Annotated in this window: 54 protein-coding genes and 1 riboswitch (1 of these 55 running past the window's edge); of the genes, 19 read left to right on the top strand and 35 right to left on the bottom strand. The window is 39.2% G+C overall.

The annotated features are described in order from the left end of the window. The 9 genes from SOS22_RS09520 to SOS22_RS09480 all read right to left on the bottom strand — a co-directional run. On the bottom strand, positions 1-2710 hold the 5' portion of the coding sequence (locus SOS22_RS09520) for a polysaccharide deacetylase family protein (RefSeq protein WP_320597030.1). It extends 404 nt beyond the left edge of the window; only the first 2710 of its 3114 coding nucleotides appear in the window; it begins with the start codon at positions 2708-2710; its stop codon lies off the left edge, out of view. A 136-nt stretch (positions 2711-2846) separates the two neighbouring features. Next, complete coding sequence (gene pyrF, locus SOS22_RS09515) at positions 2847-3545, bottom strand: orotidine-5'-phosphate decarboxylase (protein WP_320326394.1); 699 nt, start codon at positions 3543-3545, stop codon at positions 2847-2849. Continuing rightward, a complete protein-coding gene (locus SOS22_RS09510; protein ID WP_320326395.1) occupies positions 3538-4449 on the bottom strand; it encodes a dihydroorotate dehydrogenase in 912 nt (303 codons plus the stop codon). The genes pyrF and SOS22_RS09510 overlap by 8 nt, the downstream gene beginning before the upstream one ends. A gap of 1 nt (position 4450) precedes the next feature. Then, positions 4451-5176, bottom strand: coding sequence for a dihydroorotate dehydrogenase electron transfer subunit (locus SOS22_RS09505; RefSeq protein WP_320326396.1), 726 nt, complete (start codon positions 5174-5176; stop codon positions 4451-4453). Position 5177: 1 nt separating this feature from the next. Next, entirely contained in the window at positions 5178-8387 is a 3210-nt protein-coding gene (gene carB, locus SOS22_RS09500) for a carbamoyl-phosphate synthase large subunit (RefSeq protein WP_320326397.1), read from the bottom strand. Continuing rightward, complete coding sequence (gene carA / locus SOS22_RS09495) at positions 8380-9459, bottom strand: glutamine-hydrolyzing carbamoyl-phosphate synthase small subunit (RefSeq protein ID WP_320326398.1); 1080 nt, start codon at positions 9457-9459, stop codon at positions 8380-8382. The genes carB and carA overlap by 8 nt, the downstream gene beginning before the upstream one ends. 5 nt (positions 9460-9464) lie before the next feature. Then, positions 9465-10721: a dihydroorotase gene (locus tag SOS22_RS09490; protein WP_320326399.1), complete on the bottom strand. Its 1257-nt coding sequence runs from the start codon at positions 10719-10721 to the stop codon at positions 9465-9467. Continuing rightward, entirely contained in the window at positions 10718-11620 is a 903-nt protein-coding gene (locus SOS22_RS09485) for an aspartate carbamoyltransferase catalytic subunit (RefSeq protein WP_320326400.1), read from the bottom strand. The genes SOS22_RS09490 and SOS22_RS09485 overlap by 4 nt, the downstream gene beginning before the upstream one ends. A gap of 119 nt (positions 11621-11739) precedes the next feature. Further along, positions 11740-12027, bottom strand: coding sequence for a hypothetical protein (locus tag SOS22_RS09480; RefSeq protein ID WP_320597029.1), 288 nt, complete (start codon positions 12025-12027; stop codon positions 11740-11742). A gap of 73 nt (positions 12028-12100) precedes the next feature. On the opposite strand from SOS22_RS09480, the gene SOS22_RS09475 reads away from it, so the two are divergent. The 3 genes from SOS22_RS09475 to SOS22_RS09465 are packed head-to-tail and all read left to right on the top strand — an operon-like array spanning position 12101 to position 15488. Beyond that, entirely contained in the window at positions 12101-12514 is a 414-nt protein-coding gene (locus tag SOS22_RS09475) for a CBS domain-containing protein (protein ID WP_320597028.1), read from the top strand. A gap of 51 nt (positions 12515-12565) precedes the next feature. Next, the gene (locus SOS22_RS09470) at positions 12566-13720 is read left to right on the top strand and encodes a hemolysin family protein (RefSeq protein WP_320326403.1); all 1155 of its coding nucleotides are present in this window, start codon (positions 12566-12568) and stop codon (positions 13718-13720) included. A 28-nt stretch (positions 13721-13748) separates the two neighbouring features. Beyond that, positions 13749-15488, top strand: a complete 1740-nt coding sequence (locus SOS22_RS09465; RefSeq protein ID WP_320597027.1) for a DUF885 family protein — start codon at positions 13749-13751, stop codon at positions 15486-15488. Between the two features lie 16 nt (positions 15489-15504). On the opposite strand, the gene SOS22_RS09460 is transcribed toward SOS22_RS09465, so the two are convergent. The 5 genes from SOS22_RS09460 to SOS22_RS09440 form a co-directional block, all read right to left on the bottom strand. Then, complete coding sequence (locus SOS22_RS09460; RefSeq protein ID WP_320597026.1) at positions 15505-16434, bottom strand: alpha/beta fold hydrolase; 930 nt, start codon at positions 16432-16434, stop codon at positions 15505-15507. A 101-nt stretch (positions 16435-16535) separates the two neighbouring features. Beyond that, positions 16536-17021, bottom strand: a complete 486-nt coding sequence (locus SOS22_RS09455) for a class I SAM-dependent methyltransferase (protein ID WP_320597025.1) — start codon at positions 17019-17021, stop codon at positions 16536-16538. Between the two features lie 29 nt (positions 17022-17050). Next, positions 17051-17575 carry a macro domain-containing protein gene (locus tag SOS22_RS09450; RefSeq protein ID WP_320597024.1) on the bottom strand — a complete coding sequence of 175 codons (525 nt, stop codon included), beginning with the start codon at positions 17573-17575 and terminating at the stop codon, positions 17051-17053. Further along, positions 17572-18474 (bottom strand): DNA recombination protein RmuC, encoded by a 903-nt coding sequence (gene rmuC, locus SOS22_RS09445; protein ID WP_320326408.1) that lies wholly within the window; start codon positions 18472-18474, stop codon positions 17572-17574. The genes SOS22_RS09450 and rmuC overlap by 4 nt, the downstream gene beginning before the upstream one ends. Beyond that, complete coding sequence (locus tag SOS22_RS09440; protein WP_320597023.1) at positions 18465-19784, bottom strand: CCA tRNA nucleotidyltransferase; 1320 nt, start codon at positions 19782-19784, stop codon at positions 18465-18467. Before SOS22_RS09440 ends, rmuC begins: the two co-directional genes overlap by 10 nt. Positions 19785-19834: 50 nt before the next feature. Between SOS22_RS09440 and SOS22_RS09435 the strand changes: the two genes are divergently transcribed. From SOS22_RS09435 to SOS22_RS09420, 4 genes are all read left to right on the top strand, one after another. Then, positions 19835-20458, top strand: coding sequence for a hypothetical protein (locus SOS22_RS09435; protein ID WP_320326410.1), 624 nt, complete (start codon positions 19835-19837; stop codon positions 20456-20458). Between the two features lie 128 nt (positions 20459-20586). Further along, positions 20587-20973, top strand: coding sequence for an Hsp20/alpha crystallin family protein (locus tag SOS22_RS09430; protein WP_320326411.1), 387 nt, complete (start codon positions 20587-20589; stop codon positions 20971-20973). Between the two features lie 13 nt (positions 20974-20986). Beyond that, positions 20987-21391, top strand: coding sequence for an Hsp20/alpha crystallin family protein (locus SOS22_RS09425; protein ID WP_320597022.1), 405 nt, complete (start codon positions 20987-20989; stop codon positions 21389-21391). 15 nt (positions 21392-21406) lie between these two features. Then, entirely contained in the window at positions 21407-21805 is a 399-nt protein-coding gene (locus SOS22_RS09420) for an Hsp20/alpha crystallin family protein (RefSeq protein ID WP_320597021.1), read from the top strand. A gap of 184 nt (positions 21806-21989) precedes the next feature. Here the strand turns inward: SOS22_RS09420 and SOS22_RS09415 are convergent, their stop codons facing one another. Then, positions 21990-22253: a GNAT family N-acetyltransferase gene (locus SOS22_RS09415; protein WP_320597020.1), complete on the bottom strand. Its 264-nt coding sequence runs from the start codon at positions 22251-22253 to the stop codon at positions 21990-21992. 274 nt (positions 22254-22527) lie between these two features. Between SOS22_RS09415 and SOS22_RS09410 the strand changes: the two genes are divergently transcribed. Both SOS22_RS09410 and SOS22_RS09405 read left to right on the top strand, forming a co-directional pair. After that, on the top strand, positions 22528-23883 hold the full coding sequence (locus SOS22_RS09410) for a dicarboxylate/amino acid:cation symporter (protein ID WP_320326416.1): 1356 nt from the start codon (positions 22528-22530) through the stop codon (positions 23881-23883). Positions 23884-24098: 215 nt separating this feature from the next. Further along, the gene (locus tag SOS22_RS09405; RefSeq protein ID WP_320326417.1) at positions 24099-25472 is read left to right on the top strand and encodes a hypothetical protein; all 1374 of its coding nucleotides are present in this window, start codon (positions 24099-24101) and stop codon (positions 25470-25472) included. A 95-nt stretch (positions 25473-25567) separates the two neighbouring features. Here the strand turns inward: SOS22_RS09405 and SOS22_RS09400 are convergent, their stop codons facing one another. The 4 genes from SOS22_RS09400 to SOS22_RS09385 form a co-directional block, all read right to left on the bottom strand. Next, a complete protein-coding gene (locus SOS22_RS09400) occupies positions 25568-26713 on the bottom strand; it encodes a toxic anion resistance protein (protein WP_320326418.1) in 1146 nt (381 codons plus the stop codon). A gap of 71 nt (positions 26714-26784) precedes the next feature. Then, on the bottom strand, positions 26785-27555 hold the full coding sequence (locus SOS22_RS09395; protein ID WP_320326419.1) for an enhanced serine sensitivity protein SseB C-terminal domain-containing protein: 771 nt from the start codon (positions 27553-27555) through the stop codon (positions 26785-26787). Between the two features lie 10 nt (positions 27556-27565). Then, a complete protein-coding gene (locus SOS22_RS09390) occupies positions 27566-28891 on the bottom strand; it encodes a TldD/PmbA family protein (protein ID WP_320597019.1) in 1326 nt (441 codons plus the stop codon). Continuing rightward, complete coding sequence (locus tag SOS22_RS09385) at positions 28884-30272, bottom strand: TldD/PmbA family protein (RefSeq protein WP_320326421.1); 1389 nt, start codon at positions 30270-30272, stop codon at positions 28884-28886. Before SOS22_RS09385 ends, SOS22_RS09390 begins: the two co-directional genes overlap by 8 nt. 124 nt (positions 30273-30396) lie before the next feature. Between SOS22_RS09385 and SOS22_RS09380 the strand changes: the two genes are divergently transcribed. Continuing rightward, complete coding sequence (locus SOS22_RS09380; protein ID WP_320597018.1) at positions 30397-32010, top strand: hypothetical protein; 1614 nt, start codon at positions 30397-30399, stop codon at positions 32008-32010. A gap of 67 nt (positions 32011-32077) precedes the next feature. On the opposite strand, the gene SOS22_RS09375 is transcribed toward SOS22_RS09380, so the two are convergent. Together SOS22_RS09375 and SOS22_RS09370 are read right to left on the bottom strand one after the other, a co-directional pair. Next, complete coding sequence (locus SOS22_RS09375; RefSeq protein ID WP_320597017.1) at positions 32078-33832, bottom strand: 1-deoxy-D-xylulose-5-phosphate synthase; 1755 nt, start codon at positions 33830-33832, stop codon at positions 32078-32080. A gap of 46 nt (positions 33833-33878) precedes the next feature. Further along, on the bottom strand, positions 33879-34226 hold the full coding sequence (locus SOS22_RS09370) for a winged helix-turn-helix transcriptional regulator (RefSeq protein WP_320326424.1): 348 nt from the start codon (positions 34224-34226) through the stop codon (positions 33879-33881). A gap of 120 nt (positions 34227-34346) precedes the next feature. On the opposite strand from SOS22_RS09370, the gene ygiD reads away from it, so the two are divergent. After that, positions 34347-35111 (top strand): 4,5-DOPA dioxygenase extradiol, encoded by a 765-nt coding sequence (ygiD, locus tag SOS22_RS09365; RefSeq protein WP_320326425.1) that lies wholly within the window; start codon positions 34347-34349, stop codon positions 35109-35111. Between the two features lie 12 nt (positions 35112-35123). On the opposite strand, the gene SOS22_RS09360 is transcribed toward ygiD, so the two are convergent. The 8 genes from SOS22_RS09360 to SOS22_RS09325 form a co-directional block, all read right to left on the bottom strand. Next, positions 35124-35519 carry a DUF3021 domain-containing protein gene (locus tag SOS22_RS09360; protein ID WP_320597016.1) on the bottom strand — a complete coding sequence of 132 codons (396 nt, stop codon included), beginning with the start codon at positions 35517-35519 and terminating at the stop codon, positions 35124-35126. A gap of 9 nt (positions 35520-35528) precedes the next feature. Next, positions 35529-35960, bottom strand: a complete 432-nt coding sequence (locus SOS22_RS09355; RefSeq protein WP_320326427.1) for a LytTR family DNA-binding domain-containing protein — start codon at positions 35958-35960, stop codon at positions 35529-35531. Positions 35961-36079: 119 nt separating this feature from the next. Beyond that, entirely contained in the window at positions 36080-36760 is a 681-nt protein-coding gene (locus SOS22_RS09350) for an N-acetylmannosamine-6-phosphate 2-epimerase (protein ID WP_320326434.1), read from the bottom strand. Beyond that, positions 36753-37475 (bottom strand): tetratricopeptide repeat protein, encoded by a 723-nt coding sequence (locus tag SOS22_RS09345; protein WP_320326428.1) that lies wholly within the window; start codon positions 37473-37475, stop codon positions 36753-36755. Before SOS22_RS09345 ends, SOS22_RS09350 begins: the two co-directional genes overlap by 8 nt. Beyond that, positions 37472-39781, bottom strand: a complete 2310-nt coding sequence (locus SOS22_RS09340; protein ID WP_320597015.1) for a hypothetical protein — start codon at positions 39779-39781, stop codon at positions 37472-37474. Before SOS22_RS09340 ends, SOS22_RS09345 begins: the two co-directional genes overlap by 4 nt. Further along, a complete protein-coding gene (locus SOS22_RS09335; protein WP_320597014.1) occupies positions 39778-39924 on the bottom strand; it encodes a hypothetical protein in 147 nt (48 codons plus the stop codon). Before SOS22_RS09335 ends, SOS22_RS09340 begins: the two co-directional genes overlap by 4 nt. Positions 39925-39928: 4 nt before the next feature. Next, positions 39929-40705 (bottom strand): HAD family hydrolase, encoded by a 777-nt coding sequence (locus SOS22_RS09330; protein ID WP_320326430.1) that lies wholly within the window; start codon positions 40703-40705, stop codon positions 39929-39931. Further along, the gene (locus SOS22_RS09325) at positions 40702-41469 is read right to left on the bottom strand and encodes a DeoR/GlpR family DNA-binding transcription regulator (protein WP_320326431.1); all 768 of its coding nucleotides are present in this window, start codon (positions 41467-41469) and stop codon (positions 40702-40704) included. Before SOS22_RS09325 ends, SOS22_RS09330 begins: the two co-directional genes overlap by 4 nt. A 166-nt stretch (positions 41470-41635) precedes the next feature. On the opposite strand from SOS22_RS09325, the gene SOS22_RS09320 reads away from it, so the two are divergent. Both SOS22_RS09320 and SOS22_RS09315 read left to right on the top strand, forming a co-directional pair. Then, on the top strand, positions 41636-43003 hold the full coding sequence (locus SOS22_RS09320) for a radical SAM protein (RefSeq protein WP_320326432.1): 1368 nt from the start codon (positions 41636-41638) through the stop codon (positions 43001-43003). Positions 43004-43121: 118 nt separating this feature from the next. Continuing rightward, positions 43122-43466: a hypothetical protein gene (locus tag SOS22_RS09315; protein ID WP_320326433.1), complete on the top strand. Its 345-nt coding sequence runs from the start codon at positions 43122-43124 to the stop codon at positions 43464-43466. A 52-nt stretch (positions 43467-43518) separates the two neighbouring features. Here SOS22_RS09315 and SOS22_RS09310 read toward each other — a convergent pair whose 3' ends face one another. The 3 genes from SOS22_RS09310 to ispD are packed head-to-tail and all read right to left on the bottom strand — an operon-like array spanning position 43519 to position 46966. Next, complete coding sequence (locus SOS22_RS09310; RefSeq protein ID WP_320326561.1) at positions 43519-45828, bottom strand: HAD-IC family P-type ATPase; 2310 nt, start codon at positions 45826-45828, stop codon at positions 43519-43521. 50 nt (positions 45829-45878) lie between these two features. Next, positions 45879-46304: a hypothetical protein gene (locus SOS22_RS09305; protein WP_320326562.1), complete on the bottom strand. Its 426-nt coding sequence runs from the start codon at positions 46302-46304 to the stop codon at positions 45879-45881. 14 nt (positions 46305-46318) lie between these two features. Continuing rightward, positions 46319-46966, bottom strand: a complete 648-nt coding sequence (gene ispD / locus SOS22_RS09300; protein ID WP_320326563.1) for a 2-C-methyl-D-erythritol 4-phosphate cytidylyltransferase — start codon at positions 46964-46966, stop codon at positions 46319-46321. Between the two features lie 616 nt (positions 46967-47582). Between ispD and SOS22_RS09295 the strand changes: the two genes are divergently transcribed. The 4 genes from SOS22_RS09295 (at position 47583) to SOS22_RS09280 (ending at position 52858) form a co-directional block, all read left to right on the top strand. Then, positions 47583-48182: a LexA family protein gene (locus tag SOS22_RS09295; protein ID WP_320326564.1), complete on the top strand. Its 600-nt coding sequence runs from the start codon at positions 47583-47585 to the stop codon at positions 48180-48182. Positions 48183-48325: 143 nt separating this feature from the next. After that, entirely contained in the window at positions 48326-50476 is a 2151-nt protein-coding gene (gene nrdD / locus SOS22_RS09290) for an anaerobic ribonucleoside-triphosphate reductase (RefSeq protein ID WP_320326565.1), read from the top strand. 261 nt (positions 50477-50737) lie between these two features. Continuing rightward, positions 50738-51643 (top strand): LysR family transcriptional regulator, encoded by a 906-nt coding sequence (locus SOS22_RS09285; protein WP_320326566.1) that lies wholly within the window; start codon positions 50738-50740, stop codon positions 51641-51643. 96 nt (positions 51644-51739) lie between these two features. Continuing rightward, a complete protein-coding gene (locus tag SOS22_RS09280) occupies positions 51740-52858 on the top strand; it encodes a 5-methyltetrahydropteroyltriglutamate--homocysteine S-methyltransferase (protein ID WP_320326567.1) in 1119 nt (372 codons plus the stop codon). Between the two features lie 35 nt (positions 52859-52893). Here the strand turns inward: SOS22_RS09280 and mmuM are convergent, their stop codons facing one another. Beyond that, a complete protein-coding gene (gene mmuM, locus SOS22_RS09275) occupies positions 52894-53847 on the bottom strand; it encodes a homocysteine S-methyltransferase (protein ID WP_320326568.1) in 954 nt (317 codons plus the stop codon). Further along, entirely contained in the window at positions 53840-55264 is a 1425-nt protein-coding gene (locus tag SOS22_RS09270; RefSeq protein WP_320326569.1) for an alanine/glycine:cation symporter family protein, read from the bottom strand. The genes mmuM and SOS22_RS09270 overlap by 8 nt, the downstream gene beginning before the upstream one ends. 125 nt (positions 55265-55389) lie before the next feature. Here SOS22_RS09270 and nrdG point away from each other — a divergent pair, with 125 nt between their 5' ends. Beyond that, positions 55390-55911, top strand: coding sequence for an anaerobic ribonucleoside-triphosphate reductase activating protein (nrdG, locus tag SOS22_RS09265; RefSeq protein ID WP_320597013.1), 522 nt, complete (start codon positions 55390-55392; stop codon positions 55909-55911). 39 nt (positions 55912-55950) lie between these two features. Continuing rightward, a riboswitch (FMN riboswitch) is annotated at positions 55951-56069 on the top strand. Positions 56070-56146: 77 nt separating this feature from the next. After that, positions 56147-56737: a Gx transporter family protein gene (locus SOS22_RS09260; RefSeq protein WP_320597012.1), complete on the top strand. Its 591-nt coding sequence runs from the start codon at positions 56147-56149 to the stop codon at positions 56735-56737. Positions 56738-56782: 45 nt separating this feature from the next. Here the strand turns inward: SOS22_RS09260 and SOS22_RS09255 are convergent, their stop codons facing one another. Then, a complete protein-coding gene (locus SOS22_RS09255; protein WP_320597011.1) occupies positions 56783-57430 on the bottom strand; it encodes an HAD family phosphatase in 648 nt (215 codons plus the stop codon). Positions 57431-57671: the final 241 nt, after the last annotated feature.

The raw sequence follows: 57671 nt of genomic DNA, 5'->3' as shown, positions 1-57671 counted from the left end.
TACGCATCGCTTTTTGTTCTTTTTTGGTGAGTGAAGCATATTGAGAATGATCTTCATTGGCATTCGCAAGCGCTATATGCGAATTCGAATGACAACCAATTTCATGACCATCTTCGGCAATTGCCCGTAAAAGATTTGGGTTTTCATCAACATGCTCCGTCAATACAAAGAAAGTTGCTTTGACATGATATTTCTTTAATACATATAAGATCTTATTGACCGATTCATCGGATCCCCAATCGTCAAAAGTCAAAAATATTACTTTTTCATGGGTTAGCTTTCCGGTTTTATTCATTTGTTGGATTTCTTCATCGGTAAATCCCGGCATCTTTTTTTGATTAATGATGAAATTACTACCCAGATAATGATCCTTCATATACGCAAATTGTTTTTCTGAACTGTCCATTGAAGTCAGCACATTTTTCTTCAAAGTCACAGCCTTTTGTTTCTTCTTGGATACGGTATACACTTGATCCGAATCCAACAAGGCACTCACCGTTTTCAAACGATATCGACTTTCCTCTTCGATTTGATTGGTTTGGGCATTTTCAAACGCAATAGAATCCACAAACTGCCCAATCACGTCCGAAACCACTTCTCCCATCAAGGTTTTCTCACCCACTTTTTTCATGGCATCCGCTTCATAATAACCAAGATTAAAATATTCTAAGCCACCACGTGTAAAACGAACATTCGATAATTGAGCCAACACTTCAGGAATTTGATCCTCTGTGGTCTGTTGGGTATTGTTTTGGATCAAACTTTTTGAGGCACCCACAGCACGCAATCCGGCTGCATGAACAGCTTCCAGCATTTCTTTATTTGTCGGTTCTTTTGAAAGCATCACCAACCTAGGTTGGTAGTTATACCGCCATTCCATGTATGCCAGACAATCATGGATATACGTAGCCATGCCATCGTAAGTATTCGCATACGAGCCATCACTTGGCCACGAAATGCCAATTTCTTGACCTTGATCGATCAAAGTTTCAATCGTATCGGTGTACTCTCGCATTTCATTGAAATTCACAAAGAAGGTACCTACCGCTCCTTTGTGCTTTAAAACATTCGCAACATCTAGATCCACAGCTTCATTGCCAATATTGCCAAACGTCAAAGCCAAGGCTGGCTCGGTCGTGGATACATTCTGCATATAAGTGGCTTTTATGCCCTTATTTTCCTTTTTTTGTTTTTGGATTTGGGTGTTTGTGAATGCAGGAATCGTTCCATTTTGATCAAGAAGTGTTGGTATATCGGAGATCTTATATTCTTTCTGTTGTGCTTTTTCAAGAAGTTGCTCGATCGATTTCAAATCCGATGCATCATATCCATAGAAAGAACCTTTTGAAAGTTTCTTTGGATCTTGCGGAAGAATCGGAATCTGTCCATCCACAAAACAAACTCTACGGATGGCATCGATCGAAGCTTCATCCGAAACCAGATAGGCAAGACTATCGGTATCCAAATCTTGTAGATGTCTCCGTACCTTTTCCATTTCTTGATAGGTCTTGGTTGCATCGGCATAAGCTTTTCCCGCATTTTCTAATGTATATCCATCTTTAAGGATCCGTTTGGCTAATTTTTTATCCACATCATCGCTCACAAAAAAGGAAGCCGACACATCATATTGTTTTAATACCGATCTTACTTTTTCATATTGCGCTTCATTTTTGAGATGGCGAATACATAATCCAACATCTTTCTTGTTGGTCAAAACACTACGATACACTTGCGCCTTTTTTGAACGATCGTCTAAATTTTTTTCAATATAGGTAGAAGCCGGTTGTTTTTGGCAGTCCGATAAAGCAATCGATTGGATATTCTTTTGATGGACCGTTTCCAGCAACCACTTCGTGATATCCGCAATACTTGGTTTTTCTTCTTTGGTTTGCGCATTGTCATCTAAATCGGGTTGTTTATCCAATTCTGGTTTGGCGGAAACAATGGTCGGTTCTTGATGGACCGGATCCTTATTTCCATCTAAATAGATCACCAGAATACGTTTGCCTTGTAATCCATCCACATATTGATCCACATCGGTTTCGGACAAAAAGGTGTCCGCATCAATTAAATCGTTATCATCCGCAAGCACCATCTGATCATAGCCCGCTTGTTTCGAAGCTTTCAAATGCATCAAAGAAGCATCCAATCCCGGACTATACAATATGGAATGGGACCCTTTTGTTTCTTCATCAAAAATTTTTTTTGACTTCGAAAGATCATCACATAAGGCCGTGATATCTTTGGCTTCCTTTTCTTTTCCATTCAAGCCACCACTAATGATTCGATTTCCACTTTGAAGGATTTTCTTGATCATGCCTTGATTTTCACGAACATTGACTGCCGGAATCGCAAAGGTGGCTTGCATGCCATTTTCTTGCAGCAAACGAAGCACTTCTTCGTTAATACTCACATCTTCATTCAATCCAGAAAAAACGATGGAAACATTTGTATCTTGTGCTGTATCGTCACTCGAAATCACACTGGCTGGACTGGCTTTTTGATACGCATCCAAAACTTTTTGTGAATCATCTTTCACATGCACAGAAACCGTTCCATCGACATTGACATCGGTATACTGGCTCATACGATTCAGTTGAATAAAATGATAAATTTGAAAAGAAACAACCGAAACAGCGAGAATGATCACAATGATCAGTACCGTTATGCCTGCCCCTTTCCACTTGTTTGATTTAAATCTCCCTCTCATTTGTTCAATCCTTCCTAAAAAAGATTTTTACTTAAGTCTCCTTTATTATACCTTTTAACTGTTTAAAAAACTATTGCTTTCCCCCTAATCGATGAAAGCCCATAAAAAAATACGATCCGCTAGGATCGTATCCTTATTACTTTTGCATCGTATCTTCGATCAAATGATACGTTTTGACAGGATTCTCACTCTTGGTGATGGATCGACCCACCACGATATAGTCACATCCTTGTTCGCGAGCAAAATCTGGTGTCGCCACACGAGCTTGATCGCCCTTTGCATCTGTAGCTAAACGAATACCTGGCGTAACGGTCAAGAAATCATCGCCACATACTTCATGAATGGCTTTGGCTTCATACACCGAACAAACCACACCATCTAAACCGGCTGCTTTCGCATTTTGGGCATAGCGTTTGACCGTATCGATGACTTCGCCTTCAATGCCAATTTGATCATTCATGATCTCTTGCGAAATAGATGTTAAGATGGTGACCGCAATACACAATGGACGCTTACCATCGATGGCACCTTCTTCCAAACCTTCGATGGCCGCTTTCATCATCGGAATACCACCCGCTGCATGCACATTGACAATATCCACGCCTAAGGCAGCTAAGTTTTTCATTCCTCCCTTTACGGTATTGGGAATATCATGTAACTTTAGATCCAAGAAAATATGATGTCCCATTTCTTTGATGGTCTTAATAATTTCAAGACCACACGCATAGGTCAATTCCATACCGACTTTGACATATACGGGTTCATCAAACTGGGATAAAAAATCAACAACTTCTTGTTTACTGGAAAAATCCAACGCAACAATGGTTTTACTCATCTAAACTCCTTCCAATGGCTTGTGTGATTGAATCATAGCCATACTTTTCTAACACCTTTGGTAGATCTTCAATGATTTTCGGGCAACAATACGGATCCACAAAATTTTGTGCACCAACTTCGACCGCACTAGCTCCCGCATTCAAAAATTCTAAGACATCTTCCGCACACGTAATACCACCCACACCAATGATGGGAATCTGCACGGCAGAAGCGACTTGATAGACCATACGAATCGCTACAGGCTTAATGGCAGGTCCAGAAAGACCACCCGTCTTATTCGCTAACAGTGGTTTACCTGTTTTCAAATCAATGCGCATACCCATTAACGTATTGATCAAGACCAATCCATCGGCACCCGCTTGCTCCACTGCCTTGGCAATGGCCACGATATCTGTCACATTGGGTGATAATTTCACATAGACAGGTTTTTGGGCTACGGCCTTGACCATCTGCGTTACATGCGCAGCCAATTCCGGCTGGGTACCCAAACCCATACCACCATGTTTGACATTGGGACAAGAAATGTTTAATTCATACGCTTTCACAACGTCTTGGTCATTCAATGCCTGCACCACTTCGACATAATCTTCTTCGGTAGCACCGGCTACGTTGGCAATGATCTCGGTATCGTATGGAGCTAAAAAGGGTAATTCATTATCGATAATGGATTGAACGCCTTTATTTTGGAGACCAATCGCATTCAACATGCCCATAGGCGTTTCGGCAATGCGTGGGGTTGGATTCCCAAATCGTTCTTTGGGCGTAGCTGATTTGATGGCAATGCCCCCCAACAAGCTTAAATCATACAATTCGGCAAATTCTTTCCCAAACCCGAAACAACCCGAAGCAGGAATGATGGGATTTTTTAAATGCAAGCCAGGTAATTCTACAGAAATATCCATCTTATAAAACCACCTTTCCTAACGGGAACACCGGGCCATCCTTACAAACCCGTAAGGCATGGCCTTCTTGATCTTTTACGACACATCCCATACAAGCTCCCATACCACAGGCCATCCGTGCTTCTAGGGATAGATAGCCTTGATCATACGTATTTTGTAGTGCCTTCAACATGGGTAAGGGACCACAAGCTTCTAAGAAATCCACATCAATCGAATGGGCTTGAATGGCATCGATGACCGTGCCTTTGGTTCCGAGTGAACCATCCATGGTCGCAACGGATACCGAACAACCTAACGTTTGAAATTCATTGATATAGAAAGCTTGTTCCTCGGTATTAAAGCCTAAGACCACATCGACCTTTGTTCCTTGTTTGCGATATTGTTTGGCCGTTTCATACAATGGAGGAACACCAACACCTCCCCCAATCAAAACCACATGGTCTTTTTGTTCGATGGGAAACCCCGTTCCTAATGGACCAAAGATATTGATGGTTTGATCCTGCATTTCGGACAATTTCTTCGTTCCTTGACCCACTACTTTATAAATTAGAACAATGCCATCATCTGTTTTTTCACAAATTGAAATGGGACGACGCAAAAAGAATTCAGGTACTTGGACTTGCACAAATTGTCCAGGTTGTACTTCACTACTATCACAAATCAACTCCATACGGAAAGTATCCGTACAGAGTTTTTGATTGGAGCGAATGCGTGCTTCTTGAATCATCTTAGTTCTCCATTTCATTCATGCTGATCAAAGAGAAAGAGCGCGACTCAAGTACCCCCAATAGGGCATAGGCCGTATCCAGACTTGTCATACACGAAATATTATTTTCAGCCGAAACACGACGAATCAAGAACCCATCACTTGAACTGGAACGTTCTTTGGTCGAAATCGTATTAATCACAAAGTTGACATGTCCTTTACTGATGACATCCAATACATTTTCTGTATCGGAGTCTTCACTGACTTTCGCAACGACATGAACAAATAAGCCATGATCCGATAAGAACTTCGCAGTTCCAGCCGTCGCATATAAGCCATAACCAATATTGGAGAAACGTTTCGCTACATCCAAGGCAGCATCTTTATCTTCATCCGCAATCGTCAATAATACCGAACCATGGCTTGGAACTTTGACACCACTGGCAATCAACGCTTTATACAATGCTTTTTCTAAATTCACATCGCCACCCAAAGCTTCACCCGTTGATTTCATTTCTGGTCCTAAAACCGTATCGACACTCCGTAATTTCGCAAATGAGAATACCGGTGCTTTGACAAATACACGGTTCTTATCTTCTGGTTTATAGCCTGGTGTATAGCCTTGATCAACGATGGATTGACCCAAAACAGCACGTGTTGCCATATTGGCCATTGGTACACCGGTGATCTTGCTTAAGAAAGGTACCGTACGACTGGATCGTGGATTGACTTCCAATACATAGACTTTATTACTTTTATCGACAATAAATTGGATATTGTATAAACCGACAAAATGGAAACCTTTGCCAATTCGGGTACCATAATCAATGATCGTGTCTTTGACTTGTTGATTCACAATTTGGGTTGGATAGACAGAAATACTATCTCCACTATGAATACCGGCACGTTCAATGTGTTCCATGACTCCAGGAATATACACATTTTCACCATCGGCAATCGCATCGATTTCCAATTCTTTTCCTAAGACATATTTGTCCACTAGAATAGGTGCATCATGACTGATTTCCTTCACGGCAGTCGCCATATATACACGTAATTCATCATCATCATGAACAATTTCCATAGCTCGTCCACCTAAGACATAACTTGGACGAACCAAGACAGGATAACCAATTTTATTGGCGATGACCAAGGCTTCCTCAACCGTGGTAGCGGTTTGTCCTTCTGGTTGTGGAATGTCTAGTTTTTCCAACATTTCTTCAAATTCATGACGATCTTCGGCACGATTGATATTTTCTAAAGACGTACCTAAGATCTTTACGCCATGCTGCGCTAAACTATCGGCAATATTGATGGCGGTTTGACCACCAAATTGAACGATGACGCCCAATGGTTGTTCCACTTCAATGACATGCATGACATCTTCTGTGGTCAATGGTTCAAAATACAATTTATCACTGATACTGAAATCGGTCGAAACTGTTTCGGGGTTATTATTGATGACGATGGCTTCATAGCCACATTCACGCAAGGTTTCTACACAGTGTACTGTCGCATAATCAAATTCCACTCCTTGGCCAATTCGAATCGGACCTGAACCTAAAACAATGATCTTTTTATTGTCGCTGCGAATGGATTCATTTTCTTGTTCATATGTGGAATAGAAATATGGTGTTTCACTGGTAAATTCACCAGCACAAGTATCGACCATTTTATAAACCGGCATGATGTTGTTTTCTTTACGCAAGTTATAGACTTCCATCTCCGACATATTCCAGTTACGAGCAATATAGGAATCACTGAAACCATTTTGTTTCAAAGTACGCAATGTATTTACATCTTTGACATGTTTGGCCATTTGTTTCTCTAATTTTAGGATTCGTTGCAGATGAGCCAAGTAGAATAAGTCAATATTCGTAACATGCATGACCGTTTCCATGTCATAGCCTTTGCGCAACCATTCCATGACCGCAAAGATGCGTTCATCATCACGGGCTTTGATCTTATTGAACAATTCTTCTTTGTCCATTTCTTTCAATTCGGCTTTTTCCAAATGATCCACTTTCATTTCCAGAGAACGAACGGCTTTTAAGAAGCTTTCTTCAAAGGTACGACCAATGGCCATGACTTCCCCAGTGGCTTTCATTTGTGTACCCAATTGGCGATCCGCATTTGGGAATTTATCAAATGGCAAACGTGGGAATTTGGTCACAATATAGTCCAAAGCCGGTTCAAAACAAGCATAGCTGGTCTTGGTGATGGGGTTGATGATCTCATCCAAGCCTAAGCCAACAGCCAATTTTGCACTGATCTTCGCAATTGGATATCCCGTGGCTTTGGAAGCCAAAGCCGAACTTCTTGATACACGTGGATTGACTTCAATGACATAATATTTAAAGCTGTGTGGATCCAGTGCCAATTGCACATTGCATCCACCACAAATTCCTAATGCCCGAATGATCCGTAAAGAAGTATTTCGTAACATTTGGTTTTCTCGATCAGTCAAGGTCTGAACCGGTGCCACGACAATGGAGTCTCCGGTATGGATACCCACTGGATCGACGTTTTCCATATTACATACAACGATGGCATTGTCTTTGACATCGCGCATGACTTCATATTCGATTTCTTTATAACCGGCAATACTTTGTTCGATCAAGCATTGTGTGACCGGACTCATTTTCAATCCGGCATCCGTGATATGGCGAAGTTCTTCTTCATCGTGGGCAAATCCGCCACCGGTACCGCCTAACGTATAGGCCGGACGAACGACCAAAGGATAGCCTTCGGTATTCGCAAATTCAACGGCTTCTTCAATGGTATGAACGATTCGTGATTCAGGAACGGGTTCACCCAATTCGTTCATCAAAGCACGGAACAACTCACGATCTTCGGCATGGTTGATGGCTTCTAGATGCGTACCTAAAATTTCCACACCAAATTCATCCAGGATCCCGTCTTCATGCAGTTCAACGACCAAGTTCAATCCGGTTTGACCACCTAGGGTTCCTAAGATCGCGTCGGGCCTTTCCTTATAAATAACACGTTTCGCAAAATCAACGGTCAATGGTTCAATATAGACACGATCGGCAATGGTCGTATCGGTCATGATCGTGGCTGGATTGGAGTTGATCAAGATCACTTCATATCCTTCTTCTCGCAAAGACTGACATGCTTGCGAACCGGAATAATCGAATTCAGCGGCCTGACCAATGATGATAGGGCCTGAACCAATCACCAAAATTTTATGAATATCCGTACGTTTAGGCATGGGCTTCCTCCTTATCCATCATGGCAATGAACTCATCAAATAAATAGTTGCTATCTTGTGGACCGGCACTGGCTTCTGGATGATATTGGACCGAGAAAATTGGATATTTGGTATGTCGCACCCCTTCACAGGACTTATCATTCAAAGCTTGATGGGTCATCACAAGATCGGTATTTTTCAGACTATCGATATCGACCGCAAATCCATGGTTCTGGCTCGTGATCTCAACAGCTCCTGTTGCCAGATTGACAACGGGATGATTGGCGCCTCGATGGCCAAATTTTAATTTATAGGTCTTTGCGCCACACGCCAAACTAATCAATTGATGACCCAAACAAATACCGAAAATACATGTTTTGCCAATCAATTGTTTGATCGTTTCGATCGCAATCGTTACATCTTGTGGATCCCCAGGTCCATTGGACAACATGACACCATCGGGATGATAACCTAAAATCGTTTGCGCAGGTGTGTCGTATGGTACCACGATCAAGTCGCAGCCGCGCTTGCTTAATTCACGAACAATGCCTAATTTGGCACCAAAATCCATCAAAACAACTTTCTTGCCTCGATTGGGAATAGGGAATACCTTTGTGGTGGACACGCGTTTGACTTGATCATGTAGATAATCGGCATTTTTCAAGTCTTGTACCATCGCTTCCACATCAACATCTGGATCAGCAAGAATGGCTTTCATGGTTCCATATTCGCGCAATTTCAATGTGATGGCTCGGGTATCAATGCCATAGATACCGGGAATATCGGTCCGCTTCAAGTAGTCATCTAACGTTTCTTGGCTGCGCCAATTACTTGGTACTTCACAATAATCGCGAATCACAAAGCCAAAGGTTGCAGGAATCATCGATTCACTATCATCCCCATTAAAGCCATAATTTCCAATCAATGGATAGGTCATCATGACAATTTGTCCGCAATAGGAGTTATCCGTAATAATTTCTTGATAGCCAGTCATTGAGGTATTAAAGACCAGTTCCCCCATACGGAAGTGGTCCGATCCAAAAGCGATACCGTGATATACACTGCCATCTTCTAAAATCAATAGTCTTTCCATAGATTTTATCCTTTCCATACTGTCTGGCCACCAACAATGGTCTGACAGATCTTTCCTTGTACTTGCCATCCATCAAATGGCGTATTTTTTCCTTTTGACACAAAGGAAGAAGCATCGATCGTATAGGTCGCATCCAGATCTACAAAGACAAAATCGGGATACTTGCCTACTTTGATTTCACCGGCCGGAATACCAAAGCGTTGCGCTGGTTTGGTTGCCATCCAATCGACCAATTGCGCCAATGTCCATCGTTTTTCGTTTACAACAAATTCGCTATACAACAATGGAAAACTGGTTTCCAATGAAACGATGCCAAAAGGTGCCTTTTCCATCGATTGATCTTTTTCGGCAAGCGTATGGGGCGCATGATCATTCGCAATAAAATCCAATGTGCCCTTTTCCAATCCTTCGATCAATGCCATGCGATCGGCATGCGTGCGAAGTGGCGGATTCATTTTCCACATCGGTCCTTGCACATCTTTATCTTCCAACAATAAATGATGGGCTGTGACTTCCGCACTGATATCTCCACCTGCCGCCTTTGCTTCTTGTAGATATTGTACACTTTCTATACAAGAAATGTGACAAGCATGATAACGATTGCCAATGGAAACCGCAAGATCAAGATCTCGTTTTAGTGGTTCTGCTTCACAAGCACTCGGAATCCCAATATAGCCTCGCTTGCGATTGATGGCACTATCGTGTACGCAAGCCCCTGGTTTTCGATAGGCCATATCTTCGGTATGCATCGCAATGAGCACATCTTCTTTTTTAGCCGTTTCCATGGCTTCTTTCATCACCGCATCATCATCAATGCCTACACCATCATCACTAAACCAATGGGTATAGGTTTTTAGTGCATGCATGGGCACTACTGCTTTACCTGCTTCTTTAGTGGTGATCGTCGCATAAGGAAAGGTACGAACCACCGCTTCTTTTTGGATCAGAGCCAGATAATCTTGCATCGTTGGCACATCATCCGGAAAGGGAATGACATTGGGCATCGCAAAAATCGAGGTAAATCCGCCATGAGCAGCGGCCATCGTTCCGGTATGGATGGTTTCTTTTTGTTCTCTTCCCGGTTGTCGAAGATGAACATGCACATCGACCAATCCGGGCAAGACCGTCAAGCCATGGGCATCAATGATCTCATCCGCTTCGAGATTTTTACCAATCGCAAGAATTTGTTTTTCATCGAATTGTATATCTACTTTTTGTAGTCCCTTTTCAGTTAGGACATTTCCATTTTTTATAACTTTCATACCGTCTCCTTAAATGGTGCATATCCAAATGCTCGTTTCATGATGGCCTTTCGAACCAACATTCCATTATGCATCTGTAGAAAGATCCGACTTTTTTCTGCCTCAACCAAATCGGTATCGATTTCAATGCCGCGATTGACTGGAGCCGGATGACAAACAATGGCATGTTTTTGCATACGGCCATAGCGTGCTTTGGTGAGTCCATATTGATTTAAATATTCTTCATTGGACATGCTGGCCAAAGAGGCCCCTCTTTCTTTTTGAATGCGTAACATCATCACGACATCGGCCCATTCAACGGCTTGATCAAAGTCCATGGTTGGATAACCTGGACGTTCCCATTCCTTGGGTCCGGCAAAGACAACGGTAGAGCCTAAACGTTCTAATGCTTCTTTATCGGATGAAGCAACGCGTGAATGGCTGATATCCCCACAAATGGCAACTTTTAATCCGCTCAATGTGCCAAATTCATTATAGAAAGTTAACAGATCTAATAGACATTGGCTAGGATGATTGCCTTTTCCATCACCAGCATTGACAATGGGAATATGTAGTCCTTCTAATTCTTTAAAGTATTCATCTTTGGGATGACGAATCACGACACATTGATAACCAATCATTTCAAATGTTTTTACGGTATCATATAAGCTTTCCCCTTTTTGTACGCTGGATGCTTTGGCATCAAAATCAGCGACTTTACATCCCAGTTGAAGCTGGGCACTTTCAAAGGAGAAATGGGTTCGTGTCGAATTCTCAAAAAAAAGATTAGCAACCAATGCGTTATGCATTGGCAATTGCCAATCTTTCATAGAATTATCAAAAAGTTTAGCATCATGAAGAATACTAAAAATATCATCATTGGATAAGTCACTCATCGATAGCAATGAATATTGATTCATAGAATCAAACCTCCTATCTTTTTAAAAAAAAGGATTCAAAAACAATCCTACATCAACTATATCGCTATATCGGATATATTCTACCATAATGTGTTTCATTTTCAAATTCCTTTTTTGGGTTAATGAATGTTCCTTGCTTGCATCTCTTCTTCACAAATTTTTTGCCAATCTTCGTCCGGAAATGCTCTATATAATTGACGAGATACATAATAAGGAATAAAGATGCCTTTATTGTTCATTAGGTTATCAATATAAAACTCAGAGAGTCTGGATCTTGCCGATAATTGACGATATCCCCAATTTTTTTGATTCAATTTGGATTGAAGAATTTCTGATAATCTTGTCAATTGGATCACCCCTTTTTCGATAATGGTCCTTACTATAGTACAAATTTGTTGATAAATCAAATAAATATTTTCACATAATTCATTGACTTTCCTGGAATAAAAATTTGTTAGGATGAAACAAGAGGTAAGAAGTATGTTAGATAATGTTTTTTTCTTTTTAAGACATAAAGAAGATGTGCTCTATTTATATAATGATATGAGTGTTTCAGAGGCACTGGAAATTCTGGAACGTTATCACTTTACCGCCCTTCCTGTCATTAATAAGGAGGGCAATTATGTGGGTACATTAAGTGAGGGAGATTTTCTTTATTATTGTTTAAATCACGAGGATCGGAGCATTCCCATCAAAAAATTAATTCGGAAGAATTTCAATCCGGCTTGCACGATTACAACACCGGTAGCGGAATTGTTTAAACGATCCTTAGACCAGAATTTTGTTCCCATCGTGGACGATCGAAATATTTTTATTGGGATCGTCACCAGAAAACGAATCTTAACGTTCTTGATGAAACAGCTACAAGACCACAAATCCAATCCGTCCATTTGAATTCCTATGTAAAATTCGTTATCATAGCTAAAAAGGAGTGAGAACCATTCTATGGACGATTTCCCGAGTCGACCCTATTGTATAGGAATTATTATTTTATGCATGGTCCTTGCGATCTTGGCATCTATTGCCCAATCGAGCATCGATGAAGATGAGGTTCGCAAGACCAATCAGACCTTGGCCACAACGCGTTGGCTACATATTTTTTGTGGTTTCTGGTTTGTACAATGTGGCATCCAGTTTTTTGATCAATACCAATGGTTGATTGCCATCGTATTGATCTATGTTTTTACATTGATTTGTATTCAATTGCCAAAACGATGGATCCACCAACATCCCGCCAAATGGCCAATCCATATCTATCAGATGTTTGAAGGTATCTTTTATCTATTTAGCTTACCCACCCAAATCACGACCTTCTTTGAGGAGGAGGATATCTCCGAAGAAGAAATCCGTGAAATGATCAAAGATGGATCCGAATCCGGTCATATTGACCAAGCCCAAACTGCGATGATCGAAAACATTTTTGAGATGGATGATGTCGCTGTTGAAGAGATCTGTACCCATCGTAGTGAAGTCATCACCCTGAATTTGGATCAGGACATAGAAGTATGGCATCAAATCATTCATGATCACCGTCATACTTTTTATCCAGTATATAAAGATGATGAAGATAATGTCATTGGTCTATTGGATACTCGTGATTATTTTCGCATGCGTTCAAATGCTTCCAAAGAAGAGATCCTGAAAGCAGCGGTCGATGAGCCTTTCTTTGTGGCGGAAAGCACCAAGATCGATCATTTATTCAAAGAAATGACCGCGCGAAAGAACTATTTTGCGATCGTATTGGATGAATATGGGGGACTGACCGGTATTTGTACGCTTCATGATATCATGGAGAGCTTGGTTGGCGAAATTTACGAAGAAGATGAAATAGACACCAAAGATATTCAGCGATTGGATCAATATCAATGGCGTATCCATGGTCGGGCTGAACTTGAAGATGTAGAAGAAGCCCTTCATATCGATCTGCACGATGAAGAAGATGAAACGTTTAATGGATATATCTTATCGCAATATGGTCATATTCCTGAAGATGGCTCGCATTTTGAAGTGGATACGGACCAAATGCGAATCATTGTTCGTGAAGTCAAAAATCATCGAATTGGTCAAACCATCGTTGAATTAAGGGAAACGGCATCTTAATCGTCCTTTTATGCAAGGAGCAAGCAATATGAAAAAAATCCTATCTATTCTTTGTGCAACCGCCATGTGTGCGACTTCCATCGTACCGGTCTATGCCAAAAGTGCCAGCTCACCGAATGCCGCTTTTGATACCTTCCTGCAAGAAGATTTTAAAGAAACGATGGAAGATGACTATACAACGATGCATAGTTATCTATCCAATCCTGAACAATATGGCATCCAGGCATCCGATGTAAAGGTTACCTTAGGTTCGATCAGTTACACCAAAGAAGATAAAAAAGAATTAAATGCGACCATCAAAAAATTAAAGAAATTCAAACGAAGTTCGTTAAATCAAACGCAACAAGAAATTTATGATGAATATGTCGCTTCCAATACCTTAGCGAAAAAGCAGATGCAAGCAAAATATCGGTATTTACCTAATATTTGGTCCAGTTCCAATGGAATTCAAAGTGTTCTTGCCAATTACTTTGCGAATTTTGATATGTATAGTGAAGACGATGTCAAAGCTTTCATCAAATTGTTGAAGGATACCGATCGTTATACCGATGATGCGATTGCGTTTTCAAAAAAACAAGCGCAACAAGGTACTTTGTGTTTTGACTATAACGATGTGATGGAAACCATCAATACGACAATCAAAAATAAAGATCAAAATGAAATTTATAATAATGCATCTCAAGAAATCGATGCGTTACAATTAAGTGAGACGAAAACCAATAAATATAAGGAACAAGTACAAAAGGCTTTAGATACGGATTATTTTCCAGCGTATCAAACCATGAAAACGGAGCTCAAGAAATTGAAATCCAAAAACAATAAGGCTACCCCGATCACAAAACAAAAAAATGGCTTGGCTTACTATAAATTACTGGTGGAACAAAATGCAGGAACCACAAAAAGTCCCAATGCGATCTTATATGATCTAGCCAATGGTTGCGATGATATGATCACACAAATGCAGTCATATGATTCTTCAAGTACAGAAGCCAAAACAAATTTTTCATCCGCCAATGAGATCATGGAATTTTTAAAGACGAAATATACCCAGGATTATCCAGAAATTCAGATGCCGAATTATGAAATTCAAGATCTACCGGAAGAACAAACCAGTGATAATGTGGTGGCTTATTATGTAGAACCACCCTTTGATAGTAATGATACCAATCGAATTCGTTTCAATGCGGTAAACTATGGTGGCGATGTTACTTCATTGGATACGTATATGACCTTTGCCCATGAAGGCATTCCCGGTCATATGTATCAAGCCAACTACAACCATCAACACTTGACCTATCCCATTCAACATTGTTTTTCGGAAATTGCCTTTACTGAAGGCTTTGCGATGTTGGCAGAAGAACAAGCGCTTGGCTATTTAGATGATCAGTTAGTCAGCAGTGATGCCAAAGACATGCAGATCATCAATGATAAATTTTCTTATTATTTACCAGCTACTCTTGACTTGATGATCCATCTTCGTAAATTATCCAAATCAGAATTCGTCAATCAAATGAAAGATATGTATGACGAAGATACATTAAAAGATATGTATGATAGCTTCTGTTATGAGCCTTGTATGTATTTACCATATGCCTATGGATGGTATCAATTGGATAGTCTAAGAGACAAAGTAAAAAAAGCATTGGGTGATTCCTATGATAATATAGAATTTATTGATACGTTATTAAAATATGGCGTGATCAATTTTGATATCATTCGTAAGAATGTCAATACCTATATTGCTCAAAAAACAGGCACCGAATCCTAAGATTCGATGCCCTTTTTTATCGATGTGCATCCATAAAGGCGATAATTCCTGCAACAACTTCTTCTTGAATATCCTTATAGTTATGGATCTCATGACGATAACCTGGATATAATTTGGTCGTAACATCATGGCCTGTATCGATCAGCCAATTGGATACTTGATAAACGCCGCTACCATACTGACCAACGGGATCTTGATCACCGGCAATATTATAAATAGGTAAGCTTGTTGGCACTTTCTTTGCCCAATCCACACTGGAAATGTAATCCATCATTTGGGCAAAATATAAGAAAGCTCGATTGGTGGTTGGTTTGGTGAACGCATCAAATGGATCATTGGCATGATCATATTGTACATTTGGATCGGAACAAATCCATTCATTGCCTAATTTCACACCTTCTTTACAACGGCCAAACATCCAACCCATTAAGGCATTGGCTGCTTCTGGATCGGATTCATTGCCTTTATGTTCGGCCACATCTTGTTCCAATATCTGCATCCCTTTTTTAAGATCCGGCCAGACACCGGTCGTTCCACAAATGGTTGCTCCGGCTAAATCATCACCATATTTTGACATGTAGTCACGAACTATGAAAGATCCCATGCTATGTCCAAACAGGAAATACGGAAGATCTGGGAATTTTTCAACGACAAGATCATGTAGACTGTGTTCATCTTCCATCATGGTGTGGAATCCTTTGTCACCCCAATCACCCCAACTATTATGATTGACAATAGCAGTCTTACCATGTCCTACATGATCATCGGCAGCAACAATATAGTCTGCATCCAAATATTGCACGATCATCTTCAAATAACGACGGGAATGTTCCCCAAAGCCATGAACCAATTGCACAATGCCTTTGGGCTTGGCAGCAGGCACATAGATCCAACCTTGTACTTGATCACGCTGATTATAAGACAAAAATTGTACTTCATACAACATACACACATGCACCTCCTCGTATGATATGAATATACTTGACGTGCATATTATACCGCTTACATTTTAAAATCAAATGTACATTTTATTTTGTTTGTCCAACGTTACTTTTTTTCGATCTCGATTAAATAGGGCGCATCATGATTCATCATTTGAACTTTACATACATCGCAACTCGTCAATGTGGATACATAATTTTCAATGGCTTTCTGTTCTTGATTGGCTTGTTTATGCGCATAAAAAACCAAGGCCATTCGTCCTTTTTCACGCAACAATTGGATTCCTTTTTGTACGGCTTCTAGGCTTGTATCCGGTAAAGTCGTAATTTCTGGATTGCCATGGGGACAATAGCCAAAATTAAAAAGGATGGCATCCACTGGTTCATGGATGATATCCATATGTTCATGTCCTTTGTGGTATACAAACAATCGCGGATTCGAAATTGCTTTTTCTGTCTTTTCAATCACATCTTCTTGAATCTCAAACGCATAGACTTTTTTTACCTTTTGCGCTAAAAAATATTGTGCATCTTTGCCATTGCCTAAGGTCGCATCAATACAAATGGCTTGTGGGTGCAAAACTTTTTTCAAAAAGTCATGTGATCTTTCCACCATGGATCTCATCGTAGGTGCAATGCTTCCTTATAGAGCATATAGTTTTCTTCGTCATAGCACACAAAGGTCACATCAATATGTCGTGTGGCCTTGTATTGCGTATACATCCGCTGCACTGTTCGTGTTGCAATCTGACAAGCTTCTTTTTTGGGATAGCCATAAATCCCCGTTGAAATACAAGGAAAAGCCAAGGTTAAATGATCCATGTGATTTTTTGTCATGAAATCATAGGCCAGCACCATGCTGTTCCAATATGCAGCTTCTAAATATTCTTTGTCTTTAGGTGATCCAGAATAGATCGGTCCTACCGCATGGATCACTGCTTTACAAGGCAGTTCGTACGCATGGGTCATTTTGGCTTGTCCTGTACGACACCCACCTAATTTCCAACATTCGGCAGCTAACGCTTTTCCAGCCGCTTGATGGATAGCTCCGCAAACACCACCACCCGGTGCCAATTGTTCATTGGCGGCATTGACGATCACATCAAAATCCAAACGGGTAATATCTCCTTTTAATACATGCATCATAGTTCATCATTCTTTCCATTTGCCATACGTTCCATACGTTGGCCTACTTTATGAGCAGAAATGGATACATCATGAAATTGTTTTTGTAGCGTATCCAATGTTTTTTCCGCCTTTTCACTTCTTAAACATAGTCGATTGATGTCTTCCTGTAAAGAAAGAATCGCAGATTCCATTTCTTCCATGTGACTTGCACGGTAAAAATCACGCGTACTGGCTAATAATGTATAGATTACCCCAATCAATGTCGTGGGGGATGTCAATAAAACATGCCTTTGTAGGGCATAGTTTAATACATCAACTTGTTTGGCACAGATAAATTGATAGATGGCTTCACTAGGCAAAAATAAGATGGCCTGATCCACGGTTTCATACGTAATATATTTATCGGCAATATCATCGATATGTTTCTTCATATCTCGCATAAATAAATGATCTTGTTTCGATATATAGTTTTCCATAGGAAACTTTGAATCGATACATAATACCTTTTGCGTATCTGGAAGATGTAAGATGGCATCAGCAATTTTCCCATTTTTTAGATGATACTGCATCGTATAGATTTCGGGATTGGATCCGGCATACATTTCCAACAAAGCATCCAGCTGATATTCACCCCAATTGCCTCGCGCCTTGGTGTTGGTCATGATCCGATTGATGCTATCTAATCGGGCATCCATCGCATCCATCGTTTGAAAAGATACACTTTGTTCACTACGTAAATTTTGAATTTGTTGGAGAATATGGTCAAATTGATGCGAAATATCTTGTGTATGGGTTGCACTTTCCTGACTTTTCATCATCATTTGAAGACTGTTGGTTTGTTGGTTCTTTAATTGCAAGATCAATACGATCAAAGCACACAAAACCAAGATCAATAAAAGTAAGATTCCTATTTCCATGCTGGCCTCGATTCTATATACAATAATAAATCTTCTTTGTGATTCTTTTCGGGATGGTCAAACGCATATTCCAAACAAGCTTGTAACGCATCCGCAATTTGTTTACCTGAAAGTGGCGTATTTTCCAAAATGTCTTTGCCATGGATGGCAAGATGTGCCAGATCCATTGGTCGATTGCAGGTTTCGTAGCCTATTTCCAAGGCTTCTAATTGTTTGATCGTTTGTTGTCCATAGGCCGAATGAGCCATGATATCACAATGCTTCACAATGAACAATTGTCGGATCCAGGCATCGCTCCAATGTTTTTGTATTCGAAATTTACGAATGAAAGCCAATGGATCTTTCATCTTTTCATCATGATAATAAACCAAGGCAGGAATGATTTTTTGTTGGGCATTGGTCATCTTCAGATCTTTACATATACGACAGGCAATTTCTGCACTGATGGCTGGATGGCCTTTAAAATGATCAATTCCATTTTTATTGGTATGACAAGCTGGTTTTCCTAGATCATGAAACAACAAGGTCCATGCCAATGTTTCATCAAATGGATCCAATAGCTTGATTGCTCTTAAAATATGGTGCAGAACATTTGTATCGTGATAAGGGGTTTGTTGGAGACATGTTCTGCACGATTGTAATTCTGGCATCCAATGTGACAATAATAATGTCATATTCTCAATTTCATAGGGATTGGCAGCTAAAATTTCTAAAATTTCATGGCGAACTCGTTCCACCGATACATATTGAATATCCTTGTGCAATTGTTGGATGGCTTTTTTGGTTTGTGTTTCGATTTGAAAATGAAATCGTGCGGCAAATCGATGGGCACGCAACATTCGCAAAGCATCTTCATGAAAACGTTCATATGGATTACCAACCGCTCGAATGATGTGTTTTTCTAAATCGGTCTGTCCTCCAAATGGATCGACCAAACCAAGGATAGGATCATAAGCCATGGCATTGATCGTAAAATCACGACGGGCCAGATCCTCAATCAAATCATTCACAAATGCTACATGATCCGGATGTCGATGATCGGAATACATCGATTCTTGTCGAAATGTCGTCACTTCAACAGGACATTCGCTCATGACCGTAATGGTTCCATGATCGATACCTGTAGGGATGGTTCGTTCAAATAGTGCCTGCACTTGTTCGGGTTTGGCATTGGTCGTCACATCATAATCATGGGGTACTTTATTTAATAAGGAATCTCGTACACAACCACCCACAATATAGGCTTGAAACCCAGCTTGATGGAATGTATCTAGAATTGTTTTTACATAATTTGGACAAAGTATTTTCATTGGCTCCATTATATCATATAGCGTATAATACCCTTTAGCGAGGTTGAAATATGATTACAGAAAAATATACGAAAAAACGAAAATTCTTATGGATAGGGAGCATCCTCTTAGAAATCATCTGGTTGATGCAGTATATATTCTTTTTGGCTCATGGTACCTATCCTTGGTTCGTACACTTTAATTTTATTGTGATTGCAGGTGTATTGGGGGCTATCATCTATTATCTCTATATTCCTGAAAGTTTAAAAGTTGTCAAAGATAAGCTTTCTTATAAAGAATTAGAAGCCATTCTAAAATCGGAAACCTTTCATAAATTGTCTTTTTCACTGATCAAAAGAGCCTACTTGCCTTCCGATATTTGTATATCGAAGCATTGGGTCTATATGGGAAAGGTCTACATTCCCAGAAAAATGATCACGCGATTGAGTGGTCAAGAATCTCGGCACTATACCATTTTTTATGTTCAGACCATCAATGGAAAAGAAATTCGGATTGGTGATGTAGAAACCGAAGAAGCCAAGCGTTTCTTGAAGTCCTTAAAACGGCAGATTCCTGAGATCAAGACCACATCGACGGAGTTGTATGAAAACTTTGGTAAGGTTTTGATTGATGAAAATTATAAAAAGCTTTCATTAGCACAATGGAAGGAAGACTATGCAGGCCTACATGGGTAGGCCTGTTTTTAGCACTTTTAATCTATAACTGCCATAAATTATAAAAATAAACTTTTTAGCACTTTTATATTGTCTCTGCTAATTTTTGTGCTATTATACTCGTAGAAAGAAATTGGAGGTGCAGATATATGAGATATTATCCATTGAATCATTTATTTGATGACTTCTTTACCGATGAACCAACTGGTTTATTGAAAACAGACATTCATGAAAAAGATGGAATGTATGAATTGAACATGGCCATTCCCGGGGTAAAAAAAGAAGATATTCAAATTGAATTGAGCAATGGCTATTTGAAAGTCAGTGCAACACGAAAGATCGATCACGATGATTCGAATAGTCGTTATGTTCGTAAAGAACGGTATGAAGGTACTTGTTCAAGAAATTTCTATATTGGCGATGGATATCATCAAGAAGATATCAAAGCTTCTTTCGATAATGGTGAATTAAAAATTACCTTGCCAAAGGAAGTTAAAGAGCCAGAAACAAACAACAAAATGATCACAATTGAATAAGGAGGTATAGATCATGACATATTATCCAGGATTCGGACGTGTATTTGACGATTTCTTTAATGGTGGCTTTACCAACCAAGCCGGTGTATTGAAAACTGATATTGTAGAAAAAGATGGAAACTATGTATTATCCATGGAAGTACCCGGCTACAAGAAAGAAGATATTCAAATTGAATTGAGTGATGGTTATTTGAAAGTAACAGCAACAAAACAAAGCAGTACTGATGATAAAGATGATCAAGGTCGCATTGTTCGTAAAGAACGGTATTCCGGAACACAATCGAGAAGTTTCTATGTAGGTGACAACTATCATCAACAAGATATCAAAGCTTCCTTTGATAATGGTGAATTAACGATTACTTTACCAACGGAAGCCAAAAAGATCGAAGACACGAAACAGTATATCTCTATTGAATAATAGGAAGGTGATATTATGATGTACTATCCAACATTTGATCGTTTATTTGATGATTTCTTTGGTACGCAATGGTCTGGTGGCGATGTCATGAAAACAGATATCGTAGAAAAAGACGGCAATATCCAATTCAATATGGAAGTGCCAGGTGTAAACAAAGACGACATCCAAATTGAATTGAATGATGGAGTATTAAATATCACAGCAAGCCGCGACCAGAATCATGATGAAAAAGATGATCATGGTCAATTGATTCGTCAGGAACGCCACTATGGACGTTACAGTCGTAGCTTCTATGTCGGCAACAATGTTAAACAAGAAGATGTTAAGGCCCACTTCGAAAATGGTGAACTTCAAATTACGGTTCCTGACAAACAAGCAGCCATTGAAAATCATGAAACCATTTCGATCGAATAGGCATTCGACCAGCTCGAAAGAGCTGGTTTTTTTATCGTTTATTCGCGAAGTTACAACGTTGCATCGCTACGCCATCATCCATGACTTCAAAGCCAAATCGTTCATAAAAGGAAGCGTTTTTTTGATTCTTCGGGCATCCATTCGATATACAAATAATCTTTGTATTTTTCTTTGATCCTTTCGATCATATGCCCCGCAATTCCCTGTCCCTTATATAAGCCGGATCGACCAATACATAGTGTATATACGCCAACATTTCACTATCATCCAACACCCGTGCCAATCCAACTAAACGCTCATCATCCCATGCCGTAATGACCGTAGAAGAATGCATCAATGCGTTATATAGTCTTTGTGGATATTGACCCGATATCCAATGAACAGATAAAAATAACTGTTGGACTTGATCTTGAGTAAATCGTTTTTCTTCAGTAAAGTGAATCGTCATGTTATTCCTTCTCTCTAAGTTCATTCTGTTTCAGAATAGAATTTCCTCTCTGTTTTCGCAACCTCATCGATTGGAGTTATGAATTATTCATATTATTCCTATAGTTTTTATATATATTATTTGACAAAGCATACGTACACGCTTTATCATAGTAATCACATAAGATATGTGTGTTTTAAGAAAGAGGTGGTTTCGATGTGTTGTCGCACGATAAATAAACGAATGTGTTGGTTCAAATCATAACCATATAAATATTAATCAGGAGGAGAGAAACATGAATATAGATATTTTAGAATTAGCCGCTTTAGGCCTTGTCATTGTATTTTATGCGATTATTTGGTACTTACGAAAGAAAAAAGATTGGAGCTTCACCAAAGCAACCTTCCTTGCCGTTGGTCTTGGCGTGATCGTTGGTCTTGCCTTTAAGAATAAATATACTTACTATTCTGCTTTCGGAACGATCTATACACGATTGATCAGTGCCATCGTTGTTCCATTACTATTCTTTAGTATTATTTCCAGCATTACTAATCTAACGGAAAAGATTAACTTGAAAAAGATTGGCTTAAAATCCGTTGGTTTCTTACTATTGAATACATTGATTGCGAGTACATTCGCTTTATTGTTTAGTGTCTTCTTCCATATTGGAAAAGGATTCCAATATCAACTAGCTACAGACTATAAAGCAGAAGAAGTTCCATCTTTTATTGATACGATCACAAATTTATTTCCATCCAATTTAGCCAGTCATTATGTGAATGGAGAAATCGTACCCATCGTGCTTTTTGCTATCTTTGTTGCCCTTGCCTATAACGCATTGATCAAATATGGCGAAACCGATATCAAGATCTTTAAACAATTTGTGGATGCCACCAATAAAATCTTAGGTACCGTCGTTAGTTATTTGATTGATTATACGCCATATGCTGTATTGGCATTGATTGGTCGTGTCATTAGTTCTCATACATTATCTGATTTATTACCTTTGCTTAGTGTTCTTGTTATCGTTTATGTTTTATGTGCAATTCAGATTTTCTTAGTCGAAGGATCTTTATTGACAGCGATTGGCAAATTGAATCCAATTGCCTTCTTTAAAGGCATTTTCCCAGCTGGTTTGGTTGCTTTTACATCCCAAAGTTCGGTTGGTACCATTCCTGTCACGACAGATTCCTTAAAGAAATTAGGTGTACAAGAAGATATTGCATCGTTTGTTGCTAGTTTAGGTGCCAATCTTGGTATGCCAGGATGCGCTGGTATTTGGCCTGTTGTATCTGCTATCTTTGCTATCAATCTATTAGGAATTCATTACAGCGTTGGTCAATACATCTTCTTAATTGTCTTAACGTTAGTTGTAGCCATTGGTACTGTTGGTGTACCGGGAACGGCCACCATTACCGCAACAGCTGTATTTATTGCTGCTGGATTACCGGTTGAAGTTATCGTCTTATTAACACCAATTTCCAGTATTGCCGATATGGCTCGTACCGCAACCAATGTGGTTGGTGCCGCAACAGCAACCGTCTTAGTTGCAAAAACGGAAAACGAATTAGATTTAGTCGCATACAATCAGAAAAATCCAGAAGATAAACAAGATTCTGAATCCGTTGATCTAGAACATGCGAATGCATAACATTAAGGGAGAACTATTTTAGCGATAGTTCTCTTTTTTATATAAAATAATACTCCAATATCCTTTCTCTCTATCTCTATGATTCTACAGTTTCAAAATGCTGAATTTATATTTAAGTAAAATTAGTTATTAACAATTATTAATTATTCTACTATCCTATAGTATAGAAGTTAAACGTATAAAGATGACTAAATATAGAGAGAGGCGAAATGTATATGAAAACTTCAGCTTTAAAAAAGAGTTTGGCTATAGGATTTGTAGCTACAGGTATGACCGCATTGGCTAGTACAACAATTCATGCAGAAGATATTCAGCCGGCAACAAATGCTATGGATACTACGACAACTACTGCAGAAACTTCGGATTCGACAGAAGTTCAAAAAACAACAAGTGAGAAATTAGCGGATGCTCAATCGGAATTAAATCAAACGAAAGAAAACGAATCATCTGCACAAAAAGATTACAACAACAAACAAACTACTGCTAACGAAATTAAAGCTTCCATTGACTCAACCATCACAACCGAAGAGTCAAAAGAGCAAGCAGCGATCGATGAAAACCAAAAGGGATTGGATGAAAATACGCAAAAATTGAATGATCTTCAAAAACAAAAAGATGAACTAACCCAAAAGCAACAAGATCTATCAAAGGCACAAGATACGTATCAAAAAGCATTGGATACCGCAAAATCTAATGCAGGAAATATCACAGAAGACGATTACAATACGGCTAAGAAAAATGCAGATGCTGCTCAAGACGCATACAATACGGCCAAAGCAGATTTAGATGCTAAACAAGCTGAAAAAGATAAACAAACGGCTGATTATAACCAAGCTGTATCGGATGAAGCTTCTGCAAAAGCTCAATTAGATGAGCTAACATCGAAACAAAGTGAATTAGAGAAGAATTTGGCCGATGCACAAGCTGCTCAAAAAGAAGCTCAAGATGCATATGATCTGATCACAACTGGAGAACAAGGAGAAAAATATAAAGAAGCCGTTCAATCTTTAGAAGATGCAAAAAATGCATTGGAAGAAGCCAATCAAAAGGTACAAGATGCAATTACTGCTCGTGATATCGTCAATGCACAAATTGCCACACTGAATCAGACTTTAGCTCAAGCTCAATCAGAATTGGCATCAATCACTGCTCAACAAGATTCCTTGGATAAGGCTGTATCAGATGCTCAATCTAACTTGGATGCTGCTCAAGTTACTTTGACAGAAAAACAAAAAGCAGTTACGGATGCAGAGAACAAATATAATGCCTATAAAAATAATCATAAGGACGCATATGAAGCCTTGGATCAAGCGGAAACAAAATTGTCAGAGGCTACGAATACCTATAATAAGACCAAAGCAGATTATGATGCTGCATTGAAAGCATATGATCCGGAATTGAAGGCAAAAGCAGATGAAGCTAATACGGAGTATGATAAAGGATTAGCTGTATTCTACACATGGTTACAAGAAAAAACAGGTGTAGATTTGACAACTGCCATTAAAAATACAAATCTTAATGGATATACAGATTCTTCAAAAGAAGCAGATGCCACTACATTAAAACATGTGAAAGATGCTATCTCCTAACTGTTTTCAATATATAAAAGCAAATATTTTTCGTCTTATTTCTTTTGTTTCACAATCATGTATTCTTACTAAACGAGCTAGGTAAGATACCTAGCTCACTCACTTTTAGTTACTTCTAATACTTTTTGTTTCAATTCCGATTCAATTTGTCGTAATTCCTGTTCAGCTTCTTGTCGTTTTTGGCGACCATCCTTTTGTATCTGCATTACATCATCTAAGGTTTGGATCAATTGTTCATTGGTATGTTTTAACGTTTCAATATCCACAATATCGCGATTGGATTCTTTAGCTGTTTCTACCGTTGCGGTATGCAAAGCATTCGCATTTCGTCGCAATAATTCATTGGTTGTATTGGTTACTTCACGTTGGGCTTTGGCCGCTTGTGTAGCATGATTAAGACCCAACGCAATGACCATCTGACTTTTCCATAATGGAATCGTATTGACAAGTGTCGATTGAATCTTTTCGATCATCAAAGAATTGTTGTTTTGAAGCAATCGCAATTGCGGTGCGGTTTGGATGGCAATCATACGACTCATCTGTAAATCGTGCAATTTCTTATCAAACCGATCACAGGCTTGAGCCAGATCTTGGGCTGCTTGCATGTCTTCAGGATTTTGCGTTTGTTCCGCTTTGGCCCGTAAGGCTGGCAATTCTTTTTGATACGTTTCATTCAATCGTTGTTTACCGGCAATGATATACATATTTAATTCTTTATAATAGGCATTATTCATTTGAAACATTTGTTCCAACATGCTGGTATCTTTCATCAAACGAACTTGATGATCTTCCAACATCGAAGCGACTTTATTCACATTGGTTTCAACGGCATTATAACGAACCGTTAATTTTTCCACACGATTTTTGCCTTTATTAAATAGGCCGGCAATACCTTTCTTTTCTTCATTGACATCAAAATCGCGCAATTGTGTAACCACATCGCTCAACATATTCCCCACTTCGCCTAAGTCTTTGGTGCGTACTTCAGCCAAGGCTTTATCTGAGAAATTTGCCAATTTCTTTTGGGCATTGATTCCATACTGTAGAACGATCATCGTATCCGTAATATCAATTTTTTTGGCAAATTCTTGGATTTGTTCCCTTTCTTCTTGGGTAAATTGACTCTCATCAATTTGTATATCTTCAGCCAATGGGGGATTTTTCTTTATCGTGCTTTCTTGACCGATTTCATCCTGATCTGGTGTTAAAGTTAAGTGTGGTTTTTCATTATACTCTTGCATACTGTGTACTCCCTTTTCTTCTAGTGTACCACTAGAAAAGGCATATTCCATACAAAGAATATGCCAGAACGTTAATTTGTCTTTTCTTGATAAATCGGTTGATTTTCTTGGGCAATCTTTTCTCCTTGTGGGGTTGAAGCAAACATAAATTCAATGCCCTTTCCTTTCGCAACAGGGGCACAAGTCGTTCCCATGCTTCGGAATATTTCGGGATTTTCTGGATCCATATCCACCATCACAAACCAATGGGATGGTTTCCCTTTGACCAGGCGTTCTTTAAAGTAAATGGCTTTGATTTCTGAATAGCGATTTCCTAAATATTGAAGTTGACTGATCATGGCTTCCACATTCGCAACAGGATCTCTTAGATCAAATTCATCATCTGCTCGAATGTCTCTGGCTTGGAATTCATTATCTTTTTGTTCACTGATGTCCAAGATGTATTGGCACGTCAAAGGCACATCTTCACTATACGGATCAATCACGATACCTTGGATATCATTTTGTGCTACTTTCACAAATGGCAAATATTGATCAAAAGTCATGACCAAAGATTGCACTTCTTCTTCTTTGTCCCATTTGCGCAGTTCTTCCATGCTGGTAAACATTGGAAAGTAATACTTGCCTTCATCATCGGCAATGACCATCAATTGAAATTTGGTGTCAGGTGAGAAAACCATTTGTCCCTTATTATCTCTGATTGGATCTTTATCCCATTGGGCTGGCACTAACAATTGACCAACCACCAAGCAATCTCTCATATGTTGGATCGTGATTGGATTCTCGTCTTGACGCAATGCTTGGATGGCTTGTTTCATAGCTGTATTACGAAATTGTTGCATAAGAACCTCCTTATTGGCCACTGATGGCACATTTTGTAAAGCGAATACTTGGGCTGGCAATTTGATGAAATTGCCAATCGAGATCATTGCCTACTTCGACGACTTTATTCATTAATTCTAAGAAATTGTCTGCAACCGTGATCAAGGCAAGCGCATGCTCTTTTTTCCCGTCTTTTACCGTATAGCCGCTGGCTTGTAGCGAAAAATTCCCACTCACAAAATCCAATCCTGCATGTAATCCTTGTAAATCGGTGATCACTACGCCATCTTTCATTTGTTCGCACAATTCATCCAATGTATATTGGCCGGGCTCAATATAACAATTCATGGGTTGAACGCTAATGGCACTGGCATATCCAGATTTAAAACCATTTCCGGTGGATTCCATTCCCATGCGATTGCCGCTTTTTGTATCATGCAACATATTGGCAAAAATACCATCATTGACAAGAACTTTGGCTTGGGTTGGGCAACCTTCATCATCAAAGTTCGCAATGGTCAGACAATCCGTATTTTGCGGGTCATCAATGATCGTGATCTTATTGGAAAAGATACGCTCATTTAATTGATCTTTGATGGGTGAAATGCCTTTATAGATCAAATCACCATTAAAGAGATCAATAAAAGATCCAAATAAAGCGGTCATGGCTTCCTGAGAAAAGATCACAGGGTATTCGCCGGACTTTAATGATGTCGCATGAAGTTTAAATAAAGCTTTATCACACAACTTTTTAACGAATTTTTCATGATCAAACTGATCTAAATTCTCAATGATCGCAATTTCATAATCATCTTTAACGACATCCTTTTCACGTACAACAACGCTGGCAACTAAATATTGAACTTGCGATTGATCGGCCACATGCATGCCATACGAATTAGTAATTTCTCGACTAGATGCGCTTTCTTCCCATCCCAAAGAGGCTACTTGGATCACCCGAGGATCATAGGCAAGCAATTCTTTTTCCAAGGCCATCAGACAATGTTTGATGGCTTGGGTAGATGGAGCAACCCAGTCTTTTGGTGATTCTACTACATCAAACGATTCTGGTTTTCGTAAAACATCTTTATCTTTGGTAGTGATGATCTTTGCTTGATCGATCAATTCATCCAATACCGCATCCATTTGGTCATCATTGACCTCTTCCATGGCCATATAGGCCATATTTCCTTCATAGATACCGCGAATAGAAGTTCCCAGCACATGACTGGTTGTCATCGTATCCATATGACCATCAAACCAAGTGATGCTTTTTTCGGTTTGTACACTTTGATAGATTTCAAAAGCTTCGATGCCTTTTTCTAAGGCACGTTTGATCCATTGTTCTTTATTCACTGGTCGTACCTCCTACTGTAATACGGGAAACGCGAATAGCTGGTTGACCAACATCCACAGGAATGGAACCACTGATGGAACCACACATGCCTTGACCGCGTTCTAAATTATCGCTGACTTTGTCAATATTCATTAAGATTTCAGCACCAGTACCAATCAAAGAAGCACCTTTGACCGGATCGGTAATCTTGCCGTCTTCAATCAAATAGCCTTCATTGACCGCAAAATTAAATTCACCGGTTTGTGGATTCACCGATCCACCACCCATTTTTTTCGCATATAGACCTTTTTTGATACCGACAAACATGGATTCGAAAGAATCGGTACCAGGAGCAATGTACGTATTGGACATTCGACTGGTTGGTTCAAATTTATACGATTGACGACGAGCGGATCCAGTGGATGCCATTCCCATGCGACGGCCATTCAGACGATCAACCATATACGATTGTAAGATACCATCTTTGATCAAGACACGACGCGTTTGTGGATTTCCTTCATCATCGATATTTTCTGAACCCCATCCATTCGGAATGGTTCCATCATCGATGGCCGTTACCTTGGTACTAGCAATTTGTTGGCCTAATTGATTCGCAAAAACACTTTGGTTTTTGGATACAGCGGTGGCTTCCAAGGCATGGCCACATGCTTCATGGAAAATCACGCCGCCAAATCCATTATCAATAATGACAGGCATTTGGCCGGATGGACAATCTTTGGCTGCCAACATCACGATTGCGATTCGTGCTGCTTCTTTTCCAATCTGTTCCGGTGTGATGGTTTCAAAATATTCCAGGCCACTGCTGGCACCGGGTCCATAGAAACCAGACTGCATATTGTCTGCTTCATTGGCATACGCGGAACAAACCAAACGACATCGAGTTCGCGTATCTTGTACCAGTTTTCCTTCACTATTGGAAATTTGAACATGTTGACGAACAGATAAGAGTCCGGTTTGGGTCTTTGATACGCGTGGATCATATTGTTTTGCGGCGGTATCCATTCGCTGGATCAATGCCACTTTATCCGCTAATTTCGCATCGATGGGATCAATTTTTACGATATGTTTATTTTCAATGGTTTCTGGATGCAAAGAAATCCTATCATCCGATTCTTTACGGCCAAAACCATCTCGCAACGAATCCACCAATTCATTGAGTGATTCCATGCTTGTATCGTTTGTATACCCGTATACGGATTGTACACCTTGATACAAACGAATCCCAACACCCGCTTTTTGGGTGCGATTTACACGTTCGACTTCATCATTGGTCATGGAAATATTTTCATTTGTGCCTTCTTCTTCAAAGATTTCGGCAAAATCTGCTAAAGAATGCATGGCACGTGTTAAAAGAGCTTCTAATTGTTCTTTTTTAAGCATTTTTTCACCTCATTCTATCCCACTATTATAGCGTATCCTTTGAAGGATGCAATGTGAGACGCTATAATAAGAATGCAATATTGTTGCCCTATCAACATTTTTGCTAGAAAGGAGAAGAATACCCATGAAAACACAATCAAGACATTATTTTCCGTTATTAATTTTCTGCGTTGCCTTTGGTCTGCTGTTTTCTATTTTGACGGTTTCTTCTACCATCCATGCGGAAGAAGCACAACCGATAACAACCGAAACGACAAACACGCCATCAGAAACAACGACAGAAACAACAACCGAAAATACGTCCAACTCCAATGAACAGACAACCGATACAACAACGACCGAAGAAACAACATCGCCCAATGACCCCATAAAGATTGAATACAACGAGGCTACCCAAATCCATTCGGCTGAAAATGGAAATATTATTCTTTATTGCATGAATGATGCACTCCATTGGCCTCATGATACGCCAACGTATCAGGCACCTACTTATACGTATGTCAATATCGATACGACCAATTTAAGTCCAGCATTGATCCAGAAAATTCAAACTTTATTATATGCGGGCTATCCATACAATGGTCTAAATCTGTACAAGGTTGTCTCGGAACCCGTGATCATGTCTGAAAGTGAATTCACTACCTTGCTGAGTCCACCGGATTGGCTTCGTTCTGATTTTTATAACACACTAGGTGATACGATATTTACGTACGATGACTACAAAAATAAGACGGAAAACTATCAAAAGTTGGTACAGTTTACCACAGAAATGGCATCGTATTATGGCTCCACTACCCCTTCGGGCCATAGCTATGCAGATATCACCAATACATCGTTCTACAATGCGATTTACTATATGTTATATTCAGACAATCCTTTGGAATATTATAGTAGAGAATTCGGTACCGACTATGCCGTTACCGAAGAACAGGCATATACAAGCACCGCTTATGCACTATGGAAATTGATGTATGATAATGGCATTACCAACAACAACATTTCGGATGTTTCTCGTTATCCATTAGCTGTAAAATTATTGAATGCATCTGCCACTCTATTAAGTGAAGAACCATCTTCAGATCAGATCAAAGTTGTCGGTGATACAACCTTCCGCTACAATAAAGCCGATGGCAAATGGTACACCGGAATATTGACATTACAAGTACCTGATACATACTATGGTGATTTCACTTTAACATTACCTTCTGGTATCGAAACCACAACAGGTACTACTTCGATCACAAATAATGGCTCGTTTGTCTTAGTATCCCAAGAAGAACCTTCCAAAGATACATCGATGGAATTGGCTTCTACTTTAGCTTATGTATATGGTAAGGCCCGTGTGTATATTCCTGCCGCTGGTGCAAAAGCCTCCGATGGAAAAGGTTTCCAAAACATGGTTGGTGCCATGATCCAACAAAAGAAGATTGCAGCTACAACGGCACTATCGGTTGAACCATATACAGAAGATCCAGGAACAGATCCAAGTACAGATCCAAGTACAGACCCTAGTACAGGCCCTAGTACAGACCCAAGTACAGATCCAGGTACGACCCCTAGTACCCAAGATCCAGCATCAAAAACAGAACAAATCAATGACGAAAAAGAAACAAAAACGGTTCAATCCGTTGCAACAACCTCCGTACAAACAAGTACACAAACACATATTCTTGGTTCTTTCTTTGGTCTTTTGATTACCACAATGGGCCTTATGTTTATTACCAAACGAAATCATTAACATGCCTCCACTTTGGTGGAGGTCTTTTTTATAAAGAATGCCGATGACAAAATGCCATCGGTAGTTCTTATATCATTTGTTTGATCTCTTCTATGATTTGTGGAGTTGTCATACCCAGTTCTTCTAATAGTTTTGCTGGATCATATCGATCATAGAAAACTTTTTGGAGCCCATAGTTTTTTACTTTCATCGGTTTGGCACCATAGAAGCGACTGATCTTTTCACCAAAACCGCCATCCAATACCCCATCTTCTAAGGTAATGATCAACTCATGATTGATTTGAAGATTTTCCAACAAATCTTCATCCACACTGGAAGCAATGCGTGGATTGATCAACGTGGGTTGAAAACCAAATTCATTTTCGATTGCTTGAGCTAATTCTTGACCTTTTTGATAAAAATCACCCAACGCGAGGATAGCTATTTTTTCACCTTGTTGTTCGATACGATACTTTAGATCAACATAGTTTGTATCTACTGCACGATGCGTTAGCCCATTTCCCGGAATCAAGATCAAGATAGGATGTTCCGTTTGATTCACCGACCAATCTAACATCGTTTGGTATTCTTCTTGACAAGTTGGCGCCAATACGACCAAATTGGGAATATTAATAAAAGTGGATAAACCAAAAATACCTAAATGCGTCACATCCGTCAAACCATCAAATGAAGAGAAATTCATGACCATGGTCACTGGACTGTTGTTGATACAAATATCTTGGGAAATTTGATCATACGCTCTTTGAAGAAATGTCATATTCGTGATGACCAATGGTTTGCCGCCATTACGAGCAACACCTGAAGCAATGGAAACAGCTGCTTCTTCACTAATGCCTGTATCTAGATATTGATCTTTTAATTGTGCCCTTTGTTCAGGTTGTAATCCAATGGCACCCGGCATGGCCGGCGTGATCACAATAAATTCGGGATCCATTTTCGCTTTATCCAAAATATAGTTTTGTGTTAAAGTTAAATAATTTTCTTCTGGACCAAAATCAACAGTAGGCAACCCCGTTTTTCGATCAAATGGCATACACCAATGCCAAGCTTCTTTGTTTTGTTCGGCAAACGCATATCCTTTACCTTTTTGCGTATGGATGTGAACCACAATTGGATGATCGATGTCCTTTACTTTCGTTAATACTGCGATCATTGATTCGACATCATTGCCATTCTCTTCATAGATATAATCCAAACCCAATGTTTTAAAGATATTGTTAGGGCTAGTTCCCTTTGATATGCGAAGATCCTGCAAGCTCTTGTAGAGACCACCATGCGTTTCTGCAATTGCCATTTCGTTATCATTCACAAGAATAATAAAGTTGGAATGCATTTCACCAGCCACATTCAAACCAGCCATGGCTTGTCCACCACTCAAAGAACCGTCACCAATGACGGCAACGATATTTTCTTCTGTTCCTTTCAAATCGCGTGCCTTTGCCAATCCCAGTGCTAAAGTGATCGAAGTCGATGTATGCCCCACATTAAAGAAATCATGTTCACTTTCATTGGGATTGGTATAACCTGAATCTTCCACAAAATGAGCATCATCGACATAGCCTTGCCAACGGCCCGTCAACATCTTGTGAGGATAGGCTTGGTGCGACACATCAAAGACAAACTTGTCTTTGGGAGAATCAAACACATAGTGCATGGCAATTTCTGCTTCAACCATCCCAAAATTCGGGCCAAAATGACCTCCTATTTTGGTAAGACGGTTAAATAAAGCCTCGCGCATTTCCGTAGATAATGTATGCAATTGATCTATCGATAGTTTTTTTACATCTTCTGGACCTGAAATTGTTTGTAAAAGTTCGTACATAAGATACCTCCTGGAACGTATCTTATGACTTAAAGGATACTTTAAGTCAAGCCTTTTTCTTCAAATATTCAATATAGGCATTGCCCCATTGTTCAATACTCGCCAAGACAATATGAAATTCTTTGCCAATATCAGTCAATGTATATTCCACTCGTGGTGGGACTTCCGGATAAATGGTTCGAAGGATCAGGCCTTCTTCTTCCATCTTTTTCAATTGACTGGATAGAGTCGCTTGGGTGATATCAATGCTCCTTCTTAATTCGCCAAATCGTTTGGGTCCTTCATTCAATTCGTGCATGATCAAGATGACCCATTTCCCTTTTAATAGTTGTTGTGCAGTCACAAAGGGACATTTTCCAAATTCGCCTGCAGTTTGACATGTTTCTTTTTTCATTTGTTCTCCAATAGTTCATAAAAAGATACTAAGTTGCGTAAAAAATCCTACTTGTTGCTTATAGTGTAAATAAGTATAATCTTTTTATCAAGTATATTTTTTATACTAGGAGGACCCTTTATGAAAATGCCTGTTATATTTTCTGGACATGGAAGTCCGATGGTTGCCATCGAAAACAATGAAATTACCCAAACGATGAATGCCATTGGCGATTCGATTGAAAAGCCCAAAGCTATCTTAGCCATCTCCGCCCATTGGTATACCGATCATACATCGATTCAAAGTGTGGCACATCCAAAACAAATTTATGATATGTATGGTTTTCCCAAAGAATTGTATGAACTACAATATCCCGTTTCTGGTTCTGCGCCGTTGACTGAATCCGTACGTTCTTTACTTGGAACGGAGGTTACGATCGATGATACATGGGGCATTGACCATGGCACGTGGTCGGTCTTGGTTCATATGTTTCCCAAAGCCGATATTCCCGTGGTTCAGTTATCGGTAAATCGTCATCTAGATCCGCAACAAAGCTATGCACTCGGTCAAAAATTAGAACCTTTACGTGATCAGGGCTATTTGATCTTTGGCAGTGGAAACGTCGTTCATAATCTTGGTCGGGTAGAATGGGACAATCCCGATGGTACAGAAATGACCCATCGATTCAATGATGCCATCACTCATGCGGTTGAATCCCACGATCATGCATCAATCATTCATTATGATACTCTTCCTGATGCGGTCTATGCCGTACCAACACCCGATCACTTCTTACCTTTGTTGTATTGTTTAGGCGCTGCTGGAAACGATCCAGTAACAGTATTTAATAATGTTTGTAACCTAGGCTCCATGGCCATGACGGGTTATGTATTTGGAAAAAAGTAGGATACGTGCACCCTACTTTTTTAATTGTTGATTAATTTTTTTGGCTTCTTTTCGATAATGACGATCAAATCCAATCCAAATGAAGATGGAAATGCCCATTTCTACAAATATGCTCACAAAATCGGTAAACCATCCCACCAGATATCCGGTAATCAAAAGGATCGCGCAGCCAATGCCCAAATGAAAGAGCACTTGCATGGCATACGGAATTTCTTCTTTTTCATAGATCATGCTTGGTAAGCCAAAGCCTAATCCAACAATAATGGATCCCACTGCCATTTTTGTGTATTGATAGTTTTCCAACGGCAAGATTCCCTGGTTTGTTTGATCAAATACGATGCCAATGATGATAAAAATGAGAGCGGCTGTACTTACACCAATCCAACTGGTTTTCATGACTTGTTTCATATTGACCTCCTACAATCCAATTTGTTTCTTAAAATTTTTCAAATAATGTCGTGATACATAGGTTTTCAGTCCGTTCTTGATATGCAAGACCAACGCCCCGCCAAAATCAATTTCCACACTTTCACAAGCATCGATTCGCACGATCGATGATTTGGATATTTGTACAAAATCATGGCCGACCATCTGTTTGATTTCATACAATCGGTGTTTGACTCGATACATTTGATCCATGGTGTAGACATAGGTTTTTTCCTCTTTGACTTGTGCAAACAAGATCTCATGGATCGATAACACATATTGTCGATCGTCTTTTTGACCAATCAAGGTATGTGTATCCTGCCGCATATAGGATAAGACACGTTGGACCTGTTCATTAACTTCGGGCGTATGGATGATTGCATAAGGTTCTGGACAATTTTCAATTTTAATTTCTGCTTTCATGGCCCGTTCCCCTTTCTTCACTTACACTATATAGAATTTGATCGATCCTGTCTTTCATTTATCAGTAAGTGGTCAAATTTAAAAGCTAAGACGTAAAAAAAGCCATGCGTATGCATGACTTATTCGCCGTCAACGGCTTTCACAAATCGTTTTGTGATCAATTGTGGACGGGTAATGATAGAACCCACAACCACACTGTAACATCCTAGATCAAGGACTCTTCGTGCTTTTTCTGGGGTATCGATATTGCCTTCAGCAATGACAGGTCGATCACTTTGGGCAATGAAATTACGAATCAATTCAAAATCATTCGTTTCGATATGATCGCCCTTACTTTCTTCCGTATACCCAACCAAGGTCGTTCCGACAAAGTCAAATCCTAATGCATCGGCATGTTTCATTTCATCCAAAGTGGAACAATCCGCCATGATCTTTTGATCTGGATATTTGGCACGGATTTCTTGTACCATTTCATCCAATGTTTTTCCATCCGGACGAGGTCGACAAGTAGCATCCAAAGCGATAACGGCTGGCTTTACTTCCATCAAAGCATCCACTTCCTTCATGGTTGGCGTGATAAACACGGGATTATCTCCATATGGATGTTTAATGATACCAATGATCGGTAAGTCGACAATCTTTTGGATTTCTTTGATATCTTCCACGGTATTGGCACGAATTCCTTTGGCACCACCTTGATAAGCTGCCAAAGCCATGCGTCCCATGATGAAACTAGAATGTAAAGGTTCATCTGGTAGAGCTTGACAAGATACGATCAAATGTCCTTTTGCGTTACTCATGTTCATTTTGTGTTTCCTCCTCAATTTGATCAAGTGTACGTCGTATTTTACGAAGGATCTTATCAACGTTCACAGGACCATCGATTTCTTGTTCGATGGATTCCAATTGTTCGCTGACCCGTTCTAGATCTTCGAGTACATAATACGATGGTAATTGGCCTAAATATTCACCAGCTTTATGATACCCCTGATTGGCAGCTTGAGACAACCAATAATGTGATTTAACCAAATCTTGAGAAACGCCCCAGCCTTTGTGATAACAAATACCCAAATTAAATTGAGATCGAACATGTCCCAATACCGCTGCTTTTTCAAAATATCGAACGGCTAATGTTGCATCCTTTTCAATACCAGTACCATTAAAATACATCAGAGCAATATTGAACATGGCATCCAAATCATTATATTGACACGCTTCTTTAAAAAAGCGGAACGCTCGTCGATAACTTTGATTGACGCCTTTTCCTTCGTAGTAATCCCATGCCATGGCGCTCATCGCCGGGACATAGCCCAATCGGGTCAATTCGGTATAAATCAAATGTGCATGCAATTCGCTTTGATCACATCCCCAACCATGGCGATAACAGTTTCCTAATTCGTAAATGGCATCCAAATTACTGCCTTTCGCATGATATTGACAATAACGAAATAAATTATAATAGTCTTTATCTTTTTTTAATCGTTTCACACGATCGATGGTAAATTCTTCTTTCATTCGAATAATCGCTCCTGTGTAAAGATAGCTTGTGGCCGTGATTCGTACATGCGGTCTGTATCTAAACTATAGAATAGACCCGCATCGATGATATGTTCAAGCATATATCTTCGATCCACACGTATACCATACCACTGATAGAGATAGGTAATGCAACTATTGACTGTCAATCCTGGTTGTTCATGCATCAATTGTAAAAAGAAATCACGCATATGGGGTTGTGCATTTTTCACAAAGACACAGTCATCCAGAACGGCCATCATTTGAATGCTGGCTTCGGATTTGAAGATGGATCGATAAAAAGAGTTCGCCACTTGTTGCGAAACGATCTGTAATTGTTTTAAAGATCGTTGCGTAAAATATTGTCCGTTCTCAACGCCATTTTTAATTTGTTCCATGTATTGTTTTAGGTCTTTTTTGGACATTTGGAGTTGTTTCAACGTAATATAATGACCGGGTGTCCATTCGAATACATCCAATCGTTTTTCCAATCGTTCCAATGCCGATTGAAAAGTCATGATATCCTTATGTCTTGGTTGAATGTCTTGGGCATGTTCTTGGATCCATTGTTCAAAATATCGACCCGGTGTATAAGGTTCTTTCAATACATAACCTGCATATAATTTATATCCCAACCGCCGAATCACATAAGCATCCATCAATTGCGAATTGAGATGCTTTTCTTCAATGGTCTTTTGATAGTCTTCCACAAAATAGAAATCTTTGGTCAATAGCTTTTTCATCGTTTGAAAATCTTGGGAGTGTAAGATGGTCTCATCCACGATATCAATGCGATTTTCTTCGATATAGACATTAAAATTCCGTCGCAAATAGGATTGAAAGGATCCTATATCATAGCCGTATTTATTCGCCATACGCCGGGCAAACACATCCACATCAATGGGTGCACACGCTTGCATTTCCTGTTTGACAATCGCATTTTCATTGCCCTTACCAAATACCAACATCGGCATTCGGCTAAATTCCATTTCGTTCACATCGATTTGATAGCGTTCTTTGCCAGTGCGTAATAACGAATGCAACTCATACTGGTCGCGGATATCATACATTTCCATGACTTCGCGATGATCTTCAAAAATTTTTTTCGTGGATACAACGGTATCTTGATATTGTGTCAATTGAGTATCACGAATAATGGCTTGCACTAATTTGCGACTCACGATACGATAACGTGATCCCTTTTTGGCAGAATGAACCAGATATCCCTGTTTTAGAACGGCATTCAAACGAAAATCATGGAGTGCCCACTCTTCTTGTTTTTCCGGACATACGGCTAGTAAGACTTTTTTATAGCGTTTTTCAATTTCAGCTTTTTGGAAATAGCCATCAAAAGAATGACACACCGCTTGTAAAAAACCATTGCGATCTTCTTTGTCGACCCATTGATCATATACATGTAAATAATGTGCAGATAGATATTGTTTTAATTTCTTGGTATTAACGACCCATTCTTTGGCCACATCACAACGCAGAATATTGCCATTTAATGGGATTTTTTCACCTTCCAGATCGGGTCGATATCGTTCTTGCAGATATCCATAGGTGGGTTCTAAAGCATCGGTCAGGGCATAAAAGGTTTCTTTATCCATATCATAGTGCAGCAATAAATCCCGATAGGCATCTTCTTTGACAACGGGAAAATGATCGATTTCTTGATGAAAGATCTGCCCCACCCGAGAGCGAGAAATCGGTGGTGATAAACGTAAACCAATGGATTCCATGGTTTTGCCATATAGATGTTCCACGACGATCGTTCGCGCTGTAATATCAGGAATGGCATCCAATACTTCACTTAAACTCTTATGCACAAAGATCTTTTTATTCTTATAGCCACGTTCATCATGGATCAATAAATCTTCATCTTCCAAAGCGTCCAAAATAGCTTTTAAAAGCTCTTCATCCGATCGCCATAACATCGTTTCCATGATTTCTTCGATTGGAAAGATAGTGTTTGTACCACGAAAGAAATCACATACATCTTTGCGCAGCGTTTCTTGTTTGCGCAAATCGGTGTCTTCGACCAACATGTGCATCGCAAATCGACAAGCTTCCATAATTTTTGATGCGGTGTATACAGAAAGATCCAACGTCTTCATGATTTGTTCACAATTCATGAATAAAAGATCTTCGAGATGGACCTTGCCAAAAATATAATCACGAATAATGGTGCGAGATAAGCCATAGTTCAATAAAAGATAAACACTATTGCCATCGATGCCATGCACGGCTTTGATTTCTTCTTTATGATCATCAATGATATTCATTAATTTTAATACTTGTTTCATTCAAAAAGCGGTTGCAGACGAATCATCAAAGCATTGTGTGTATCTTGGATATGGATTCCTTGTTCAATCAGTTCTTGAACAATTTGTGGACAATATGCATAATCCATTAATTTCCAGTTTTCGATGCCTATTTGTTTTTCCATGGTTTCATTCGATCCAACCCATTTTTTGACATGCATGATAGATGCCATCGTCCACATTGGCATCGGTCACATAATTGGCGTGCTCTTTTAATTCATCGGTGGCATTGCCCATCGCAATCGATGTCCATTGTGGATCAAACATGACCAGATCATTATGATCATCACCAAATACAACCACATCTTTGGGATTGGCATGCAGTGCATCCATCATATCGAGAATGCCTTGTCGTTTGGCATCGTATTGATACATCAAATATTCGGGTTGAAACCGCAAATTGCCCAATGTATCTTTTCGTTTTAATCGATATTCCTCTTCCTTGGGAATAGAAAAATACATCTTATATATTATAGGTAGAGATTCATAATCTAAATGGGGATCAATGATGTATTCTGTTGGTTCTTTGCGCGGACCACATTGTTCTCTGAATTTATCATCTTTCGCATAGACTTTCACCGAATCATCCAACATCAAAAGCGCCCCATACCCAAGATTGGTTGCTTCTTTTAAGATGGCTTTGGCCTTGGCTAGATCCAATGGTTCATTTTTGATCAATTGATCATCAATGACAAGGCCGCCGCCTCCGCAACAAACCATATTGTGTAAGCCCACTTCCTTCATAAAAGGAACGGCTTTATAGTGAGCACGACCCGTGGCAATGGCGACAAAATGACCGTTATCTTGAAGTTCGTTCAGAGCTTGTTGAGCCGAAGGAACGATCTTACCTGTGGATCGATCCGTTAAGGTGCCATCAATATCAAAAAAGAAATATTTTTTATTCATTCATCAATTACCTCTAAACTTTCTAATGCCTTTAAATATTTATCTTCTGGTTTTGTTTCCATGATCACACCCGTAAAGTCTGATATATGGGCAAAGGCATAATTGCCTTCCATTTCAAATTTCCGTGTTTCCAACATCATATAGGTGGATTTGGTTTGTTTCAATACTGCCTGTTTGGTCAGGGCATCTTCCACACTGTAATTAAAGATCTTGCCCGATTCAATGTCCACGCCTTCGATACCAATGAATGCTTTATCAAATTGATAGGGACTCAATTGAGCAATGGCTAAGGCACCGGCGAAGGAATCGCCTTGTTGGTTCAAATAGCCACCCAGCAATATGAAATGGCGATTGGTCGTTGTCGCATAAAGATTCGCAATATCGAGCATATTGGTCACGATGGTTGCACCTTTATCATTTTCCACCAATAATCGTGCTAATTCTAAATTCGAAGTAGAAAGATCTAAAAAAATCAAATCATTGGGTTCGATCAATGCATAGGCTCTTTGAGCAATGGCTTGTTTGGCTTGTCGATTTTGACTGATTCGTTTCGATGCCACAAGATCCTGGGCGGCAATTTTTTTACGAATGCGAACCGCTCCTCCATATGTCTTTTTTAACAAGCCTTGTTTCTGTAAAATACTCAGATCCTTACGAATACTGTCTTGGGTCACATCGTATTTGATGGCTAATTCTTTGACCAAAACGGAGCCTTTTTCATTGACCTCTTCCACGATGGCTTCTTGTCTTTGTTGGGCTAACATCCTGATTCCCCCTAGAGTTCATTGTCTTTATTATACTATAGAAAATTTTATTGGTCATTTTTTATGAAATGCTTAAATTTCGCCTATCTAAGGCCTTTGGTCCCTTGCATATTTATTTTGGAACCATTAAACTAAAGGCCATGAGACTATAAGGAGGAAAAGTATTATGGATGTCAGTGCAAACATTAAACGCTTAGGACTTGGCAAAGCCATCGACTATGCGATCAAAGATCCCAAAAAAAACTTTCCAAAATTATTGGATTGGGCTGATAAATTTTCTGGTGGAGGATTCGAACGTGAACGTGTAGGAATCCGTAAAATCATTGAAGACCCTTCCAATCCATATTATTCATTTATTTATGATCGTTTATTAACATTAGATCCTGAAATGATCAAAAAAGTAGGTGTCAACTTCTTCATCAATTCTGCTTTGGAAGGATGGAAGAAGCAAGATGAATATCGTGAAAAATATCAATGTAATATTCCTTGGGCTATTTTGCTTGATCCAACCAGTGCTTGTAACCTACATTGCATTGGCTGCTGGGCTGCCGAATATGGAAACAAATTGAATCTTTCCTATGATGAAATCGATGACATCATCCGTCAAGGAAAAGAAATGGGTGTCTACATGTATATCTATACAGGTGGAGAACCATTGGTTCGTAAAAAAGATTTGATCAAATTGTGTGAAAAACATGATGATTGTATCTTCTTGAGTTTCACGAACTCCACTTTGATCGATGAAGCCTTTGCGGATGAAATGCTTCGTGTAAAGAATTTCATTCCAGCTATTTCTTTGGAAGGAAATGAAGAAACAACAGATGCTCGTCGTGGCAAAGGTGTCTACCAATCCGTTATGCGCGCTACGCAATTGTTGCGTGAACGTCGTTTGCCATTTGGATTCAGTTGCTGCTATACCAGCCAAAACTGGGATGCCATCACAAGTGATGAATACTTCCAAAAGATGATCGATCTAGGTGCTTACTTCACATGGTATTTCCATTTCATGCCAACCGGTATGGCTTCATCGCCTGAATTGATGCCAAATCCAGAACAACGTACAGAAGTTATGCGTCGTATTCGTAAAGCGCGTGCAACCAAACCATTGTTCTTATTGGATTTCCAAAATGATGGTGAATATGTTGGTGGATGTATTGCTGGTGGCCGTCGTTACTTACACATCAATGCACGTGGTGATGTCGATCCTTGTGTATTTATCCATTATAGCGATTCCAACATTCGTGAAAAATCTTTGTTGGATTGTTTACGTAGCCCAATGTTCATGGCTTATCATGATGGACAACCTTTCAATGAAAATCAATTGAAACCTTGCCCAATGCTTGAAAACCCAGATGCTCTACCTGAAATGGTCAAAAAATCAGGTGCCCATTCAACGGACCCTGAAGAACCAGAACCAGTGGATCATTTACGTTCAAAAACCGTTGAATACGCAAAGAACTGGGGTCCTGTAGCCGATAAGTTGTGGGAAGAGCGTAAAGCGGAATTACGTGCAAAATACAATTTACATGACTAAGACAAAAACTTGCATCGATTTGGTGCAAGTTTTTATTTTTTTTAACATTCATCTTGTATAAAAAAATTGAACACAATCTACCTTTGCCACGTATCTAAAAAAGAAAGGAGCATTATTTATGGCAAAAATTAAACGTTCAAATTGTATTCAAGGTTTTGTATTTAAAGATGGTCGTTATGATAAGCCTTATGTCTTTTTGCGTACACCAGAAAATATCGTACGTTTCTTATTGGCACATGCGCAGGAGCAAATTAGTCTAGCGGATGTCAATTATCATGATTTATTAAAGGTAGATGATCAAGGACAAATTGATACGCATTTTGACCAAGCCTTCTATGATGAGATTCGTCCATTGTGGGATGCTTATAAAGCCAAAGAACTCGTGCATCCATTAGCATTTACGGAATTTGCTTACGAACGAGTGCAAAATGAGATTGCCGATCAAATCCAGATCCTTTCCTGACAAGGCCAATGGCCTTGTTTTTTTTCATAAAAAAACCTTCAAAGTTGAAGGTTTATGCATTTCGTAAGATGGTCTTATCGACGGCTTTTTTCATGAGCAATAAACAATCCGGTATGATGGCTAGGTTACATGCCACATAGATACCTTGCCAGAATGTCAAGCCCACAAGATAAAGTAAGCTATGGAATACGGTTAGACCAATGACCAATCCCGCAAACATACAAATCAACAACAATTTACGGAGTTGTGTCATTGGAGTACATACAGTATATAAGACGCACAAGGAGTTCCATGAAGCGATGATCGTACAAATCGTGGAGAATTGGGCATCACTCATTTGGAGTGGTTGTCTAAACAAATTCGCAAACACAACGGATAAGATGACCATGATGGCTCCTGGCATCGCTCGTCCAAATACGTGTTGTAAAAAGTGGCCTGTCACTCGTTCTTCATTGGGTTCCAAAGCAAGGACAAAACCGGGAATGCCTGTTCCTAATAAGGAAACCAAAGATAATTGAATGGGCTTAAATGGATAGGCACTAAACCAGAATATCGTGATCAGCGATAGGCCGAATGAAAACATGGTTTTCACTAAAAACAAAGAAGCTGAACGTTGAATGTTATTAATGACAATACGGCCTTCTCGCAAGATCGATGGCATGGCTCGAAATTGATCTTTCAACAAGACCAAGCTAGCAACGCCTTTGGTTGCTTCGGATCCAGATCCCATCGCAATGGAGCAATCGGCTTCTTTTAAGGCCATGACATCATTGACACCATCCCCCGTCATCGCTACGGTATGGCCTTGTTTTTGTAAAGATAAGACCATTTGTTTCTTTTGTTCCGGTGTGACCCGACCAAAAATCGAATAGGTCTGTACTGCTTGATCGATGTCTTTGACCGTGGTCATGTCGACGGCTCTGCCTTTGACACCGGCTTTTTGTGCGATGGCTGCCACGGTACGAGGATCATCTCCAGAAATGATCTTCACGTGCACATTTTGTTTATAGAAATATTGTAAGGTCCGACGAATATTGGGTCGTAATACATCTTGGATCCCAATCAGACCAATCACTTCATTATTCCCGCGAATTTGGTCGCCCATGATTCGTCCTTTTGCTAAAACCAAAACGCGCATGCCTTGTTGTGCATACGATTCGATGCGTTCATTGATCCAATTTTCTTGTTGATTCACGATAAAGGAATAGGCGCCTGTCATATAGGTACGGTTGCCTTCAAACACAACAGCACTGGCTTTTCGACTACTGGAAAAAGGAATCGTACGTATGCAGCGGGCATCGCCTTTGCCTGTATAGGCACGTATAGCTTGTGCCGTGGCATTATCATCATCCAAACAAGAATACATATTGGCTAAGATATAGCGCATTTCTTCATCGGACGTTTTTCCTAGACCATCGGTCAATACAACTTTCATCTTTCCTTGGGTGATGGTTCCGGTCTTATCCAGACAAAGGGTATCGACACGTGCTAAAGTTTCAATACAATATAGTTCTTGTACCAATACTTGTTTACGCGCTAATTTTACCGCTCCCATGGCCAAGGCTGTACTAGTCAATAAGACCAATCCTTCGGGAATCATACCAATGACCCCGGCAACAGTCGATAAAATAGCGCTTCGCCATTGGCTGGTATTTTCCATCAGTTGTTTGATCAACATGATCGATCCGGTTGGGATCAAAACGATCGTTGAAAAGCGGATGATGGAATTGATACTATCGCGCAATTCGGATGGATATTGTTTCTCGCGTTTGGCACTTTCCAAAATGGAATGCGAATACGTATCGGCTCCCACTTTCACAACTTGGGCTTTGGCTTGTCCAGAAACGACAAAGGAACCCGACATCAAGGGATCTCCATATTGTTTGATGATCGAATCGCTTTCACCGGTTAAAATGGATTCATTACATTCAACTTGGCCATCGACCACGATGGCATCCACACTGATCTGATCGCCGGTCTTGACCATCAAGATATCATTTCGCACGATTTTTTCCACGGGAATGCTTTTGATTTTCCCATTGCGTAAGACATTGGCTTTTTGTTGGTTCAATAATGCCAGGTTATCTAATATTTTTTTGGATCGAATTTCTTGAATGATCCCAATAACGGTATTTAAAAAAACCAGGCCCACAAACATCATATTGCGATAAGCGCCTGTAATAAAAACCATCAATCCCAAAACTAAGTTGATCGCATTAAATAATGTATAGAAATTATCATGAATAATTTGTTTATAGGAGCGTGAATTTTTGTCTTCATACACATTGGGTTGTGAACGCAATACGTCTTCATCACTCAATCCGGTTTTTATATTTGTATGCCGTGCTATCTTCAAATTCATATATCAATCTTAACGCAATTTCACATAAAAAAAAAGTGGCGTCCGATCCACTACAGTGATTTGATTTTCATATCAATGGCATGGAAACAGGCGCTTAGATCTTGATGGGATTCCAAAGCTTTTTGAAGCGAAAACATCAATAGGCGTGTATCAAAGGCATAGGTTGTTTCATCATATTGAATGGCTGGCCATTGATTTAAATAATCCAATAATGTATCGATATCATGAATTTGTAGCTTTGTTTGACCATCGCTGACGATCACATCTTCTTGGGTCACGCCTTTTAAGCCATTAAAAATTGAGGTATATAAAGTATCTTGTGTTGGCACATAAAGCGTCTTTGATTGGGGATGCACACTGTTTGTCATCAATTCCTCTGTCGTACATAATTGAATGATTTCTTTACAGCGAGAATCGTCTAAAAAAGCATCGATGGAAACCGGATTGGATTGGTAAATCAACAGTGAATAATTCATGAAAAAACTCCTTTCTATATCGATATATCTTGTGGCAATGTGATTTTTTTGTTGCCTAGATCTCCCAATACCACTTTGATAGGCACATCCGTATACCATTCAACCAATTGTGCATCATCCGTGGCTTGTCGTCCTTCTAATAAAGATTTTTCATAACACATCTTGATCAATGTCGTCTTAAAACATTGTGGTGTTTGCGCATTATATACATGTTGACGCAAAGGCGTTGTTTCAACATATCCATCCTTTACGATCTTGATCGTATCCACACTTGGGATCATCAACAAGCAAGCATCTTCCGTTTCCAATGCGACTTTTAAAGCATCAATTTGTTCTTTGGTCACAAAAGGACGAGCCGCATCATGGATCATCACATAGTCTTGATTCACAAAATGAAGGCCGATCCCCGCACTTTCTTGTCGAGTCAGACCACCTTCGTGCAATTCCACGCGATCGATCTTACTGTATCGTTCTTTCATATAAGCTTCGTCTTCTTTGGCATACATCAAGACCACTTGTTTACATTCGCTATCTTGTAGAAAAATGCCTAGGCTTGAATCTAAGACGGTCTTATTTTTTTTCAAACGATGAAATACTTTATTGTAGGGCAGCTTCATTCGGGTTCCTTTACCCGCTGCCAATAAACATACACTATAGTCCATATTAAACATTATAACAAAATTCCTACGTTATGGATTCACTAAATATTTAATTTTATGAAAAGAGCAAACAAAAAGCGATGCTTGCCTTCATCGCTTCTTGCGTTTGTTTCATATATGTTTTTAGGAGAGAGAGAAATATATGAAGTTTTTTGTACTATTGAGCTTTTCCTTTGCTCAACTGTAATGTACTAAATAATTATCGTAAGATTTTCACTCAATCGTGTGAAAATATGTTTTTCTTATTGTTTGAGCATTCCTAAAGTATTCTGAAAAAAGGGATGGATAATCACAAATTTCTGGTCCCATTTTCTATCGTGGGTCGCACATCGAAACAGGCTATTGTTAAAAAAATTTGAGCAAACAAAAAGCGATGCTTGCCTTCATCGCTCATTGTTTTTTCATATACGTTATTAGGGAGAGAGAAATATATGAAGTTTTTTTACTATTATGAGCTTTTCTTTGCTCAACTGTAATGTACTAAATAATTAACGCGTAAATTTCACTTAATCATGTGAAAATTTGTGAGGTTTCGAAACATTGTGTCAAATTGTGTGAAAATGCAACTTTTATGCGACTTTCCTGTGCATTCTATCTCTTTTGCATATATAATGACAATATGAATGTACAAGAAATACTACAAGAATACAAACGTCAAAACCATATTACCAATGATGAAATTGCACAGGTCTTAGGGGTCACAAAGTCAACGGTATCGCGTTGGTGCAACGGCCAAACCAAACGAATCAATGCGGATACCTTAGAAAAACTATCTCAATTGATGCATCTCGATATCGATCAAATGAAGCGAATGTCTACTTTTTCCTTTGAAAAACCTTTGTTAGGGACTGTAAAAGCTGGGTATGGTTTATTAGCCGAAGAAAATTTAGAAGGCTATATTCCCGTTTCTGAATCGGATTATCGGAAAGGCGATTATTTTCTTCGTGTAACAGGAAATTCGATGATCGACGCTAAGATCCATGATGGCGACTTATTGTATGTGCAGGCCTGCAACGATGTACCAAGTGGCACCATTGCCATCGTATTGATTGGACAAGATGAAGTGTCGGTCAAACGTGTCATCAAGACCGATTCGGTCTTATTATTGGAAGCGGCCAATCCAGATGTAGAGACCAAAGTATTTACCAAACAAGAAGTGGATGAGTTGCCGGTACAAATTATTGGTAAAGTTATTTATGCTCAAACTGAAATAAATTGATTTTTTTCTCGATGAAATCGTATGAATCATTATTGGAATGAAAAATCAAGCCTTGAATTCCTATTTTTTCTAGGTATACTAAAGATGCTTGACAAGAAAATAGTTGAAAGTTCAACTATTTTGAAATAAAGGAGATTTAAAATATGAATGTTATTAAACGAAGTGGTGAAGAAGTATTATTCAATGTCCAGAAAATTTTCAATGCGATTTCCAAAGCAAACCAGGCGACTTTACATACGCCAATGACGGATGAAAACATCCAAGACATTGCCCAGAGTGTAACCGCAAAATGTAAGGCTTTAAAGCGTAGTGCCAATGTCGAAGAAATCCAAGATATGGTCGAAGCGGAATTGATGCAAAAACAATTCTTTTCGGTTGCTCACAACTACATTACCTATCGTTATGAGCGTGCTTTGGTTCGTAAAGCCAATTCAACCGATAAACAAATCATGAGTTTGTTGGAGCGTCAAAATGAAGAAGTGAAACAAGAAAATTCCAATAAGAATCCATTGGTCAACAGTGTACAGCGTGACTATATGGCTGGTGAAGTTTCCAAAGACATCACTAAGCGTTTCTTGTTGCCTCCAGAGATTTCCGAAGCCCATGAAAAAGGCATCATCCACTTTCATGATGCTGACTATTTTGCACAACACATGCATAATTGTTGTTTAGTCAATCTAGAAGACATGCTTCAAAATGGTACGGTCATTAGTGAAACAGGTATTGATAAACCTCATAGCTTTGCGACAGCTTGTAATATCGCGACCCAGATCATTGCGCAAGTGGCCAGTTCTCAATATGGTGGTCAATCCATCACTTTGTCTCACTTAGCCCCATTTGTGGATGTATCTCGTCAAAAAGCCCGTAAAGAGGTGCGTCAAGAATTTGAAGCCGCTGGTATTGAAATTTCGGATCAGAAGGTCAATGAAGTTGCAGAAATGCGTGTTCGTCGTGAAATTGAAAAAGGGGTACAAACTATCCAATACCAGGTCATCACTTTAATGACCACCAATGGTCAAGCGCCTTTTGTCACTGTATTCATGTATTTAAACGAAGTACCGGAAGGACAAACGCGTGATGATCTTGCTTTGATCATTGAAGAAATGTTGAAGCAACGTATTCAAGGGGTAAAAAATGAAAAGGGTGTATTCATTACTCCCGCTTTCCCTAAATTGATTTATTGCTTAGAGGACAACAACATTGAAGAAGATAGTCCATATTTCTATTTGACCAAATTAGCGGCGGAATGTACTGCCAAACGAATGGTTCCTGACTATATTTCGGAAAAGATCATGAAGGAATTAAAAGGCGGCGATGTTTATCCTTGCATGGGTTGTCGTTCTTTCTTGACACCAGATCCGGTTCATCATAAATATTATGGTCGTTTTAACCAAGGTGTCGTTACCATCAACTTGGTTGATGTCGCTTGTTCTTCAAAGAAAGATATGGATGCTTTCTGGAAGATCTTAGATGAACGTTTGGATCTTTGTTATGAGGCTTTGATGTATCGTCACAATCGTTTGAAAGGTACACCAAGTGATGTAGCCCCTATTTTATGGCAAAACGGTGCTTTGGCACGTTTAAAGAAGGGAGAAACCATCGATAAATTGTTGTATGACAATTATTCAACGATTTCTTTAGGCTATGCTGGTATTGCTGAAATGGTCTATTACATGTTAGGGGTTTCGCATACTTCGCCAGAAGGTGAAAAATTTGGTTTAAAAGTCATGCAGTATTTGAATGATTGGTGCAATAAAAAACGCGAAGAAACCAATATTTCTTTCAGTTTGTATGGAACGCCAATGGAATCTACAACATACAAGTTTGCGAAATGTCTACAAGATCGTTTCGGCATCATTCCTCATGTAACGGATAAAAACTACATCACAAACTCGTATCATGTCCATGTCACAGAACAAATCAATGCATTTGATAAATTGACTTTGGAATCTAAATTCCAAAAGTTGTCTCCAGGTGGAGCCATCAGCTATGTAGAAGTGCCAAATATGGAAAACAATATCGATGCAGTCTTAGCTGTCATGAAGCATATCTACAACAACATCATGTATGCCGAATTGAATACAAAGAGCGATTATTGCCAGGTATGTGGTTATACTGGTGAGATCCAGATCGTGGAAGATGAGAATCATAAATTGATCTGGAAGTGTCCAAATTGTGGCAATACGGATCAAGAAAAAATGAATGTGGCTCGTCGTACTTGTGGCTATATTGGCACACAGTTCTGGAATCAAGGACGTACGCAAGAAATCAAAGAGCGTGTATTGCATTTGTAGAATCTTAAAGCTATATGATTGATATCGTATAGCTTTTCTTTTATGGAATAATATTGTCATTTCATTTTGATATTTTTTTCATCACCGTTTGGCATTCTGCCAAATGGTGACTATCTAAATAAGCAATTTCTGGTCAAATATCTTATGAATGAAGGTGAAAAAAGTTTATTTTCGAAAAATTTCTGGTTAATAGAAATGAGCTAGAAACGATTGGACATTATATGAACAATTTTTATCTTTTAATACATGCAAGGAGGTCCAATGACACTTCAACAATTAAAATATCTAGTAACGGTTGCGGAATGTGGCAGTATTACTGCAGCCGCTGAAAAATTATATATTTCCCAACCGAGCTTAAGTACAGCCATTCATAGTCTAGAAAAAGAGATGGGTGTGACCGCTTTTATTCGTTCCAAAAAAGGAATTACGATCACGCATGAAGGGGAACAGCTCTTATCGTATGCGCGAATGTTGTTGGAACAAGCGGACAATATGAAAGAGCATTTTGGTAAGGGAAAAAAGCGAACGCCTAAATTTTCGGTTTCTTGTCAACATTATTCCTTTGCGGTCAATGCCTATGTGGATTTGATTCGTCATTTCGATTCGGATCAATATAGTTTCATTTTACGAGAGACGCAAACTGGAGAAATCATCGATGATGTAGCCAGTGGTCGTAGTGAAATAGGAATCCTTTATTTATCTCCGGATAATGAAGATATCTTATCCAAAATGATCAAAAACAAAGATCTGACTTTTATCGAGCTTTTTGTTGCCGATCCTCATGTCTTTTTAAGTGCCGATCATCCACTCGCTTCTAAAGAAATCATCGAGATTGATGACCTATTCCCTTACCCTTATCTTGTCTATGAACAAGGCGAACAAAATTCCTTTTATTTTTCAGAGGAATTGATTCCAATGTTGGACTTTCCCAAGAATATCCAAGTGCGAGATCGAGCTACCTTATTTAATTTATTGATTGGCCTTCATGGATTTACTGTATGTAGTGGAGTCATTGATCAGAAATTGAATGGAGACAACATCATTGCTCGTCCTTTGCGTTTTGCTTCTAAAATGCGGATTGGATGCATCATTCGTAAACATACGATCTTGAGTCCTTATGCATTATTCTATCAAGAAGCTTTAAAGCGGCATTTATCCATAGTTTAAGTCTATGATATATGTTGTTTTTTCGTATTTATCATTAGAAAGATAGCTTGTTATAATACACCCATAAAACATATGAATTTTAGGAGGTATATATTTATGAGTTCCATTCATGCACCGTATCGATATGATTTTGTGGGTAGCTTTCTTCGTCCTCAACGGGTAAAAGACATCAAAGCAGCTTATCAACAAGGGCGTTGTACAAAAGAAAAATTAGATCAAGTCATCAATGAAGAAATCACTAAGTTAGTAACCAAACAAAAAGAACTGGGATATCACATTATCACAGATGGTGAATTTCGGAGAACCTATTGGCATTTGGATTTTATGTGGGGATTTGAAGGCGTCAAACATCAATTGACCGATGGTGGCGTTCCATTTGCTGGCGAATTAGCTGTGTTGGATGATACCTACCTGGTCGGCAAGATCCGGCCAAAACATCATCCATTTGTAGATTATTTCAAATTCCTACAACAATTTGAAGATGAAGATACTGTAGCTAAATATACGATTCCAGCTCCTGCTCAGTTCTTCCAACAAATGATCGTACCAATGAACATCGATCAAACCCGGAAGTTTTATCCAACCAATGAAACTTTGATCCACGATATCGGCTTAGCTTATCAAGATGTGATCCAACAATTCTATCAAGCTGGTTGTCGCAATTTACAATTGGATGATTGTACATGGGGCGCCATTGTAGGTGATGCCGCAAAACAACGCTATCAATCTCTTGGATTGGATCTGGAACAAGTCAAAGAAGAATTGTTGCAAGTGAATAATTTAGCGCTAGAAAATACACCGAAAGATATGACCATTACATCTCATATTTGTCGTGGAAATTATCATTCAACGTATTTTACGAGCGGTCCTTACGATGGTGTGGCAGACTATGTATTTGCGAAAGAAAATGTCAGTGCTTTGTATCTGGAATATGATGATGAAAGATCGGGCGGTTTTGAACCCTTAGCGAAAGTATCCCCAGATAAAAAAGTTGTTTTAGGTTTGATCACTACCAAAACACCGAAATTGGAAGAGAAGGCCAAGATCATTGCACGTATTCATGAAGCAGCCAAGTACATTCCTTTGGATCGTCTCTATTTAAGTCCTCAATGTGGTTTTGCTTCTTGTGAGATTGGGAATAAGATTACAGAAGATGAGCAATGGGCAAAACTCAAATTGGTCAAAGAAATTGCCCAAGAAGTTTGGAAATCATGAAAAAAATGCATCTTGCTTTCAACAAGGTGCATTCTTTATTTATTGGATAAGAATTTATTTCTTGCCTGAACCACTTGTTTGATATGATCCACTCCTGTTTGACAACAACCGCCAACAGCACTAGCACCTGCTTTCATCCAAATTTCTGCCCAATTTTCATAGGGAATAGGTTGAGTTGGGCCATGCCATGTTTTTGTCAGTGGATCATAGGTTTCGCCACTATTTGGATATACACCAATTGGTAAATCGGTATATTTCTTCCATTCTTGAATTAAGGATTCGACATATTTTGGATCTGTACAATTGATACCGACCATCGCTAAATGAGGCAAACCAGACAATGCTTTGGCACATTCTTCGATAGTTTGGCCTTCATGAGTATATTTGCCGTCTTTACAAGTGAAACTAATCCAATATGTGGCACCCAGTTCTTCTGCTAATTCAGCTTCAATCAAGGCTTCGGATAAAGAAGGCTGGGTCTCCATAATTAAAAGATCCGCTCCTGCTTGCCATAAAAGTTCCATACGCCGCTTATGAAAAGCAATCAGCGTATTTGTATCTATGCCATAATTCCCTCGATATTCCGATCCATCGGCTAAATAAGCACCATAAGGGCCAACAGCTCCTAAGCATAATGGATAAACCCGTCCACTTGCCTTCCCTTCCTCTTGCCACCATTGTTGTCGTGCTTCATGAAACAATGCCACGGACTTTGTAATCAAAGCTTCGGCTTCGGATTCACTATATCCTTTAGCCATTAAGCCAGGTATAGAAGCTTGATAGCTATCGGTAATACCACAATCGGCTCCTGCTTTAAAGTAATCCATATGCACTTGTTTGACCCATTCTGGCTTATTAACCAAAGCACTGGCTGTCCAAAGGCTTTGATTCAAATCATATCCTTTTAGCTCCAAGCCTGTAGCCATGGATCCATCAATGATCATGATCTTTTCTTGATTCAATACATCTTGTAAAGATTGTCTATTCATATTCACTTTCTTCCTTTCCAAATACAACGGGTTCTGGATTTAATCCTGCTTCTTTTTCAGGAATAAAACGGAACCAGAAATCATGGAATAGATCCATGATCACTTTTTGTTTTGAATAAATAAATATCAAAGTAATAATAATGTATATCGCCGATAAAATATCCGTCATGGCCCATAGAGAATCCGCTTTGATATTGTAAAATAAGACACAAGGCAACATATAATAAATCATATAGATCTTAGTTGCCAGTTTATTCTGTTCGGTATCGCCAAATGCATAATTTACAGATTTTTCGCAACTATAATACATACCAATGATCGTTGTCCATGCAAATACGGCAATCGCGATTGCCATAAACCAACCACCCGCTTGACCATAGGCCACTTTAAATGCCACAGTGGTCAACCGAGCACTTGATATATTGGGATAATCAATATATACATTCGTCAGTATCAACGATAAGGCTGTTACCGAACAAACCACGATCGTGTCTAAGAAAACTTCGCCCCATCCCCAGCTAGACTGTCGTACTGGATGATCCGTTTTTGCACTGGCATGGGCAATCATGCCATAGCCGGTTCCGGCATCATTGGAGTAAAGACCTCGTGCAACTCCATAGCGAATTGCATCACGCACTGTAGCTCCAGCAAAGCCACCAATTCCAGCCATGGGTGTAAATGCCGATTTAAAAATCAACAAGAAAGCTTGTGGAACAATGGTAATATGCATGATCAAGATTCCTAACCCACCTAAAATATATACCAATGCCATAAATGGAACCACCTTTTCCATGACCGAGGATATTCGTTTCAGCCCACCAAAGATGGTCAAAAAGCAAGTCAAACCTAAAACGGAAACCGACAAAATCGGTGCTATTTGAAAACCTTCTTTGAGTGAACTCGTGACTGCTTCCGTTTGTACGCAACATGTCCAAGGTCCTAGGATAAAACAAGCAAATGCTAAAATAACAGCTCCGGTTTTCCAGCCCAAAGCATTGCGCATCACAAATGAACGATCACACATATATTCATCCATGGATTTATTGTATTTCACACGATATCGTTGGCCTAAAATAATTTCACAGGCTTTGGTCGACATGCCGAATAGCCCTGAGATCCACATCCAAAAGATAGCGCCTGGTCCACCAGAAACCAAAGCCGAAGCTACACCGCCAATATTACCAACACCAATCGTGTTGGCCATGGCCGTACAAGCCGCTGCAAATCCGGATACGCTCCCGGTTCCTTGGCCTGGTTGAAACATTTTGCCAAAGGTATTTTGAAAATGAAACTTGATTTTACGAAAGTTATAGCGGAAGCCAAAGCGAATGGATAAATAAATACCGGTTCCAATGAGAACGATGGTCATGGGTGTGCCCCATAGAATATTGGATATTTGTGTTAGTATTCGAAACATGAAAATATTTTCTCACATATCTTTTTTGCTTACAATGTTTTTTCAATTATCTTGTGCATAATATATCAAAGTAGATGTATTTTATCTTTGCATGTATCATATAATCAGAAAAGAAGGAATGACGTATGAATTATGGAAATATAAAAAAATATGATATTGCGAATGGCGAAGGTGTTCGTATTAGTTTATTTGTATCGGGTTGTACGAATCATTGTAAAAATTGTTTCCAACCCGAAACATGGGATTTTGCCTATGGAGAGCCCTACACCAAAGAAACTGAAGCGGAAATTCTTGATTTTTTGAAAAACGATTTCTGTAAAGGCTTGTCCCTTTTAGGTGGTGATCCCTTTGAATTTTCAAATCAAGAAGAATTGGTCCAACTTTGTAAGAAAGCCAAGGAACTTTATCCGAAGAAAGATATTTGGGCTTGGACCGGCTTTATTTTAGATCAAGATCTATTGGATGGAGGTCGTCGTCATGGTCCTATGACTGATGAATTGTTGTCTTATATTGATGTGCTGGTCGATGGTCCTTTCGTAGAAGAAAAAAAGAACATTCAGTTAGCTTTTCGTGGATCGGAAAATCAACGTGTCATTGATTTGAAGAAGAGCTTAGCACAAAATGAGATTGTCTTATATCTTGACTAAACGAGAAAATTGATATAAGGTGTATTTGTAACAAATCAATAACGTCTTTGGGGCAGGGTGAAATTCCCTACCGATGGTAAAGTCCATGACCCTCATATGAGGCTGAACTGGTGAAATTCCAGTACCGACGGTTAGAGTCCGGATGGGAAAAGACAGAAACAGATGTTTTTTCATGGTGTGCCCCTTGTGGTACACCATTTTTTTGTTTCAAAGATGCAAGAAAGGGAGTAAAGAAATGGAAGTTAATAACCGAACAAAGAAAGTCACACGATGTGGCATGTTGATTGGAATTGCGATCATCTTGCAGTATATTGAAATTTCAATTCCAATCATGCCTAGTTTCATTAAATTGGATTTTTCTGATTTACCAGAATTAATTGGTGCTTTTGCCTATGGTCCATTCACTGGTGTATTGATTGCTTTGATCAAAAACATCATTCATATGGCAGTGAGTCAGTCTGGTTTTGTGGGTGAATTATCCAATTTCCTTTTAGGTGCTACGTTTGCAGCTGTAGCTGGCTATGTATTTCAAAAAAATCCAACCAAATCTGGTATCTTAAAAGCAAGTGCATTGGGTGCTGTTGCCATGGCACTGATCAGTTGGCCCATCAATTATTGGATCATTTATCCATTATATTATAATGTATTAGGCTTTCCTGAAGTTGCCATCTTACAAATGTATCAATTATTGATCCCATCCATCAAAAGTATTGGCCAAGCTCTATTGATCTTCAATGTGCCATTCACTTTAATCAAAGGGATCCTTAATGGTGTGATCATGATTTTGATCTATAACCGTATTCAATTTATTTTTCATGAAAAATAGTATTCTCCAATGATTCAACTTCATTGTAAGCATGATGGAACTGCATCATTCCATCATGCTTTTTATTTTGACCATAGCTTGACCTAATGTATCAAATACACCATATAAGGACGTTTTCCATTCTGGATCTGGTTGTACAAGATCTGGAATCATGATGGTTGGAAAGCCCCCACAAATTCCGGCTTTCACACCATTGATTGCATCTTCAAAGACTAGGCAATGTTCTGGTTCTACCTGCAATCGATGGGCTGCTTCTAAGAAAACATCTGGTGCTGGTTTTCCATGTTCGACTTCCTGTGTACTGACAATGACTGAAAAATAAGTAGCAATATCCACCAATTGTAAGTTTCGTTCAATCAATGAACAAGGAGAACCCGAAGCGACTGCCATAGGAATTGAAATCGATTCAAAATACGAAAGAATATTTTTGACTCCTGGTTTTAGATTCAAATCATTCATTTCTCGTTCAATCACTGCATTCATTACATCTTTCATAAATGCGATCCCATCAATAGAAAACCGTGAAGACATAATACTCGCAATATGATCAGGACTTGCCCCTGCAAAGGTATCTGTTAAAGATCTTGTCAATGAAATATCATATGCTTTTCCCGTATCTTCAAGTGCAGACTGATAAATACGTTGTGTATCAATCAATAATCCATCTAAATCAAATATGGCACCGTGTATCATTTTTTCATTTCCTTTCATCACTAAAAAAACTTGCTTTTATGTAACTCACATAAAAGCAAGAATCCAAATTATCTACGTTTCATCCATTCTTCTTTGCTATCATTTGGCAGAATTACATATTTTATACCTTCTTGTCTGCCAATACTTTCCAATGCATCAATTGTTTTTTCTAGTGGATAATAACCGCTAATATATTTTCCACCATCAATTTGTCCACTCGCCAATAACTTCAATGCCCATT

Origin of the sequence: Absicoccus sp. (genome assembly GCF_034090965.1) — a bacterium.
GTDB classification, from domain to species: Bacteria; Bacillota_I; Bacilli_A; order Erysipelotrichales; family Erysipelotrichaceae; genus Absicoccus; species Absicoccus intestinalis.
Note: the sequence above shows the minus strand (reverse complement) of the source record. Positions and strands in the feature narration are given on the sequence as shown.

Excerpts from the sequence above, each read along its gene's own strand:
- SOS22_RS09320 (WP_320326432.1), top strand. The coding sequence starts at position 41,636 with ATGGATGTCAGTGCAAACATTAAACGCTTAGGACTTGGCAAAGCCATC.
- SOS22_RS09355 (WP_320326427.1), bottom strand. The coding sequence starts at position 35,960 with ATGAAAGCAGAAATTAAAATTGAAAATTGTCCAGAACCTTATGCAATC.
- SOS22_RS09460 (WP_320597026.1), bottom strand. The coding sequence starts at position 16,434 with ATGTTGTATGAAGTACAATTTTTGTCTTATAATCAGCGTGATCAAGTA.
- SOS22_RS09490 (WP_320326399.1), bottom strand. The coding sequence starts at position 10,721 with ATGAAAGTTATAAAAAATGGAAATGTCCTAACTGAAAAGGGACTACAA.
- SOS22_RS09305 (WP_320326562.1), bottom strand. The coding sequence starts at position 46,304 with ATGAATTATTCACTGTTGATTTACCAATCCAATCCGGTTTCCATCGAT.
- SOS22_RS09335 (WP_320597014.1), bottom strand. The coding sequence starts at position 39,924 with ATGGAAAAACAAATAGGCATCGAAAACTGGAAATTAATGGATTATGCA.
- SOS22_RS09425 (WP_320597022.1), top strand. The coding sequence starts at position 20,987 with ATGACATATTATCCAGGATTCGGACGTGTATTTGACGATTTCTTTAAT.
- SOS22_RS09410 (WP_320326416.1), top strand. The coding sequence starts at position 22,528 with ATGAATATAGATATTTTAGAATTAGCCGCTTTAGGCCTTGTCATTGTA.
- SOS22_RS09295 (WP_320326564.1), top strand. The coding sequence starts at position 47,583 with ATGAATGTACAAGAAATACTACAAGAATACAAACGTCAAAACCATATT.
- pyrF (WP_320326394.1), bottom strand. The coding sequence starts at position 3,545 with ATGAGTAAAACCATTGTTGCGTTGGATTTTTCCAGTAAACAAGAAGTT.
- carA (WP_320326398.1), bottom strand. The coding sequence starts at position 9,459 with ATGGAAAGACTATTGATTTTAGAAGATGGCAGTGTATATCACGGTATC.
- SOS22_RS09380 (WP_320597018.1), top strand. The coding sequence starts at position 30,397 with ATGAAAACACAATCAAGACATTATTTTCCGTTATTAATTTTCTGCGTT.
- rmuC (WP_320326408.1), bottom strand. The coding sequence starts at position 18,474 with ATGGAAATAGGAATCTTACTTTTATTGATCTTGGTTTTGTGTGCTTTG.
- SOS22_RS09270 (WP_320326569.1), bottom strand. The coding sequence starts at position 55,264 with ATGTTTCGAATACTAACACAAATATCCAATATTCTATGGGGCACACCC.
- SOS22_RS09470 (WP_320326403.1), top strand. The coding sequence starts at position 12,566 with ATGGACGATTTCCCGAGTCGACCCTATTGTATAGGAATTATTATTTTA.
- SOS22_RS09260 (WP_320597012.1), top strand. The coding sequence starts at position 56,147 with ATGGAAGTTAATAACCGAACAAAGAAAGTCACACGATGTGGCATGTTG.
- SOS22_RS09350 (WP_320326434.1), bottom strand. The coding sequence starts at position 36,760 with ATGAGTAACGCAAAAGGACATTTGATCGTATCTTGTCAAGCTCTACCA.
- ygiD (WP_320326425.1), top strand. The coding sequence starts at position 34,347 with ATGAAAATGCCTGTTATATTTTCTGGACATGGAAGTCCGATGGTTGCC.
- SOS22_RS09510 (WP_320326395.1), bottom strand. The coding sequence starts at position 4,449 with ATGGATATTTCTGTAGAATTACCTGGCTTGCATTTAAAAAATCCCATC.
- SOS22_RS09285 (WP_320326566.1), top strand. The coding sequence starts at position 50,738 with ATGACACTTCAACAATTAAAATATCTAGTAACGGTTGCGGAATGTGGC.
- SOS22_RS09430 (WP_320326411.1), top strand. The coding sequence starts at position 20,587 with ATGAGATATTATCCATTGAATCATTTATTTGATGACTTCTTTACCGAT.
- SOS22_RS09310 (WP_320326561.1), bottom strand. The coding sequence starts at position 45,828 with ATGAATTTGAAGATAGCACGGCATACAAATATAAAAACCGGATTGAGT.
- SOS22_RS09255 (WP_320597011.1), bottom strand. The coding sequence starts at position 57,430 with ATGATACACGGTGCCATATTTGATTTAGATGGATTATTGATTGATACA.
- SOS22_RS09450 (WP_320597024.1), bottom strand. The coding sequence starts at position 17,575 with ATGATGCATGTATTAAAAGGAGATATTACCCGTTTGGATTTTGATGTG.
- SOS22_RS09405 (WP_320326417.1), top strand. The coding sequence starts at position 24,099 with ATGAAAACTTCAGCTTTAAAAAAGAGTTTGGCTATAGGATTTGTAGCT.
- SOS22_RS09505 (WP_320326396.1), bottom strand. The coding sequence starts at position 5,176 with ATGATTCAAGAAGCACGCATTCGCTCCAATCAAAAACTCTGTACGGAT.
- carB (WP_320326397.1), bottom strand. The coding sequence starts at position 8,387 with ATGCCTAAACGTACGGATATTCATAAAATTTTGGTGATTGGTTCAGGC.
- SOS22_RS09465 (WP_320597027.1), top strand. The coding sequence starts at position 13,749 with ATGAAAAAAATCCTATCTATTCTTTGTGCAACCGCCATGTGTGCGACT.
- SOS22_RS09385 (WP_320326421.1), bottom strand. The coding sequence starts at position 30,272 with ATGCTTAAAAAAGAACAATTAGAAGCTCTTTTAACACGTGCCATGCAT.
- ispD (WP_320326563.1), bottom strand. The coding sequence starts at position 46,966 with ATGGACTATAGTGTATGTTTATTGGCAGCGGGTAAAGGAACCCGAATG.
- SOS22_RS09325 (WP_320326431.1), bottom strand. The coding sequence starts at position 41,469 with ATGTTAGCCCAACAAAGACAAGAAGCCATCGTGGAAGAGGTCAATGAA.
- SOS22_RS09435 (WP_320326410.1), top strand. The coding sequence starts at position 19,835 with ATGATTACAGAAAAATATACGAAAAAACGAAAATTCTTATGGATAGGG.
- nrdG (WP_320597013.1), top strand. The coding sequence starts at position 55,390 with ATGAATTATGGAAATATAAAAAAATATGATATTGCGAATGGCGAAGGT.
- SOS22_RS09360 (WP_320597016.1), bottom strand. The coding sequence starts at position 35,519 with ATGAAACAAGTCATGAAAACCAGTTGGATTGGTGTAAGTACAGCCGCT.
- nrdD (WP_320326565.1), top strand. The coding sequence starts at position 48,326 with ATGAATGTTATTAAACGAAGTGGTGAAGAAGTATTATTCAATGTCCAG.
- SOS22_RS09395 (WP_320326419.1), bottom strand. The coding sequence starts at position 27,555 with ATGCAACAATTTCGTAATACAGCTATGAAACAAGCCATCCAAGCATTG.
- SOS22_RS09475 (WP_320597028.1), top strand. The coding sequence starts at position 12,101 with ATGTTAGATAATGTTTTTTTCTTTTTAAGACATAAAGAAGATGTGCTC.
- SOS22_RS09280 (WP_320326567.1), top strand. The coding sequence starts at position 51,740 with ATGAGTTCCATTCATGCACCGTATCGATATGATTTTGTGGGTAGCTTT.
- SOS22_RS09345 (WP_320326428.1), bottom strand. The coding sequence starts at position 37,475 with ATGAAAGAAGAATTTACCATCGATCGTGTGAAACGATTAAAAAAAGAT.
- SOS22_RS09400 (WP_320326418.1), bottom strand. The coding sequence starts at position 26,713 with ATGCAAGAGTATAATGAAAAACCACACTTAACTTTAACACCAGATCAG.
- SOS22_RS09340 (WP_320597015.1), bottom strand. The coding sequence starts at position 39,781 with ATGAAACAAGTATTAAAATTAATGAATATCATTGATGATCATAAAGAA.
- mmuM (WP_320326568.1), bottom strand. The coding sequence starts at position 53,847 with ATGAATAGACAATCTTTACAAGATGTATTGAATCAAGAAAAGATCATG.
- SOS22_RS09420 (WP_320597021.1), top strand. The coding sequence starts at position 21,407 with ATGATGTACTATCCAACATTTGATCGTTTATTTGATGATTTCTTTGGT.
- SOS22_RS09370 (WP_320326424.1), bottom strand. The coding sequence starts at position 34,226 with ATGAAAAAAGAAACATGTCAAACTGCAGGCGAATTTGGAAAATGTCCC.
- SOS22_RS09315 (WP_320326433.1), top strand. The coding sequence starts at position 43,122 with ATGGCAAAAATTAAACGTTCAAATTGTATTCAAGGTTTTGTATTTAAA.
- SOS22_RS09485 (WP_320326400.1), bottom strand. The coding sequence starts at position 11,620 with ATGAATCAATATTCATTGCTATCGATGAGTGACTTATCCAATGATGAT.
- SOS22_RS09330 (WP_320326430.1), bottom strand. The coding sequence starts at position 40,705 with ATGAATAAAAAATATTTCTTTTTTGATATTGATGGCACCTTAACGGAT.
- SOS22_RS09440 (WP_320597023.1), bottom strand. The coding sequence starts at position 19,784 with ATGAAAATACTTTGTCCAAATTATGTAAAAACAATTCTAGATACATTC.
- SOS22_RS09375 (WP_320597017.1), bottom strand. The coding sequence starts at position 33,832 with ATGTACGAACTTTTACAAACAATTTCAGGTCCAGAAGATGTAAAAAAA.
- SOS22_RS09415 (WP_320597020.1), bottom strand. The coding sequence starts at position 22,253 with ATGACGATTCACTTTACTGAAGAAAAACGATTTACTCAAGATCAAGTC.